This is a genomic window from Streptomyces sp. A 4/2 (genome assembly GCF_940670765.1).
In the GTDB taxonomy this organism is placed as follows: Bacteria; Actinomycetota; Actinomycetes; order Streptomycetales; family Streptomycetaceae; genus Streptomyces.
Genome location: NZ_CALNVW010000003.1, coordinates 1 through 57,671, shown reverse-complemented (window position 1 = coordinate 57,671; position 57,671 = coordinate 1). Strand labels below are relative to the sequence as shown.

The window sequence follows — 57,671 nt, the reverse complement described above, 5'->3', positions numbered from 1 at the left end:
TCCGGAGCGGTCCTGGGGGCCGACGGCAAGCTGCGCTGCCCGTGGGGCGCGTCCACCGAGGACTACGTCGGCTACCACGACACCGAGTGGGGCAAGCCGGTCCACGGGGACGGCGCGCTGTACGAGCGGCTCTGCCTCGAAGCGTTCCAGTCGGGGCTGTCGTGGATCACGATCCTGCGCCGCCGCGAAGGGTTCCGCAAGGCCTTCTCGGGGTTCGGGATCCCCGCGGTGGCGGCCTTCACGGACGCCGACAAGGAGCGGCTGCTGGCCGATCCGGGCATCATCCGCAACCGCGCCAAGATCGACGCGACCATCGCCAACGCGCGGGTGCTCGCCGACTGGAAGGCCGGCGAGCTCGACGCGCTGATCTGGTCGTACGCCCCGGACCCGGCCGGCCGCCCGGCGCCCCGGAGCGGCGCGGACGTGCCCGCGGTGACACCGGAGTCCACGGCACTGGCCAAGGACCTCAAGAAGCGCGGGATCCGCTTCGTCGGCCCGACCACGGCCTACGCCCTGATGCAGGCCTGCGGCCTGGTCGACGACCACCTGGCGGACTGTTTCGCGCGGGGGGACTCGGGAAGCGCCTGAGCCCGGTGTCCGTCTGCTCTCAGCGGCCCAGGTAGCGCGGCTCCGTCTTGCCGACGAAGGCCTGGACCGCGATGAGATGGTCCTCCGACGCGCCCGCCCTCGTCTGGAGTTCGTCCTCCTTCTCCAGCGTCTCGCCCAGCGAGTGCTCCGCCCCGTAGGCGAGTGATTCCTTGATCGCGGCGTAGGCGACCGTCGGGCCCTCCGCGAGGGCACGGGCCACCGACCGCGCCTCGTCGGCCAGCTCGGCCGCCGGGACCAGCTTGTTGGCGATGCCCAGGTCGTACGCCTCCTGGGCGGTGAACGAGCGCGGGAAGAGCAGCAGGTCGGCGGCGCGGCTCCGGCCGATCAGCCGCGGCAGCGTCCAGGAGACACCCGAGTCGGCGGTCAGGGCGACACCCGCGAACGAGGTGGTGAATTTCGCGGTGTCGGCGACGACGCGGTAGTCGGCGGCCAGGGCGAAGCCCAGTCCGGCCCCGGCGGCGACCCCGTTGATCCCGGCGACGACCGGCTTCGGCATCTCGGTGATGGCGCGCACGACGGGGTTGTAGTGCTCCTTCACCGTGCTCATGGTGTGCCCGGTGCCCGCCTCGCGGTCGGCCGCCAGCAGCGAGATGTGTTCCTTGAGGTCCTGTCCGACGCAGAAGGCACGCCCGGTGGCGGTGAGCAGTACGGCGCGTACCTCCGGGGCCGCCGCGGCGGTCTGCAGGGCGTCGCGCAGAGCGGCCTTCGCCTCGGTGTTCATCGCGTTCATCGCATCGGGACGGTTGATCGTGATCGTCGCGAGTCCGTCGGTCACCTCGTAGAGCACGCTGTCCGCCATGGGGGCCTCCACTGCTTGGTCGGCTGCTGGGTCGGCTGGTTCGCCTGGATCGTGGTCCGCTGCTCAGCATGACGGAGATCATCGGCGGCGAACATGTGACCTGCGTCAAACAATGCTGGTCGAGAAAGGTGTGGGAGGCGGCGCAGTATCGCAGGGGGAACGCCGAATTGGGTGGTTTTGGGGAAGTGCGTTGCGCAAGCGATGCAGACCGATGTTGGTCATCGGGTCCTGCGATGCGGGATAATGGCGGGGAAGCAATATGTTCGATGCCGGTGACACCTGGGTTGTCGGCTGCGATGAGCTGGTTTCAGGAAGGGGAACGAGCATGGCGGCCATGAAGCCGCGAACGGGCGACGGCCCGCTCGAGGTGACCAAGGAGGGGCGGGGCATCGTCATGCGCGTTCCGCTCGAAGGCGGCGGGCGACTGGTTGTCGAGCTGACTCCGGACGAGGCCGATGCACTCGGCGACGCGCTGAAGAAGGTCGTCGGCTGACGCGGACGCCCCACTGTTTTCTCCACTGCCCCGGCTCCGGCCGGGGCAGTTGTGTTTTCCTCGGGGCTCGGGGCTCGGGGCTCGGGGGCTCTCGGATCGGGGTGCGGCGGCGCGGTGTTCCCGCCGCACGCGTCAGCCGAGGCGTACGGCGCAGAGCAGCCCGTCGCCCACCGGAATCAGTGAGGGCAGCAGTTCCTGGCTCTCGCGCACCGCGCGCAACAACTCCCGCAGGTGCAGCACCTCGGCGGGCTGGGCCGCGGAATCGACCGTACGGCCGTCCGCGAAGACCCCCTCGAAGCACACCAGTCCACCGGGGCGCAGCAGCCGCAGCGATTCCGCGAGGACATCGAGCGACTCCAGCCGGTCGCCGTCGCAGAAGACGAGGTCGTAGCCGCCGTCCGCGAGCCGCGGCAGTACGTCGAGGGCGCGGCCGGGAATGAAGCGTGCCCGGTTCCCCGCGAAGCCCGCGGCACGCAGGGCCTGGCGGGCGAAGCCCTGACGTTCGGGCTCCGGATCGACGGTGGTCAGGACCCCGTCGGGCCGCATGCCCTGGAGCAGATAGATGCCGGATACGCCGGTACCCGTACCGATTTCCGCCACTGCTTTGGCGTCCGCGGCGGCGGCGAGCAGCCGCAGCGCAGCGCCGGTGCCCGGGGAGACCGAGGGAAGTCCGGCGTCACGGGCCCGGTCACGGGCCCAGCGCAGGGCTTCGCCCTCGGCGACAAAGGCGTCGGCGAACGCCCAGCTCGTCTGCCGGTTGGCGGTAATGGACCTCTCCTGTCCCCGTAGTTGACGCACTCGTGACTGTATCCGCTGCGCTCGGGAACCCGCAGATGGGACCGGGCGTTATGAGAGGGCAGGGGGGATGCGGATGTATGCGGAATCCGGCAATCAGTCTTATCCGGAGCTAACGGGCGAGGTGGCTATGGTAGGGGCTCCACTGGACACCACCAGAGCCGACAGGGGAGGTGCGGCTGCGCCTGTGGATCGGAGAGGAGCGTTGCGGCGCTTTCTCAGGTCGGCGGGTGAGCCGAAATCCGTGACCGACATTGCTGACAGCCCGAGCGCTGCTGACTCCGCCCAGACCGCGACCTTCGCCTCGGACGCGGACGCGCAGACATGGACTCCGCCCTCGTGGGAGGAGATCGTCAGCACGCACAGCGGCCGGGTCTACCGCCTCGCCTACCGGCTGACCGGCAACCAGCACGACGCCGAGGACCTCACACAGGAAGTCTTCGTCCGCGTCTTCCGCTCGCTGTCGACGTACACACCCGGCACCTTCGAGGGCTGGCTGCACCGCATCACCACCAACCTCTTCCTGGACATGGTCCGCCGCAAGCAGCGGATCCGCTTCGACGCGCTCGGTGACGACGCCGCCGAGCGGCTGCCGAGCCGTGAGCCGTCTCCGCAGCAGGTCTTCCACGACACCCACTTCGACGCGGACGTCCAGCAGGCGCTGGACACCCTCGCTCCGGAATTCCGTGCCGCGGTGGTGCTCTGTGACATCGAGGGGCTGTCGTACGAGGAGATCGCCGCGACGCTGGGCGTCAAGCTCGGCACCGTGCGCAGCAGGATCCACCGGGGCCGCTCCCACCTGCGCAAGGCTCTTCAGCACCGCTCGCCCGAGGCCCGTCGTGCGGAGCAGCGCGCGCTGGCCGGGGTGGCCATCGGCCCGGACGGAGAGGATGGGACCGCGTGAGTGGATCCAGTCCGACCCCGGCCGAGCAGCACCTCGGGGACCGGCTCGCCGCCCTGGTCGACGGTGAGCTGAAACACGACGCGCGCGAGCGGGTTCTCGCGCATCTCGCCACCTGTGCCAAGTGCAAGACCGAGGCCGATGCCCAGCGACGGCTGAAGAGCGTCTTCGCCGAGACCGCGCCGCCGCCGCCGTCCGAGGGGCTGCTGGCCCGTCTCCAGGGGCTTCCCGGCGGACCCGGTGGGGACGATCCGCGTTCCGGCGGAATGTTCGGCGGACGTTTCGCCGACGGATTCTTCGGGCCCGGAAGGCCGGACGACGGGCGTTCCTCGGGCCCCCGCGTGGACACCTTCGGCTATGTGCCCGCGGGGCACGGCGCCACCGCGCTTCCGGGCGGCGGCCCGGACAGCGGGTTCCGGATCCACCCGGTGGGCCGGACCGACCAGGAGCGTTCGGCCTGGCGTGGCCGGAGATTCGCCTTCGCGGCTGCCAGCGCCGTGTCGCTCGCGGCCATCGCGCTGGGCGGCACACTGCCGCTGGGCGGCGCGAGTGATCCCGCGGCGCGTACCGACGGCACGGCCAACAACGTGACACCGCTGAGCGCTACCGACCCGGTCGGCATCAGCACCCTGTCGGACCGGCGCCGCGACGGCGCGAGTGACGGCGCGGGCGTGCGCACCATGGACGGCCGCGACCGGCCGCCCGTGCTCTCGCCCTCGGTGTTCGCCGCGCAGCACTCGACCTTCACCCCCGTGACCCGGCCCGCCCAGCAGTCGCTGTACTCGCTGACCACCCCGCTGCTGACGGCCGCGTCGCTGTCTCCCACGATCCGTCCTCCCCTCGCGGCCACCGCACCGGCCGGGCCGGTGCAGCCGAGCCCCACGACCACACCGTCCCCCGCGCAGCTCAGCGTGGGCGGCGGCTCGGAACTGCCGGTTCCCGCCAGGCACTAGGCCCGCTGGCATCGGGACCTGTCCCGTCCGTGGTCGAGCGGTACCGGACGGGGGATTCGGCCGGTAAACCTGGTTGAATCCCTGGAGGGGTGCCCTCCACAGGGCACGCAGAGCGTGGGGCGGGTGCGGGGAGAGCATGGACGAGGGGAAGCCCACCGGGCCGGAGGTCAAGTGGTGGAGCAGGCCCGCGCCGGGAATTCCCGCGCAGGCACAGCCAGGACCGGACCCGGTTGCTGAAGCCGCACCCGAGGCGGCAGTTCCGCCGGTCATACCCGGGCCCGGCACGGGAAGTTCCGGAACGGGCGTGGAAGACACCGGGCCCGGCACGGGAAGTTCCGGAGCCGGTACGGAAGACACCGGGCCTGGCACGGAAGGTTCCGGAACCGGTACGGAACACACCGGACCCGCCGGCCCAGCCGACCGCCCACGGCCCTTGCACGAGCCCGACCCCTACGGCACCCCGCCCTACGGCGGTCCGGGCCCCTGGGCCCCCGCTCCGCCCGTACAGCGGCCCGTTCCGACACCGGCCCAGGGCACTCCCGTCCCACCGCTCCACGCGGGCGCCCCGCAGCCGCACCAGCAGCACGCGCCTCACCAGCAGCTGCCGTTCCATCAGCCGCTGCCTCAGCCGGAACCGTCGGGGCCGCAGCCCGTGCCGCCGCAGCCGTACCCGCAGGCGGACCGGCATCCGTTCTCCGTCCCGCTGCCCGCCCCGCAGTCCCCGCAGTGGCACCGGTACGACCCGTGGGGCATGCCGGCGGATCTGCCCCCGGCGGGCCTCCCGGCCGCCCCGCCGCCCGCACCGCGCAAGCGACGCGGCGGCATCGTGGCCGCGCTGGTACTCGCCCTGGTCACCGGTGTCATCGGCGGAGGTGTCGGCGCGTACATCGAGCGCAACGGCTCCTTCAGCGACATCAAGCTGCCGCAGGCCGGACCGGAGAGCACGGACCGCGTGGCCGGCAGCGTCGCGGGCATCGCCGCGAGCGCCCTGCCGAGCGTGGTCACCCTGCACGTCAGCGGCAAGGACGAGCAGGGCACCGGCACCGGATTCGTCCTCGACCGCGAGGGTCACATCCTCACCAACAACCATGTGGTCGCCCCGGCGAGCTCCTCCGGCGACATCACGGTCACCTTCAGCAGCGGCGAGAGCGCCAAGGCGAAGGTCGTCGGCCGGGACAGCGGTTACGACCTCGCGGTCGTCCAGGTCAGCGGGGTCTCCGGGCTCACCCCGCTGCCCCTCGGCAACTCCGACAACGTCCAGGTCGGTGACCCGGTGGTGGCCATCGGCGCCCCCTTCGACCTGGACAACACGGTGACCTCCGGCATCATCAGCGCCAAGGAGCGCCCCATCACGTCCGGCGGCGGCAAGGGCAGCGGCAGTGACGTCAGCTATGTCGACGCCCTCCAGACCGACGCCCCGATCAACCCCGGTAATTCGGGCGGGCCGCTGGTCGACACCAAGGCCCGCGTGATCGGCATCAACAGCGCCATCCGCCCCGCGGACAGCGGTTCGGACGCCGGAAGCGGCCAGGGCGGCTCCATCGGACTCGGCTTCGCGATCCCCATCAACCAGGCGAAGCGGGTAGCCGAGCAGCTGATCAACACCGGCAAGGCCACCCATCCCGTGATCGGCGTCACACTCGACATGCAGTACACAGGGGGCGGCGCCAAGGTGGCCGCCAAGGCCAACGACGGCGGACCCGCCGTCGCACCGGGCGGCGCGGGAGCCGCCGCCGGGATCAGGCCGGGGGACATCGTCACAGGTGTGGACGGCCGGAAGGTGCGCAGCAGCGTGGAGTTGATCGTCAAGATCCGCGCCCACCGGCCCGGCGACAGACTGGCTCTCACCGTCCGGCACGACGGCCGGGAGCGGGCTGTGACCTTGACTCTTGGTTCGGCCGACGGCATATGAACGTCACTGGGAGGTACCGTCCGGACAGCTTTGCCGGGTACCGTGGTCGGGGCCCGGATCTGACCCCGACCTGCGGGCCGCGGAGAACACCAGGAGCAATAAAGTGTTCAATGACGTAGGCCCCCTTGAGATCGTGACGCTCGTGGTGCTCGCCGTGATCGTTTTCGGCCCGGACAAGCTGCCGAAGCTCATCCAGGACGTCACGCGCACGATCCGGAAGATCCGTGAGTTCTCCGAGAGTGCGAAGGAAGACATCCGCACGGAACTCGGCCCCGAGTTCAAGGACTTCGAGTTCGAGGACCTCAACCCCAAGACCTTCGTCCGTAAGCAGCTCATGGACGGCAGCGACGATCTGGGGCTGAAGGAGATCCGCAGCAGCTTCGATCTCAAGAAGGAGATCTCCGAGATCACCGACGTGGTGCAGGGCAGGTCCAGTGCCACGGAGAGTGACACGGACGAGGACAGCACCCCCGCCGTCGGCGCGTCGTCCGGTGCGGCCAACGGCTCGTCGACCGGCCCCGACCTGCTGAAGAAGCGGACGAAGGTCGACACCGACGAGCGTCCGCCGTTCGACTCGGACGCCACCTGAGTATTCTCCATCTGTCCGGCAGTGAGGGCGCCCGTGGGGGTGGGCCGCTTCGGACATCGAGGATCGAGGAGGCGGCCGGCACATGGAGACGACGAGTCGGACAGGGACGCGCACGGTCGACGACTATCTGAGAGCGCCCTTTTCCTGGTACGGACTGGACGAGGCGTTCGTCGGCCCCCGTTGGCTGATGCAGGTGGGCGTGGCAGCGGACGGCACGGTTCAGCACGGCTCCGTAGGGCATGGCGACGAGCCGTCCGTACGACCGGACGCGCACCCCGAGAAGGAGCACTTCGCGGTCGTGGTGACGGTCGCCTCCAGCCCGGTGCGGCGCAGCGGCGACGGTACGGGCGTACTGGAGGCCACCTCGGTCTCCTCGGCCGCCTGGCTGGCCGGTGCCGGACTGCTTTCGTACACCTGGCCCCCGCAGCTGGACCATTCCCGGCGGGACGAATGGCTCGACCAGCAGACCGAGACGGCTTTCGACCTGGCGGACGATCTGTCCGGCCCGGAGTGGTCGGAGCTGACCCTGCCGGTCGACGGGGTACCCACCCCGTTCGCCTACCGGGAGTCGGAGTTCGGCTGGGTGCTCGCGGGTGCCACGCCTGACGGGGTGCACCTCGGGGCGTACGGGCGCGGAATGAGCGCGTACGGGCTGGCGTTCGCCGTGGCCAAGGACATCAGGGCGTACGTCTAGGACCCGCCGCCCGGCCGATCTTGGCCTGGCCCGGAACGCCTGGCCCGGAACGCCTGGCTCGGAACTGGCCCGGTACGGCTCGGGGGCGACCGCCGTCTGCGGTCGCCCCCGAGCCGTACCGGTGGGAACGTCTAGAACTTGTTGCGCGGGGTGACCCCCAGCGACATCCCCGCCAGGCCGCGCTGGCGGCTGCTGAGCTTGGTCGCGATGGCGCGCAGCGCGGTGCCCGCCGGGGAGTCCGGGTCGGTCAGCACGACGGGCTTGCCCTCGTCGCCGCCCTCCCGCAGCCGTACGTCGATCGGGATCGAGCCGAGTACCGGAACCGTGGCGCCGGTCGTCTTCGTCAGGCCTTCGGCGACCTTCTGCCCACCGCCCGTACCGAAGACGTCGACCATCTCGTCGCAGTGCGGGCACGGCAGCCCCGACATGTTCTCGACGACGCCGACGATCTTCTGGTGGGTCTGGACCGCGATGGAACCGGCCCGTTCGGCGACCTCGGCAGCGGCCTGCTGCGGGGTGGTCACCACCAGGATCTCGGCGTTCGGCACGAGCTGTGCCACCGAGATCGCGATGTCACCGGTGCCCGGCGGGAGGTCGAGCAGCAGGACGTCCAGGTCGCCCCAGTACACATCGGCCAGGAACTGCTGGAGCGCCCGGTGCAGCATGGGTCCGCGCCAGACCACCGGGGCGTTGCCCGGGGTGAACATGCCGATCGAGATGACCTTCACCCCGTGTGCCGACGGCGGCATGATCATGTTCTCGACCTGGGTGGGGCGGCCGTACGCACCGAGCATCCGCGGCACGCTGTGCCCGTAGATGTCCGCGTCGACGACGCCGACCTTCAGGCCGTCCGCCGCCAGCGCCGCGGCCAGGTTGACCGTGACCGACGACTTGCCGACGCCGCCCTTGCCCGAGGCCACCGCGTAGACGCGGGTCAGCGAGCCCGGCTTGGCGAACGGCACCTCGCGCTCCGCGGTGCCGCCGCGCAGCGAGGCCGCGAGCTCCTTGCGCTGTTCGTCGCTCATGACGTCCAGCCCGACGGAGACCGAGGTCACCCCCTCGACCCGGGCGACGGCGTCGGTGACGTTCGTCGTGATGGTCTCGCGCATCGGGCAACCGGAGACGGTGAGGTAGATCGTGACAGCGACCGCGCCGTCCGCTCCGATATCAACCGATTTGACCATGCCGAGTTCGGTGATCGGTCGGTGGATCTCGGGGTCGTTCACTGTCGCCAGCGCTTCACGCACCGCGTCTTCCATAGCCATGGGTCGATGGTACGGCGCCCACTCCCGCCCCGGGAAAGAGTGGTCAGTGGTCGGCTTCATCACTTTCCCGCGGGAATACGGCACGCCGCTCCGCCATCTCCCGCACCAGGTCCTGGAGTTCGGAACGGATCCAGTCACGGGTCGCGACCTCGCCGAGGCCCATCCGCAGCGCGGCGATCTCCCGTGTGAGGTATTCGGTGTCGGCGATGGAGCGTTCGTTCTGGTTCCGGTCCTGCTCCAGATTGACCCGGTCCCGGTCGTCCTGCCGGTTCTGCGCGAGGAGGATCAGCGGCGCCGCGTACGAGGCCTGGAGCGACAGCACCAGGGTCAGGAAGATGAAGGGGTACGGGTCGAAGCGGACGGCGGTCGGCGCGAAGCTGTTCCACACCAGCCAGATGACGATGACGACCGTCATCCAGACGATGAACCGCCCGGTCCCCAGGAACCGCGCGACCTGCTCCGAGAGCCGCCCGAACGACTCCGGGTCGTACTCCGGCAGCCAGCGCCGCCGTTTCATCAGCGGCTGGTCCAGGCGGCCCCTGGGCGTCGGCTCAGCGGCCATCGGACACCTCCGCCCGGTCGTGCGCGGCGCCGGGCCCGTCCGGGACGCCGGGCTCCTGGTGGAAGTCGGTCTCGCGCCAGTCGCGCGGCAGCAGGTGGTCGAGCACGTCGTCGACGGTGACCACCCCGAGCAGCGAACCGCTCGCGTCCACGACCGGCGCGGCGACCAGGTTGTACGCCGCGAGGTAACTGGTCAGCGCGGGCAGCGTGGACTCCGGCGACAGCGGCGGGAGATCGCTGTCGACGACCGCGCCGACCAGAGTGAACGGAGGGTCGCGCAGCAGTCGCTGGAAGTGCACCGTGCCTAGATACTTGCCGGTCGGCGTCTCGTCGGGCGGCCTGCACACGTACACCTGCGCGGCCAGCGCGGGGGACAGGTCCTGCTTGCGGACCCGGGCCAGCGCGTCCGCGATCGTGGCGTCCGGACGCAGCACGATCGGCTCGGTCGTCATCAGACCACCGGCGGTCCGCTCCTCGTACGCGAGCAGCCGCCGCACGTCCGCGGCGTCGTGCGGTCGCATCAGTGTCAGCAGCCGCTCCTTGTCCGCCTCGGGCAGCTCACTCAGCAGGTCGGCGGCGTCGTCCGGGTCCATCGCCTCCAGGACGTCCGCGGCGCGTTCCTCCTGGAGCTTGCCGAGGATCTCCACCTGGTCGTCCTCGGGCAGCTCCTCCAGTACGTCGGCGAGCCGGTCGTCGTCGAGTGCGGCGGCCACCTCCGCGCGGCGCTTGGGCGTCAGGTGGTGCAGCACATTGGCGATGTCGGCCGGGTGCAGCTCCTCGAAGGTGGCGACCAGGTTCTCCGCACCCTGCGCCTCCTCCTCCAGCGAGAATCCGGTGACCGCCGACCACTCGACGGTCAGGGTCTCGCCCTTGCGGCGGAGCGCGCCGCCCTTCCCTCTCCGTACGAAGACCTTGTCGATCTCCCAGTCACGGCGGGCGGGCAGCTGCCGCACGGACACGTCGAGGACGGTCACCGCCTCGTCCGTGCCGGTCAGGTACACCCGGCGGTCCAGCAGTTCGCCGAGGACCAGGCGCTCGGTGGGGTGCTGTTCGAAGCGGCGCACATTGAGCACGCCCGTGGTGATGACCTGTCCCGACTCGATGCCTGTCACCCGGGTCATCGGCAGGAAGATCCGGCGGCGGCTGGTCACCTCGACGACCAGACCGAGCAGCCGCGGCGGCCGGCTGCCGACACGCAACATGGCGACGAGGTCGCGGACCCGGCCCACCTGGTCGCCGTTCGGATCGAACACGGCGACACCGGAGAGGTGGGAGACGAAGATCCGGGGGGCGCCTGCGGCCATGTACGCGCCTCCTCTTCCTGCCGGTCCGTTCCTTGTCCGCACGGCGCCGCTTCATGCTGATTCATGATGGCATGAGGCCTTCTTTCGGACTTCACGTTAGCCCGTCCCGATCGGTACTGCCCCGGTAGAGCGTCCGGATGGCTCTGCCGTCATTTCCGTAGGGGCGACGGGTACGCTGCGGTCTGCTGTTGAGGACACTCGTATGAGAGGCAGTGCGCACGTGGCTGCATTTCCCCCGGCCGCCCGAGCCCGCAGGGCAGGACTCGCAGGCGCCCTGTGCGCCGCTCTGGCGGTGTCGCTCGCAGCCTGTGGTGAGGACCCGGACGCGGGGACCAACGGCGTCGGCAAGCTCTCCGCGAAGGACATCGAGTCCCGCGCGCGCAAGGCGGCGGACGGGGCGAGTGCCGTACGGGTGTCGGGCACGCTGGTCAGCAAGGGCGGCTCGTACAAGCTGAACATGCAGCTCAAGTCGGACGGCGGCACGGGGTCCGTCACGTCGAGGAGCAGCACCTTCGCGTTGCTGCGGATCGATGACGCGCTCTACGTGAAGGCCGGCGCGGGCTTCTGGAACCAGAAGGACGGCGAGGGCGGGACCGCCGCCGCGGGCAAGCTCGACGACAAGTACGTGAAGGTCCCGAAGGGTGACCCGGCGTACGAGCAGTTCCGCGGCCTCACCGACATGAACAGCCTGCTCGACGGGCTGCTCGGCCTGCACGGCTCACTGAAGAAGGGTGACCGCACCGAGGTCGCCGGGGTGCGCACCGTCCAGGTCACCGGCGGCGACGGGTCGGGCGGCAGGCTCGACGTGTCGCTCAAGGGGACGCCGTACCCGCTGCGGTTCCAGCGGGCGGGTGGCGCGGGGGTGGTTCAACTGGCCGAGTGGAACAAGGACTTCGCCCTGAAGGCGCCCGACCGGAACGACACGGTGGACTACGGGCAGAACCTGCCGAAGACGTGACGAACCGACGTGGTGATGTGAAGGCTGACGCGAAGAGCTGACGCGAAGGGCCCGGGACGTGCCCGGTCCGGGGACCGCGTCACGTCACCGCTTGCGCTTCCGCTTGAGCAGCAGCTTCGGGAGCCCGGCGGGCACCGGGCGCCGCGTCGTCGCCGGAGTCGGCAGCGGGGCCGCGGCGAGCGAACCGTCCGGCAGCTCGGTACGGGACTCGCCGGGAACCAGCCGCAGCACCCGGCACTCCCGCGCCCAGCGCTCCACCATCGCCTCGCTGTCGGGTGCGTTCAGCCGCTTGCCCTTGAGCTCGGCGACGGCCGCGTCCCACTCCTCGGAGCCGGGCGCGAGGTCCGTGACGACGGTGGACCACGTCACCAGCCGCCCGCCCTTGTCCTTGCTGCGCACCGTGACCTCGGCGGGCGCCCCCGCGGTCAGACCGGGCAGCGGCTGCTCCCCGGGCCCGTCACCGACGAGCAGGGCCGCTCCCTCGTGCCACACGTGCCACAGCGCCCGTGCGGGACCCGAGCCCCGCACCCAGATGAGGCCGGACTTCTTGGTGGCCTCCTCGACGAGGGCCTGCTCCAGCACAGTCGGTGTCATGGGCCCAGCGTAACGACCCCGCCCGCCGCAGCCGCCGCCGCACAGCGGGCTGCTCAGAGCCAGCCGTTGCGCCGGAGCGTGCGGTGGATGGCGAGGCAGACGACCAGGATCCCGCCCATCACCAGGGGATAGCCGAATCGCCACTGGGTCTCGGGCATGTACTTGAAGTTCATGCCGTAGACCCCGGTGATCATCGTCGGAACGGCGATCACCGCCGCCCACGCGGTGATCTTGCGCATGTCCTCGTTCTGCGCGACCGTCGCCTGCGCCAGGTTCGCCTGGAGGATCGAGTTGAGCAGGTCGTCGAAGCCGACCACCTGCTCCTGCACGCGGGCCAAGTGGTCGGCGACATCACGGAAGTACTTCTGGATGTCCGGGTCGATCAGCCGCATGGGGCGCTCGCTCAGCTGCTGCATCGGCCGCAGCAGGGGCGACACCGCGCGCTTGAACTCCAGTACCTCACGCTTCAGTTGGTAGATGCGCCCGGCGTCGGTGCCGCGCGAAGTGCCCTTCGCGGGCTCGGAGAAGACATCGATCTCGACCTCGTCGATGTCGTCCTGGACGGCGGCGGCGACCGCGAGGTAGCCGTCGACGACCTGGTCGGCGAGGGAGTGCAGTACGGCCGACGGGCCCTTGGCGAGCAGTTCGGTGTCCTCCTGCAGGCGGTGGCGCAGGGCGCGCAGCGAGCCCTGTCCGCCGTGCCGGACGGTGATGACGAAGTCCCGCCCGGTGAAGCACATCACCTCACCGGTCTCGACGACCTCGCTGGTCGAGGTGAGCTGGGCGTGCTCGACGTAGTGGATGGTCTTGAAGACGGTGAAGAGGGTGTCGTCGTACCGCTCCAGCTTGGGCCGCTGGTGGGCGTGGACCGCGTCCTCGACGGCGAGCGGGTGCAGTTCGAACTCGGCCGCGATCCCGGAGAACTCCTCCTCGGTCGGCTCGTGCAGCCCGATCCAGGCGAATCCGCCCTCCGCGCGCACCGACTTCAGCGCTTCACGCGGGGTCAGGCACCCCTGACTGTGCTGGCGTACGCCGTCGCGGTAGACCGCGCAGTCCACCACGGCGCTGCTGGCGGAGGGGTCACGGGTGGGGTCGTAATTGCTGTGCGTGGTGCTGCTCTTGCGCAGGGCCGGGCGGACCGCTGCGCGCAGGTCACGGATCATCGACATGGCGGGGCTCCTTCACGGAGAGGCCGTCGGCGAGCGTGGCACTGCCCGGAATGGGGGCGTATCGAGGTGTTGGTCTCATACGTCCGCAAAGCGGGCGGAACCGCGGCGTCGCGGTGACGGCGTTCGCTACAGACACGGATCAGACAGAAGCGGTGTGCTCTTCCGGCGTGCGAAATGCCATGAGACTCAAGCGTTTTCCCAGCATGGGAGCCGGGTAGGCAGGGTCTCGGATCTACGGATAACTCAGATCACGGCGAACACAGGGAGTGCACGGAAGAGCGGCTCGTACTGCACGGTCGACTCGGATCTCGATCCATTGCAGTCCCACCTCCTCCGGCCGGTCCCCCGTAGGGGACGTTCATACTGCCCTGACCAGCGGCCAAGACTATCAGGCGAGTGAAGTGTCAAGCCCCCACTTTGCCCGTTCGATACGCGCTCTATGCTCGGCCCATGGGAGATGTTCTCGCTCTGGTGGAAGCCCGACTGCGCTCGGCGCTGGGTGAACCGGACGCTCGCGCGGCAGTGACGTTCCTGGGTACGGACCGGATCGAGGTGCTGCGTTTCGTGGACTCCGGCGACCCGGCACTCGTCCGGTACGCCACGCTGGGAATGTCCGCGCACCCGATGGCCGACCCCACGGCCACCCTCGCCGACCCGGTACAGGGCCCCCGCGCCGAGTTGGTGCTCTCGGTACGCGCCGGGCTCGCCGACACCGACCAGGTGCTCCGCCCGCTGGCCGTACTCGCCGCTTCCCCGCAGGTGGAGGGGGTGGTGGTGGCCCCCGGCGCCTCGCTCGACCTCGGTGAACCACTGTGGGGCGGCGCCCCGTTCAGCTCTGTCCTGGTCGCCGAACCCGGGGGACTCGTGGCGGATCTGGAGCTCGACGAACCGCTGGATCCGGTCCGCTTCCTGCCGCTGCTGCCGATGACCGGCAACGAGGCCGCCTGGAAGCGGGTGCACGGAGCGCAGGAGCTCCAGGAGCGCTGGCTGACACACGGAACGGACCTGCGCGATCCGCTGCGCAGGTCCGTCACGCTCGGCTGACGGCCAACCGGCAATCTGCTGCTGCCGGTTGGCGGATTCTCGACTCACGAGGACTCGGTTCACCGGGAGTCTTGGGTATCAGCTCGCGAAGGCTCTCAGCTCACGAAGGCTCTCAGTTCACGAAGACCGAGACCCCGTCCTCGGTCGCGTGGGCCGGCTGGAGTTCCTCCGCCTCGTGGCTCAGGGCCGTGCGCCGGACCCCGACCACGACCGCTCCGAGCACCGCGGCGACCGCGGCCACCACGAACGGGATGTGGATGTTCGTCCAGCCCTCGATCTTCGGGGCGAGGAACGGCGCGGCGGCTGCCGCGAACCAGCGGACGAAGTTGTAGCCCGCGCTGGCCACCGGACGCGGCGCGTCCGAGACGCCGAGCGCCAGCTCCGTGTAGACGGTGTTGTTGAGGCCGATGAAGGCACCGGACAGGACCGTGCAGACGATCGCCGTCGTGTGGTTGCCGTAACCGAGCACCACCAGGTCGGCGGCGAGCAGGACGAGGGAGAGCCCCAGCACCCTGAGGGTCCCGAAGCGCTTCTGGAGCCGCGGCGCGACGAGTACCGAGAAGACCGCGAGCAGCAGGCCCCAGCCGAAGAAGACCGCACCCGACTTGTACGGCGTCATGTTCAGCACGAACGGGGTGAACGCCAGGACCGTGAAGAACGCGTAGTTGTAGAAGAAGGCCGAACCCGCGACGGAGGCGAGCCCGCCGTGTCCGAGTGCCCGGATCGGGTCGAGCAGGGATGTCTTACGGGCCGGCCTGGGCTGTTCCTTGAGCAGGAACGAGATGCAGATGAAGCCGATGGCCATCAGGGCCGCGGTGCCGAAGAACGGGTAGCGCCAGCTGGCATTGCCGAGCAGCGCGCCCACCAGCGGCCCGCACGCCATGCCGAGGCCGAGTGCCGACTCGTACAGCAGGATCGCCGCCGCGCTGCCGCCCGCCGCGGCGCCGACGATGACGGCGAGTGCGGTGGAGACGAAGAGCGCGTTGCCGAGCCCCCAGCCGGCCCGGAAGCCGACCAGTTCCCCGACGGAGCCCGAGGTGCCGGAGAGGGCCGCGAAGACCACGACCAGCGCGAGTCCGGCCAGCAGGGTCTTCTTGCCGCCGATCCGGCTGGAGACCCAGCCGGTGACCAGCATCGCGACGGCGGTGATCAGGAAGTACGAGGTGAACAGCAGGGAGACCTGACTGGGTGTCGCCTGCAGGCCCTTGGCGATGGACGGCAGGATCGGGTCGACGAGCCCGATCCCCATGAAGGCCACGACGGACGCGCCCGCCGTGGCCCAGACGGCCATCGGCTGACGCAGGATGCTCCCGGCTCCTTCGTCGAACGGGTCCTCTCCGGCTCCGTGCATGTGATGCCTCACTCTCCGAACTCTCCGAACTGTCCCGCTAGGTCGTTGCGTTATACACACAATAAGTTAGGTGGGCTAATGAATGCAACATACATCTAATTCTGCTGGTCAGGCGGTCCCGTCCCGGTAGCTGCGCCGCGGACGGTTGATCGTCTTGACGCGACGACGGGCGGGGAGGACCGTTGGGAACTATGAGGGGCGAACCCAGTTGCCCGAAGTGTGGTGGCCGGGTCAGGGCGCCCGGCCTCTTTGCCGACTCGTGGCAGTGCGACGTGCACGGGACGGTCTATCCGTTGCAGCCCGTGATTCCACCCAGCGTCGAGGGCCTCGGCGTCGTGGTCCACCGTGCGAAGGTGCCCGTGTGGATGCCATGGCCGCTGCCCGTCGGCTGGCTGTTCACCGGGGTGGTCTCCGCGGGCGACGAGCGCAGTGGAGGCAGAGCCACCGCTGTGGCCTGTTCGGGTCCCGGCCCGCTCGGCGGGACGGGAGAGCTGCTGCTGGTGGCGGAGGAGCTGGGCGTCGGACTCGGCGCGCGGTACGCGGGCATCGAGGGCCCCGACCCCGGTCCGTACATCGACGTCGACAAGCCCCCGCAGGCGAAGGTGCTGGCCGCGGGGCGTCCCACCCCGCTCTGGCACGTCACGTCCCCCGGCGACCGCGCGGTCTTCGCGGGTGAGGCGCGCGGGCTCTGGCTGTGGGCGGTCCTGTGGCCCGAGCAGTCGGGGCTGCTGATGTACGACGAGTTGGTGCTGACCGACCTCCGGGGCATCGGTGCCGAGGTCGATCTGCTGCCGTGCGGGGCGCTGTCGCCGCGCATTCTGTCCTGACGCGCGGCGCCCCCGGCCCACGGTGACCGGGCGGGAGCCGAGGTCCCGGCCGGGGCCGACCGGGCGGAGTCGCGGCCGACCGGGGGAGGGCCGCGCGCCAGTTACCCTTGACTGTCCCTTTCCACGTCCTGAGCCCCGGAGTCACGCGTCGTGCGCATTGATCTGCACACCCACTCCACGGCTTCGGACGGTACGGACACCCCCGCCGAGCTGGTGCGCAACGCCGCCGCGGCGGGCCTGGACGTCGTCGCGCTCACCGATCACGACTCCACCCGCGGCCATGCCGAGGCGATAGCCGCACTGCCCGCAGGACTGACCCTGGTCACCGGCGCCGAGCTCTCCTGCCGGATCGACGGCATCGGGCTGCACATGCTCGCCTACCTCTTCGACCCCACCGAGCCGGAGTTCCTGCGCGAGCGTGAACTCGTACGGGACGACCGCGTCCCGCGCGCCCGGACCATGGTCGAGAAGCTCCAGGGGCTGGGCGTCCCGATCACCTGGGAACAGGTCGCGCGCATCGCGGGCGACGCCTCGATCGGCCGCCCGCACATCGCCACCGCCCTCGTCGAGCTCGGCGTCGTCGACACCGTCTCCGACGCCTTCACCCCCGAGTGGCTGGCCGACGGCGGGCGGGCGTACGCGGAGAAGCACGAACTCGACCCGTTCACCGCGATCCGGCTGGTCAAGCAGGCCGGTGGCGTCACCGTCTTCGCGCACCCGCAAGCGGTCAAGCGGGGCCGGGTGGTGCCCGAGTCGGTGGTGGCGGACCTCGCCGCGCGCGGTCTCGACGGCATCGAGGTCGACCACATGGACCACGACGAGCCCACCCGGGCGCGGTTGCGGGTCCTGGCCGACGAGCTCGGGCTGCTGGCCACGGGCTCCAGCGACTACCACGGCAGCCGGAAGTTCGTGGAGCTCGGGGCGTGTACGACGCATCCCGAGGTCTACGGCGAGATCACCCGGCGCGCGACCGGCGCGTTCCCGGTGCCGGGCGCCGGCGGACACTCCGCGTAAGTCCCTGCCGTCGCTCCCGGCGGCACATCTCTCCCTCGCTTCACTCTCCCCTTCGCTCTTCCTCCGTACCTCCACGCAAGCTCCGTACCTCTCCACGCAAGCAAGGCCCTCACTGTGTTCGACGTTGCCGTTTTCGGATCCCTTTTTGTCACGCTTTTTGTGATCATGGACCCACCTGGGATCACTCCGATCTTCCTTGCCCTGACAGCGGGCCGCCCCGCCAAGGTCCAGCGCCGGATGGCGGGCCAGGCCGTCGCCGTGGCGTTCGGGGTGATCGCCGTCTTCGGTCTGCTCGGCCAGCAGATCCTCGACTACCTGCATGTCTCCGTACCGGCGCTGATGATCGCGGGCGGTCTGCTCCTGCTGCTCATCGCGCTCGATCTGCTCACCGGCAAGACGGACGAGCCGACGCAGACGAAGGACGTCAATGTGGCCCTTGTGCCCCTGGGTATGCCGCTACTCGCCGGGCCCGGTGCGATCGTCTCGGTGATCCTGGCGGTGCAGCACGCGAACACCGCGGCCCAGCAGGTGTCGGTGTGGGGAGCGATCATCGCCATGCACGCGGTGCTCTGGGTGACCATGCGGTACTCGCTGCTGATCATTCGGGTGATCAAGGACGGCGGTGTGGTGCTGGTGACGCGGCTCGCCGGGATGATGCTGTCGGCCATCGCGGTCCAGCAGATCATCAACGGCATCACCCAGGTCATCAAGGGCGGCTGAGCGGCCCACCCGGCAGCCTCTCGGCCCGCGTCGCCGTACCGCTGAACGCACAGCGCCCCCGCACGGTCCGTGCGGGGGCGCTTCGTCTTTGACTTCTTACGGTGTTACGAAGCCGAGGTGTCGGCCGGCCGGATGTAGATGCGCTGGCCGATTGCGGCGGCCTGCTGCACGATCCGGTTGACGGAGGCGGCGTCTACGACGGTGCTGTCCACGGCTGTGCCGTCGACGTCATCGAGTCGCATGATTTCGAAGCGCAAGGCTTCTCCCTTCGTCTGATCCTCCTGCTAGGAGAACTACTGGTGCGGGCCCTGTCAGTCTCGTCCCGCGCTGCGTCCGGGCGGTTGCCCGCCCGTTAAGAGGGGATTGCGTCATTAAGGGATCAACACGTTCCGAAGGGAACAACGAGTTGCTTCCAGCAAACATTCCCTACGCTAAGGAAAATTTTCGCGAGCCTAAGTATCCACGGGTGGGGGCGACAGGTTGTGCTCGCTCCGTGACGGCACAGACAATGAAGCCCGTATGAACGATCCTGATATCAGCGCTCAGCTGCAGCGCACGAATGAGCTTCTCCAGCGCGTGCTCGCCGAGGTGTCCAAGACGCCCTCCACGCACGCGATCTTCGTCGACGCCGGGTATGTGTACGCCGCCGCCGGTCTGCTGGTCACCGGCAACGAGGACCGCCGGTCGTTCGACCTCGACGCCGAGGGGCTGATCGAGGCCTTCATCGACAAGGCCCGGACGATCTTCGCGGACAGCCGTCTGCTGCGGGTGTACTGGTACGACGGTGCCCGGCGCCGTATCCACACCCCCGAGCAGCAGTCCATCGCCGAGCTGCCCGACGTCAAGGTCCGGCTGGGCAACCTCAACGCCAACAATCAGCAGAAGGGCGTCGACTCGCTGATCCGCACGGATCTGGAGTCGCTGGCCAGGCACCGGGCGATCAGCGACGCGGCCCTGGTCGGCGGTGACGAGGACCTGGTCTCGGCGGTCGAGGCCGCGCAGGGGTACGGCGCGAGGGTCCATCTCTGGGGCATCGAGGCGGGGGAGGGCCGCAACCAGGCCGAACCGCTGCTCTGGGAGGTCGACAGCCAGCGCACCTTCGACCTCGAATTCTGGCAGCCGTACGTCGTGCGGCGTCCGGTCACGGTGTACGAGGAGGGCACGCCCCCGCCGTCCCGTGAGGACGTCCGCTTCGTGGGCGCGCAGATCGCGGCGACCTGGCTCTCCGAACGGGGCCGCCAGACGCTGGCCGAGCTGCTGCCGGGCCGCCCCTACCTGCCGGGCCCGGTGGACCAGGACCTGCTGGTGGAGGCGGAACGGCTGCTCCAGCGGTCGCTGCGCGGGCACGGCGACCTGCGACGGGCCCTGCGGGACGGCTTCTGGAACCATCTGCAGTCGCAGTACTGAGCAAGCGGCGCCCCCGCCCGGTCCGGGCGGTTCCGTGGCGCGCGTCAGCGCTGCGCGTCTCCCTGCTCTACGTGTCCGTGCTGTACGTCTCCGTGCTGTACGTCTCCGTGCTGTGCGTCCCAGAAGGCGCTCAGCGCTTCGGCCGTCCGCGTGGGCCGGTCGGTGTTGGGCGAGTGTTCGGCCCCCTCGATGACGGTCCGCGCGGCTCCCAGCCGTACCGCCATCGCGTCGAGCAGCGGCACCGGCCAGGTGTCGTCGCGCTCGCCCGACACGACGTGCTGGGGCAGCGGTACGGCGGCGAGTTCGTCCACCCGGTCCGGCTCGGTGGCCAACTGCCGTCCTGTGGCGATGAGTTGAGCGGGTGAATGCATCAACCAGCGTCGGCGCATGGCCGGTTCGTGGTCGCCTTCGTCGGCGTCCTGCGGCGGTCCCATCGCCTGCATCGCCTCCCACACCCTGCCCATGTCCAGCACGGGCAGCGCCTCGCTCAGCAGCCTGATCTTCTGCTGCTGGGCGGCGGTGACCTCGGCGGGACCCGAGGAGATCAGCGTCAGTGAGGTGAAGGGGGCCGGGTCGAGCAGGACCGCCGCGCGGGCGATCTGGCCGCCGAGCGAGTGCCCGACCAGATGCACGCCACCGCCGAGAGCCTCGGCCTGCGCCAGTACGTCCCTGGCCAACTCGGCCTGGGCGTAGGCCTCTTGGTCGTCGGGCCCGGCCGTTTCGTACTGTCCGCGACCGTCGACGGCCACGACCCGGTAACCGGCTGCGGCGAGCGGCGTGAACATCGCGATGAAGTCCTCCTTGCTTCCCGTGTAACCGGGCAGCAGGAGCGCGGTGCCCTGGTGGGGGGCGGTGGCCGGTGTGTCCAGGGTGGCGAAGGTGCCGCGGGAGGTCAGGAGGGGGCGCGGGTGGGTGCCGGGGGGCGGGGTGAAGGTGGGTGGCCTGCTCATGCGACGAGGCTAGCGGGGGCGGGAGCGGGGCGGAACGGGAGTGCGCTGGGGCGGGAACGCGGCGGGAGCGTGCCGGGGTGATTCCGCGGAGCACCCCTCGCCCGGCACGACCTCGCCCCGGCATGCCGGTGGCCCGGACCCCGTCACGCGGGGTCCGGGCCACCAGGGCTCGTTCGGGGCTCAGCTCTCCGGCTGTGCCTTCGGCGTGCGCGTACGGCGGCGCTTCGGCTTCGCCTCCGCCGCCTCGGTCGCCTCTGCCGACTTCGCATCGGCCGGAGCCGCTGACACGGTGTCCGCAGCAGCCGCCTTCGGCTTCGTCGTACGCGTCCGCTTCGGCTTGACCACCGCGGGCGCCTCCGCTTCGGCCACCGGCGCTGCCGGAGCCACCACGGCGGCCTCGGCCACCGCGGTCCGGGTGTCGGCGCTCGCCCGGGTGCGACGGCGACGACGCGGTGCGCGGGCCTCCGTGGCGTCGTCGGCGGGCGCGGGCTGCTCGGTCACGGCCACCGCGGGTGCGGCCTCGGCCGACTCGGTGAGCGGTGCGCCGTTGCGGGTGCGGCGGCGCTGGCGGGGCGTGCGCGGCGCACGCTCCTCCTTCACGGCGGGCGCGGGCACGGACGCCTTGCGGCCACGGCCGCCGGTCTCGCCCAGGTCCTCGACCGCTTCGGCGCCGAGCCCGGCGCGCGTACGCTCCGCGCGCGGCAGGACGCCCTTCGTGCCGACCGGGATGCCCAGCAGCTCGTAGAGGTGCGCGGAGGTGGAGTAGGTCTCCTCCGGCTCGTCGAACGGCAGGTCCAGCGCCTTGTTGATCAGCTTCCAGCGCGGGATGTCGTCCCAGTCGACCAGGGTGATCGCCGTACCCGACTTGCCCGCGCGGCCGGTGCGGCCGATGCGGTGCAGGTACGTCTTCTCGTCCTCGGGGGACTGGTAGTTGATGACGTGCGTCACATCGTCGACATCGATACCGCGGGCCGCGACGTCGGTGCACACCAGGACGTCGACCTTGCCGTTGCGGAAGGCGCGCAGCGCCTGCTCGCGGGCGCCCTGGCCGAGGTCGCCGTGGACCGCGCCGGAGGCGAAGCCGCGGGTGGCCAGCTGCTCGGCGATGTCGGCGGCCGTCCGCTTCGTACGGCAGAAGATCATCGCGAGGCCGCGGCCGTCCGCCTGGAGGATGCGGGAGACCAGCTCCGGCTTGTCCATGGAGTGCGCGCGGAAGATGTGCTGCGTGATGTTCGCGACGGTCTGGCCCTCGCCGTCGGGCGAGGTCGCGCGGATGTGGGTGGGCTGCGACATGTAACGCCGGGCCAGGCCGATGACCGCGCCGGGCATGGTCGCGGAGAACAGCATGGTCTGGCGCTTGACCGGCAGCATGCCCATGATGCGCTCGACGTCGGGGAGGAAGCCCAGGTCCAGCATCTCGTCGGCCTCGTCGAGGACGAGCGCCCGGACGTGACCGAGGTTGAGCTTCTTCTGGCCCGCCAGGTCGAGCAGTCGGCCCGGCGTGCCGACGATGATGTCGACGCCCTTCTTCAGGGCCTCGACCTGCGGCTCGTAGGCCCGGCCGCCGTAGATGGCGAGCACCCGGACGTTACGGACCTTGCCGGCGGTCTGCAGGTCGTTGGTCACCTGCTGGCACAGCTCACGGGTCGGTACGACGACGAGCGCCTGCGGGGCGTCGGTCAGCTTGTCGGGCCCGGCCCGGCCCGCCTCGACGTCCGCGGGGACGGTGACGCGCTCGAGCAGCGGCAGTCCGAAGCCGAGCGTCTTGCCGGTGCCGGTCTTGGCCTGGCCGATGACGTCGGAGCCGGAGAGCGCGACGGGGAGCGTCATCTCCTGGATGGGGAACGGGGAGGTGATGCCGACGGCCTCAAGGGCTTCGGCGGTCTCGGTCAGAATGCCGAGGTCTCGGAACGTAGTCAGGGTGCTGCCTCTTCTGTGAGACGCGGACCGAGGCGAACAAGGGGGTCGTACCGTGCCGTCTGGCGCGGGACCACTGCCTTCGCTCAAGCGCTCGTGCCGCTGAGGGGGCCCCTCACATCGAATGGTGAGGGCGGTCAGGTGGAGCCGATCGGGCCACCGACCGGGCATCCTCATTCGGATGGCATGCCGAAACATTCGACAGGCGCATTACCACTGTACCCCCAAATCGCGCAGCTGTGTTGGGTGAATTCATCGGGAGACCAAGGCCACAGTGACCGGACGGGCCTGTGCGGACCCTCTCCGGCGCCCTGTTCCCCGTGCGCGTTCCGGCCCCGCTCGTCGATTCGTCGTTCGGGGGCGGAGCGCTATTGTGCGGTCCATGGAGACGCCTGACACCGCCAACGCCCCCACCGGAATCGCCGCCCAGAGCTGGGAAACGGCATCCGCCGACCCGAGGTATCACGCCGCGGTCGTGGACCTGCTCGGCGCGCTCGCGTACGGCGAACTGGCGGCCTTCGAGCGGCTCGCCGAGGACGCCAAACTCGCACCCACGCTCGCCGACAAGGCGGCGCTCGCGAAGATGGCGTCGGCCGAGTTCTCCCACTTCGAGCGGTTGTCCGAGCGGCTGTCCGCGATCGATGTGCAGCCGACGGCGTCCATGGAACCGTTCGCGCAGGCACTGGACGACTTCCACCGGCAGACCGCACCGTCGGACTGGCTGGAGGGCCTGGTCAAGGCATACGTGGGCGACTCGATCGCCAGTGACTTCTACCGTGAGGTCGCGGCCCGGCTCGACACGGACACTCGTGAGCTGGTGCTCGCGGTGCTCGACGACACGGGGCACGGCAACTTCGCCGTGGAGAAGGTGCGCGCGGCGATCGAGGCGGAGCCGCGGGTCGGTGGGCGGCTGGCGCTCTGGGCGCGGCGGCTGATGGGCGAGGCACTGAGCCAGGCCCAGCGGGTGGTGGCCGACCGGGACGCGCTGTCCACGATGCTCGTGGGGGGCGTCGCCGACGGTTTCGACCTGGCGGAGGTCGGGCGGATGTTCTCCCGGATCACCGAGGCGCACACGAAGCGGATGGCCGCGCTGGGGCTGGCCGCGTAGCACCGGCCGGACTGCCGGGCGCAGGCGCTGCCGCCGTACCCGGAACGCGGGTGAGCCTCAGATCGTGGCTGATCGTCGGATCCTCCCCGCCGGACGCACGAGCAGCGAGAGCACCACGGCGCTCACGGCCACGGCGCCCACCAGCGTCGCCAGCAGATGGCCGGGGCCGAGTGCCGAGTGGGTGAGGAAGGCGCCGAACAGGGCGCCGATCGGGCCGGTGACCAGCACCACTTGCCGGGCCGGCAGTCGGGCCGGCGATGTCCGCGCCGCCGACCAGGCCAGTGCGAGGCCGAGCAGAACGGAGCCGAGGGCTTCCCAGAACATGTCATCCCTTCCGTGACCAGGCGAATTGCTACTGACCCGGTCCTACCCGGTGGCTCCCGGACGCAACCCTCACCAGGGCCCGGCCGGACACACGGGAACGGCCCGGCGGTCGTGTTGACCGCCGGGCCGTTCCCGTGTGTCCTGCTGGGTCCTGCTGCTGTGTGCTGCTTACAGGGCGCCGAAGCCGACCCGGCGGGTCGCCGGTTCGCCGAGCTCCACGTAAGCGATCCGGTCGGCCGGTACCAGGACCCTGCGGCCCTTGTCGTCCGTGAGGCTGAGCAGCTGTGCCTTGCCGGCCAGCGCGTCGGCAACCGAGCGCTCGACCTCCTCGGCGGACTGCCCGCTCTCCAGAACGATCTCCCGGGGCGCGTGCTGCACGCCGATCTTGACCTCCACGGCTATGTCCCTCCGACGGTCGTGCGATGCGCGGTCAGCCGCGCCGTACGCTGCACACATTAGCCCGGTACGGGAACAGGTAAGACGTCAGCACCGCACGCCCGCAGCGAACAGTATTTCTCAGTGCTGGTCGCTGCCGTGCAGCGGGAAGCCCGCGATGCCGCGCCAGGCGAGCGAGGTCAGGAGCTGTACCGCAGTGTCGCGCGGGATGCCGGACTCGCTGGAGAGCCAGTAGCGGGCGACCACCTGGGACACACCGCCGAGGCCCACGGCCAGCAGCATCGACTCGTCCTTGGAGAGTCCGGTGTCGCCCGCGATGACGTCGGAGATCGCCTCGGCGCACTGGAGCGACACCCGGTCGACGCGCTCACGCACCGCGGGCTCGTTCGTCAGGTCGGACTCGAAGACCAGCCGGAACGCGCCGCCCTCGTCCTGGACGTACGCGAAGTAGGCGTCCATCGTCGCGGCCACGCGCAGTTTGTTGTCCGTGGTCGAGGCCAGAGCCGTACGGACCGCCTGGAGCAGCGATTCGCAGTGCTGGTCGAGCAGGGCCAGATACAGGTCGAGCTTGCCCGGGAAGTGCTGGTAGAGCACGGGCTTGCTGACCCCGGCCCGTTCAGCGATGTCGTCCATCGCCGCAGAGTGGTAGCCCTGTGCGACAAAGACTTCCTGGGCGGCCCCCAGGAGCTGGTTACGTCGTGCGCGGCGCGGCAGCCGCGTACCCCGCGGGCGCGCTGCCTCGGTCTGCTCGATGGCTGTCACGCCGCCTCCCAATGATTGAACAAGCACAGTGGAACAAGCACACGCAGGTGCGTCGCTGCCCCGCCATCGTACTTTTGGGTAACCCGGCTGTGTGCGGTGCGGACGCAGAATTTCACGGACCGGACGGCTGGGGGAAGAGAGATTCAGCGGTAGTCGTCCTCGTCGACGGGGACGACGCGGGCCTGTTCGGCGGCGTCCGCCTCGTTCGCCGTGGCGGGATCGATGCCGGTCAGCGGGTCGTCCTCCTGCGGCGAGAGGTCGGTGCGCTGCTCCGCGCTGTCGGCCGGGTCGGCCTCGGACGGACCGGCCTCGTCGTCGCGCGTGGTCGGTTCGGACGGGTCGGTCGGGTCGGTGGATTCCGTGGATTCCGTGGGTTCGGTCGGCATGGTGGCGTCCCTTCCCTCCCTTCCGAGAGTAGGAGCCCGCGCCCCGTAGCGCGATGCGGCCTGTGACGGCTGACACACGGACCTTCGCGTGATCGTCTCGTAACATCGCCTTATGTCTTCGACCGAGCTGCCGGGAATGGTGGCCGCCGCCCCGGCCACCGGGGCGAGCACCGTACGGATCGCGGCAGGGGAATCGCTGCGCACGGTGACGTTCCCCGGACTGACGCTGACCGTACGTTCCCGGCCCGGGGCGCGGGCCGGGCTGCCGCCCGCGCTCTTCGTGCACGGGCTCGGCGGGTCCTCGCAGAACTGGTCGGCGCTGATGCCCCTCATCGAGGACGCCGTGGACAGCGAGGCGGTCGATCTGCCCGGCTTCGGGGATTCCCCGCCGCCCGACGACGGCGACTACTCGGTCACCGGCCACGCCCGTGCGGTGATCCGGCTGCTCGACGCCGGCGGGCGCGGGCCCGTCCATCTCTTCGGCAATTCCCTGGGCGGCGCGGTCACCACCCGTGTCGCGGCCCTGCGGCCCGACCTGGTGCGCACCCTCACCCTGGTCTCGCCCGCGCTGCCCGAGCTGCGCGTACAGCGTTCCGCGGCGCCGACCGGGCTGCTCGCGGTGCCCGGTACCGCCGCTCTGTTCCTGCGGCTCACCAAGGACTGGACGCCCGAGATGCGTACCCGCGGCATGCTCGGGCTCTGTTACGGCGACCCGTCACGGGTCAGCGAAGAGGGCCTGCGCCACGCGGTCGAGGAAATGGAACGGCGGCTGCAACTGCCGTACTTCTGGGATGCCATGACCCGGTCGGCGCGCGGCATCGTCAACGCGTACACCCTGGGCGGGGAGCACGGGCTCTGGAGGCAGGCCCGGCGGGTGCTTGCCCCTACGCTGCTGGTGTACGGAGTCCGGGACCAGCTCGTCTCGTACCGTATGGCACGCAAGGCGGTGACCGCGTTCCGCGGATCACGGCTGCTGTCACTGCCCGACGCCGGGCACGTGGCGATGATGGAGTTCCCGGAATCGGTCGCGACGGCCTTCCGGGAATTGCTGGAGGACTACAACAGCAGTGGGAGCTGATCCGGGGAGTGGGACGTCACAGCCGTCGGGGCGATGTGCCCCAGAGCGTGGAAGGCGTCTCCGGCGCGACCGCCGGTGACGGTGAAGGCGCCGCGACGCGTACCGGTGCCGAGGTCGGGACCGGACGGCGCAGAAGAGCCCCCGCGGCGCCCGAGCAGGTGCGGGGCGGTCACCCCGAGCAGCCGGAGTGGAGCGCGCCCGCGCCCGAGCGGTACGGCACCTGGCAGGGTGTGCAGGCGCGCCCTCAGGTCCCGGGTCCCCGGCGGGAGTTCGTCGAGGCGTTCGGGACGTCCGGCCGGCGGAAGGACGTCGGCGGCGGGCAGGATCCCCGTACCGGGCAGGACGCCCGTGCCGGGCAGGCGGGCCCGGAGGAGAAGCGCGGCAGCGCGACGGCCGCGCCCGCTGCCTCCGCGACGCTCACCGTCCCCGTCGCCCCCGACGTACCGGACGGGTCCGAAAGCACCGCCGGTCCGGGTGTCCCGGCCGACGGCGGGGCCGCGGGCAGTGAGAAGGCGGGCAGCGAGAAGGGCAGCAAGGGCCGTACGTTCACCGGGATCGCCGCCGCTGCGGTGACCACGGTGCTGGCCGTCGTGGTCGCGGGTCAGGTCGCCGACGGCGGCGGGTCCCACGACAGTTCGCGGGCGGCCGGCGCTACGGAGCGGGAGACCGGCGCGGGGCCCGCCTCGCGCGGCGACAACCGGCCCGAACCGAAGGCCGCCGTGGTCCCCCTGACGTACGCGAAGAAGATGTCCACGCTGTATCCGCTCGACCCGAAGCTCGAAGCAACGGGAAAGTTCTCGGTGGTCCCCGGATCGGCGAAGGCGCCGGGCACGGGGCGCAAATACCGTTACCGGGTGGACATCGAGAAGGGAATGGGCCTCGACGGCATGCTTTTCGCCGAAGCGGTCCAGAAGACCCTGAACGACAACCGGAGTTGGGCGCACGACGGTGCCAAGACCTTCGAGCGCATTTCTTCGGGACAGCCGGATTTCGTGATTACGCTGGCCAGTCCCGTCACCACCGCGAAATGGTGTGAGAAATCCGGTCTGGATACGCTTGAGGAGAATGTGTCCTGCGATTCCGCGGCGACCGACCGCGTGATGATCAACGCGTATCGCTGGGCCCAGGGCTCGGAGACGTTCGGCGACAGCAAGATCTATCCGTACCGGCAGATGCTGATCAACCACGAGGTCGGCCACCGGCTCGGACACAACCACGAGAGTTGCCGCACCCCCGGCGCACTGGCGCCCGTGATGCAGCAGCAGACCAAGTCGCTGGACATCGACGGGATCCGGTGCAGGGCGAACCCCTGGGTGTATCCCACCCGTTGAGACGGCGTCTCATATCCGGCCTCACCCGCATTGACATCGTTCTTTGCGTCGTTCATATTTCTCGGCATGCCGCACTGCCCTGTGTCCACCGATCGCACCGCCCTTGAGCTGGTGCTGTTCGGCGTGACCGGGCACTGCGTCGCCGACGTTCTCTGTCGCTGACCCGCCTGCTCCGGCGCGCGTCGGCATTTCTGTCCGCCGCGCCAGGGCGTATTCCACCCGCAGGCGCGGCCCTTCTTTTTCCCGGTACTCCTTCCGGTGCTGCTGCCTGCGCGGATTCGTCTGCTCCAGTCCGCTTTCAGCACACCGAGAGGTGCTTTTCCGATGCGTCATCTGTCCCCACGCACAGCGTCAGTGGCGGCCGTGAGTCTGGTCCTGGCCCTGGGCGCAGCCGCCTGCGCCGGGCCCGAGGGCCACGGCGGCGCCACGTCCGCCGGGGCCGGGGGCAAGCCCCGGAAGGGCGGCACCCTCACCGTCCTCAACAGCCAGCCGCAGGAGGACTTCGACCCCGCCCGGCTCTACACCTCCGGCGGCGGCAACGTCCCCTCGCTGGTCTTCCGTACGCTCACCACCCGTCACCGCGCGGACGGCGCCGCGGGCTCGAAGGTCGTGCCCGACCTCGCGACCGACCTGGGCAGGCCCAGCAAGAACGCCACCGTCTGGACGTACACGCTCAAGGACGGGCTGAAGTACGAGGACGGCACATCCATCACTTCGGGTGACATCAAGTACGGCATCGAGCGTTCCTTCGCCGCCGAACTGTCGGGCGGCGCACCGTACCTGCGTGACTGGCTCATAGGCGGGGACCGGTACCAGGGCCCTTACAAGGCCGGTCCGGACGGCAAGAGGGGGAAGCAGCTCGCCTCGATCGAGACGCCCGACGCCAGGACCATCGTCTTCCATCTGAACAAGCCCGAGGGGGAATTCCCCTACCTGGCGACCCAGACACAGACCACCCCGGTGCCGAAGGCCAAGGACACCGGCACCACGTACGAGAAGCACCCGGTCTCCTCCGGCCCGTACAAGGTCGTCAGCAACGAGAACGACGGCGAGCGGCTCACCCTGGCGCGCAACACCTTCTGGTCGGCGAAGACCGACAGCGAGCGCAAGGCCTACCCCGACAAGGTCGACGTCCGCTCCGGCCTCGACTCCTCCGTCATCAACCAGCGGCTCTCCTCCTCGCAGGGCGCGGACGCCACCGCGGTGACCACCGACACCAACCTCGGCCCGGCCGAACTGGCCGAGGTCACCGGCGACAAGAAGCTCGCTTCGCGCGTCGGCACGGGCCACTTCGGCTACACGGACTACCTCGCCTTCAACCCGAAGGTGAAGCCGTTCGACAACCCGAAGGTGCGCCAGGCCGTCGCGTACGCCGTCGACCGCTCCTCGGTGATCAACGCGGCGGGCGGCTCCGCACTCGCCGAGCCCGCCACCACCTATCTGCCGGACCAGAAGTCCTTCGGCTACACGCCGTACGACCACTTCCCGGCCGGTGCGACCGGTGACCCGGCCAAGGCCAAGGACCTGCTGAAGGAGGCCGGTTACCCCCACGGCCTGACCATCACCCTGACCCACTCCGACGCCAGGGACTTCGAGACCAGCCCGGAGATCGCCACCGCGCTCCAGGACGCCCTGAAGAAGGCGGGCATCACCGTCGAGCTCCAGGGCCTGGAGGACAACGACTACAAGGACAAGGTGCACGGCGCGAAGACCGAACCCGGTCTCTTCCTCGCCCACTGGGGCGCCGACTGGCCCTCCGGCGGTCCCTTCCTCGCCCCGATCTTCGACGGCCGGCAGATCGTCAAGGACGGCGCCAACTTCAACTCCGGCTTCCTGAACGACCCTTCGGTCAACAAGGAGATCGACGAGATCAACAAGCTGACCGACCTGAACGCCGCCGCCGAACGCTGGGGCGCGCTCGACAAGAAGATCGGTGCGCAGGCGCTGACCGTGCCGCTCTTCCACCCGGTCTACAAGCGGCTCTACGGCCAGGGCATCAGGAACGTCGTGATCAGCGACTGGACCGGCGTGCTCGACATCTCCCAGGTAGCGGTCAAGTAGCCATGCCGGAAGCACTGTTGGACACCGGACCGGCCGAGGAGGCGGGGGCCGTCGCTGCGGCCCCCGCCGCCGGGGACCGGTCGTTCCGACGGCGGATGCGCGGACAGCGCGCCGCCGTCGCGGCGGCGTGCGTCGTCGCCCTGCTCGTGCTGGTCGCCGTCGGCGCGCCGCTGCTCACCGCGCTGGAGGGCCAGGACCCCAACGCGTACCACCCCGGTCTCATCGATTCCGCGCGCGGCGGAGTACCCGTCGGCCCCCTCGGCGGGATCAGCGCGGACCACTGGCTCGGCATCGAACCGCAGACCGGCCGCGATCTCTTCGCCCGGCTGGTCTACGGGGCGCGGGTCTCCCTGGCCGTGGCGTTCGCCGCGACCCTGGTGCAGGTCGGACTCGGCGTCGTCCTCGGTGTCGCGGCCGGGCTCGGCAGCAGGCTCGTCGACAACGTCCTGAGCCGGATCACCGACGTGGTCGTGGCCATGCCGCTGATGATCCTCTCGCTGGCACTGATGGCGATCGTGCCCGACACCTTTCCCAGGCCGGTGCTGGTCGCGCTGGTGATCGGGCTGATCGCCTGGGGCGGTACGGCGAAGATCGTCCGCGCCCGGACGCTGAGCCTCAAGTCGCTGGACCATGTGGAGGCGGCCCGGCTCAGCGGCTGGAACCAGTGGCAGATCGCCCGTCGCGAACTGCTCCCCGCGCTCGCCGCGCCCGTCATCACCTACGCCGCGCTGCTCTTCCCCGCCAACATCTCGGCGGAGGCCGCGCTGTCCTTCCTCGGCGTCGGCGTGCAGCCGCCCACCCCGTCGTGGGGGCAGATGCTCACCTCGGCCGACGTCTGGTACCAGGCCGCTCCGCAGTATCTGCTGCTGCCCGCCGGGATGCTCTTCGCCACGGTGTTCTCGCTGACCGTGCTGGGCGACGGCATACGGACCGCACTCGACCCGCGCGCCGCCTCCCGGCTGCGGATCGGCACCGGACGCAAGCGCGAGAAGAGGGCCACCGGATGAACGGCCGCCTGACCGGCTTCCTGCTGCGGCGCCTCACAGGCGCCCTCGTCACACTCCTCGCGATCTCCGTGATCGTCTACGCGGTGTTCTACGTCGCCCCCGGTGACGTCGCCCAGATCACCTGCGGCCCCCGCTGCTCGCCCGTCCAAGTGCACCAGGTGAGCGAGCAGTTGAGGCTCGGCGACCCGGTGTACGTGCAGTACGGGCACTTCCTCCAGGGCGTCTTCGCCGGCCGGGACTTCTCCACCGGCACCTCGGTGCTGCACTGCGACGCGCCGTGCCTGGGCCTCTCGTACCGCACCGACCAGCAGGTCACCGACCTGATCCGCACCGAACTGCCGGTCACCGCCTCGCTCACGCTCGGTGCCATGGTGATGTGGCTGATCCTCGGCGTCGGCACGGGCGTGCTCTCGGCCTGGCGGCGCGGGCGGCCCACCGAGCGGCTGCTCACCGGGATCACCCTGGCCGGTACCGCGACGCCCGTCTTCGTCATCGGCCTGGTGCTGATGGTCGTGGTCTGCGGGACGCTGGGCCTGCTGCCGTATCCGCAGTACGTACCGTTCTCCGACGACCCGCAGCAGTGGGCGTGGAACCTGCTGCTGCCGTGGCTCTCGCTCGCCCTGATCGAGTCCGCCAAGTACGCCCGGCTGACCAGGGCCGCCATGCTGGAGACGCTCGCCGACGACCACGTACGGACCTTCCGTGCCTACGGGGTGAGCGAGCGCCGGATCATCGGACGGCACGCGCTGCGCGGGGCGTTCGCGCCGGTCATCGCGCTCAACGCCAACGACTTCGGGTCGATGTTCGGCGGCGCCGTGCTCACCGAGTCGCTGTTCGGCATCCCCGGCATCGGACGTGAACTCGTCCACGCCGTCCGGGTCGTGGACCTGCCGGTGGTGGTCGGCATGGTGCTCGTCACCGGCTTCTTCGTGGTGCTCGCCAATGCCGTCGCGGACGTGCTGTACGCGATGGCCGACCGACGGGTGGTCCTGTCATGAGTCTGATCGAGGTCGAGGACCTCACGATCACCTTCGACGGGGCCGTACGGGCCGTCGACCGGTTGTCGTTCACGCTGGAGCCGGGCGGCGCGCTCGGCGTCGTCGGCGAGTCGGGCTCCGGCAAGAGCGCGTCCGCGTACGCGCTGCTCGGACTGCACCGGGGGAGCGGCGCGCAGGTCAGCGGCTCGGTACGGGTGGCGGGGACCGATGTGCGGACCGCTTCCGAGGCCGAACTGCGGGAGCTGCGCGGCGGGAAGGCCGCGATGGTCTTCCAGGACCCGCTGTCCTCGCTGGACCCGTACCACGCGATCGGCGACCAGATCGCCGAGGTGTACCGGACCCATGTGAAGACCTCCCGCCGGGCCGCGCGCACCCGGGCCGTCGAGGTGCTCGACCGGGTCGGTATCCCGGACGCCGCCCGGCGGGCCCGCTCGCGACCGCACGAGTTCAGCGGCGGGATGCGGCAGCGCGCACTCATCGCGATGGCACTGGCCTGCGAGCCGCAGCTGCTGATCGCCGACGAGCCGACGACCGCGCTGGACGTCACCGTCCAGGCGCAGATCCTGGATCTGCTGCACGACCTGCGGCGCGAGACGGGAACGGGACTGCTGCTGGTCACCCATGACGTGGGGGTGGCGGCGGAGTCGGTGGACGACGTACTGGTGATGCGGGCCGGGCGGGCCGTGGAGCGCGGGAGTGTGGCGGAGGTGCTCGGATCGCCGCGCGAGCCGTACACCAAGGCGCTGCTCGCGGCGGTGCCCCGGGTCGACGATCCGCCGCGACGGGTGGTCGCGGGCCGGAGGCCGGTTCCCGGCTCCGCGGGCGCCCCGGTGGTCGAAGCCGTCGGTCTGCGCCAGGTCTTCGGCCGCGGCAGGGCCGCGCTCGCCGCCGTCGACGGCGTCACCCTGAGCGTGCACCCGGGCGAAACCCTCGGTGTCGTCGGCGAGAGCGGCAGCGGCAAGACCACCCTGGGGCGGATGCTCGTCGGGCTGCTGGAGCCCACGTCCGGCCGGGTGACCCGGACCGGCCGGGTGCAGATGGTCTTCCAGGACCCCGTCTCCTCGCTCAACCCGCGCCGCTCCGTCGGCGAGTCCGTCGCCGACCCGCTGCGGGCCCGCGGCGAGCGGGACGGGGCCGCGATCCGGGCCCGGGTGCGGGACCTGCTGGAGCGGGTCGGTCTCGACCCCGCGCAGTACGACCGCTATCCGCACGAGTTCAGCGGCGGCCAGCGCCAGCGCGTCGGGATCGCGCGGGCGCTCGCCGCCGAGCCGGAACTGATCGTCTGCGACGAGGCGGTGTCCGCGCTCGATGTGACGACGCAGGCCCAGGTCACCGCCCTGCTGGCGGAACTGCAGGAGGAGCTGGGGCTCGCGCTGGTCTTCATCGCGCACGACCTCGCGGTCGTACGGCAGGTCAGTGACCGGGTGGCCGTGATGCGGCAGGGCCGGATCGTCGAGGAGGGCGAGGTGGAGTCCGTGTACGGCGCCCCGCAGGACCCGTACACCCGGCAGTTGCTGGCCGCGGTGCCCGCGCTCGATCCGCTGCTCGCGGCGGTGCGCCGGGCGGCCAGGAAGGAGCCCGCCGCGGCCTGAGCCGCCGTGACCGAAAGGCACCGTAGCGGCACAGAACGCGACCGGGGTGGGAAAGTTACGACGGTTCACCCCTTCTGGTGGCGCGATGGACAACCGTCCGTCGCGCCACCTCTTCGTCCGCTTACGGTCGTCCCGCTGCGAGTCGCCGTCACCAACGGCGGCTGCCTGAAGGGAGACCGGGGGTGTGCACGTGCGGATAGGACTGCTTACGGAAGGTGGGTATCCGTATGCGACGGGTGAGTCGAGGCTCTGGTGCGACCGGCTCGTACGAGGGCTGGACGGGCACGAGTTCGATCTCTACGCGCTGAGCCGCAGCGCGCAGCAGGAGGCGGGCGGACGGCTCGAACTGCCGCCGCAGGTACGGCGGGTGCGCACCGCGCCGCTCTGGAAGGCCGAGGCGGACGGCCGCAGGTACGGCCGCCGCGACCGGCGCCGGTTCGCCGACTGCTTCCGGCAACTGGTCTCGGCCGTGTGCGGCGAGGGCACCGGCCTCGCGGACGGCCTCTTCGCGGACGGCCTCTACGGACTGGCCGAGCTCGCGGTCGAGAAGGGTCCTCTGTACCCGGCGCTCCGCTCCGAAACCGCCGTCCGCGCCCTGGAATCCGCCTGTCGTGCGCCCGGCGCGAGCCGCACGGTGCAGTCCGCGAGAGTCCCCGACTACCTCACCTTCGCCGGACTGCTGGAGCGGGCCCTGCGTCCGCTCTCCCTCGACTGGTACACCGAGGACGAGCTCGGGGCGGTCGACCTCTGCCATGCCGCGTCCGGCGGCGGCGCCGCGCTCCCCGGACTGCTGGCCCTCCGCTTCTTCGGGGTTCCCCTGCTGGTCACGGAGTACGGCGTCGAACTGCGCTCGCACTACCTGGCGGGCAGCACCCGCAGCGCCCCGGTCCGCGCGCTGCTCGCGGGCTTCCACGGCAGGCTGGCCGCCGAGGTCTACCGCCGGGCCGCGGTCATCACCCCCGGCAACGCGCACGCCCGCCGCTGGCAGGAGAAGTGCGGCGCCGACCGCGCCAAACTGCGCACGGTCCATCCCGGCATGGAGGCCGAACGATTCTCCGCCGTGGGGGACGGCGGGGAAACGGGCGACCCGGCCACCCTGGTGTGGGTCGGCCGTATCGAGCCCGCCAAGGACCTGATCTCCCTGCTGCACGCGTTCGCCGAGGTGCGCAAGGAGGAGCCGGAGGCCGGACTCCGCATCGTCGGAGCTCCCGCGCCGGGGCCCGGGGGCGCGGACCACCTCGCCCACTGCCGCGCCCTCGCCGCCCAGCTCTTCCCCGACGAGGCAGCGGACGTGCACGCGGTCGGTTCCAACCCGGTGACCTTCGAGGAGATCGGCGGCCCGGAGGTGCCGGAGCTCGCGGACGCCTACGCGGGCGGCGCGGTCGTGGTGCTCTCCAGCGTGGTGGAGGGCTTCCCGGTGAGCCTGGTCGAGGCGATGTTCTGCGGCCGGGCGACGGTCTCCACGGATGTCGGCGCGGTCGTCGAAGTCGTCGGCGGCACGGGGCTCGTGGTGCCACCGCGCAATCCGCGTGCGCTCGCCGACGCCTGCCTGGCGCTGCTGCGCGACCCGCGGCGCCGGGAACGGCTCGGTGCGGCGGCGCGTGCGCGGGCGCTCGAACTCTTCACGGTCGAACAGAACATCGCGGCATTTCACGGCATTTACCTCGACCTGCTCTCGCACGGCCCGGTCCGGCGTACGCCGGCGCACGACAAGGGTGATCCCCGCCCGTTCGCGCACCCGGCGGAGGCGCAGGTCGCGGGAGCCTGGGCGGCTCACGCGGGCACGGTGCGTACGCCGAGTTGGGCGGCGCCGGAGCCCGAACCGCTCCGGGTGGGGGCTGTCGCGGGGGAGGGTGGCCGATGAACCAGCCCCGCACGGTCCCCATAGCGGCTCCGGCTCTCGGAACGGCGGTCCGTGAAGCCGCTGCCTTCGAGGCGACGGCTTGCGAACTCCCGCTGGTCCGGGGCGCGTCGACCGGAGGCGTACGCCGGAGCAGATCGGCCGCCGTGCGCCGGGTGTCCGGCCGCGCGCACCCGACGGCCCGATCGGGGTGTACGGCACGCGGGCCCAGGCCCCCGGCGCACGGCTGTGCGCCCCCGCCGTCCGCCGTCGAACTCCCCGTCCACCGGCCCCGGTTCCGACTCCGGCGCAGAGAGGTCGCCGTATGAGCAGGCCCGGTCCCACCGAACAGCCGCCAGGACCCGCCCCGGACGGTCCGCGCCCGCCCGCGGGGGCCGACGCCTGGGACGAGCGTTCCGAAGCCGTGCTCGCCGAGGCCGCGTCCGGACTCGCGGCCCCGCCCTTACGGAAGGGCGCGCGAGGCTCCGCCGACCCCGTACGGGCCCTGATGCACCGCCACCGCGAGCTGTGCGAACGGGCCGTCGACCCGCTGGAGATCGCCGCCGGACTCGAAGCGCACGGCATCACCGACCGCACCGCGGCCCGGTTCCGGCACCGGGACGTCTTCGCGCTCGCCGACGAGCTGTACGCCCGCGTACCCCGCAGCGCGGAAGCCGGGCACCCGGTGGACGAACCCGCCGCTGCCCATGAAGTCGCCCCGCACGCACCCTTGTTCGGGCTGCTGCCCGGCGGTTGCGCGGTCGCCACGGCCGTCGGGATCCCGCTGGTCCACGGCGGTGGACGTCTCGCGGTCGCCGCCGCGGGCGCGCTCGTCACCGGCGCGGCCCTCCTCCTCACCCTGCGCCGGGGCCCGTTGCGGGCCGAGGGGCGTGCGGTGCCCGGGGCGCGCGGTTACGTCTGCTGGCTGCTCGGCTACGCGCTCTGCGGCGACGGCCTGCTGGACCAGCTGCTGCGCGGCGGCCCCGACGGGACCTGGCCGCTGGCCGCCGCACCGCTGGTCGGCCTGGCGCTGGCCGTGGCGCCCGCCGTCTGGTGTGCCCGGCTCCTCTCGCTGCTGGCCCGGCGCGGACTGGCCGCGAGCCGGGGCACGGCCGAATTCGCGGCGCGGGCCAGACCGCTCGTCGTCGCCGTCGCCGTGCTGTACGCGGCGGCGCCCGCGCTCCTGCTGTCCGTCCGGGGATTCACCCCCGGAGCCGCTGCCCTCGCCGTTCTGCTCTTCCTCGCCAGGCTGCTCACCGTCCACGGCTTCCCCGGCGGCGCGGCCACCGCCCTGGGGGCCGCCTGCACCGTCGAGGCCCTCGCCCTGGCATCGGTCCTCGCGGGCCGGCTCCCCGGCTGCCGCTTCCTCGCCGCTCCCGTGGACGCCCTGGGTGTGCCGGCCGTGTCCGCCCTCGCCTGCGGGGCCGCCGCCCTCGCGCTGCTGGTGCACGCCACCGGCGCGCTCTCCCGCGCCTCGGCGCACACCTAGCGCGCGCCCCGAGACCTCCCGCGGAGCCGACGTCGCGGGCCATTCACCCCGTAACACCCCTGAAGGAGAACGCAACATGAGCCCCGAACCCACAGCCCCGGCATGTCGGTATCGAGAGGTGGCCGCGCGATGAGGGTGCTGCTGCTCGGAGCCAACGGGTACCTCGGCCGCTACGTGGCCGACCGCCTGCTCGCCGACCCCGCCGTGCATCTCACGGCCCTCGGACGCGGCGACGACGCCGACGTCCGCTTCGACCTCGCCAGTGGCAGCCCGGGAGCCCTGACCCGCTTCCTGGACGCCGTCCACCCCGGAGTCGTCATCAACTGCGCCGGAGCCACCCGCGGCGGCGCACGCGATCTGACCCGGCACAACACGGTCGCCGTCGCCACCGTCTGCGAGGCACTGCGCCGCAGCAGTTGCAGCGCCCGGCTGGTGCAGCTGGGCTGCGGGGCCGAGTACGGGCCCAGCCAGCCGGGCTCGTCCACCGCCGAGGACGCGGTGCCGCGCCCCGGTGGCCCGTACGGCGTCTCCAAGCTCGCGGCCAGTGAACTGGTGCTCAACTCGGGGCTGGACGCGATCGTCCTGCGGGTCTTCTCGCCGGTCGGTCCCGGCACCCCGGCGGGCTCCCCGCTCGGCCGCCTCGCCGAGGCGATGCGCCGGGCGATGCAGGCGGGGGACAACGAGCTGAAGCTCTCCGGGCTCGGCGTCCAGCGCGACTTCGTCGACGTACGGGACGTGGCGCGCGCCGTCCACGCCGCCTCCCTCTCCGCCGCCCAGGGGGTCGTCAACATCGGTACGGGGCACGCCGTGAAGCTGCGCGAGGCCGCCGCCGTGCTGGCCAGGGTCGCCGGTTTCGGCGGCACCCTGCACGAACTCGACGGCCCCCAGCACCGGCACGGCGGCCTGGTCGCCCCGCGCCCCGCCGAGCCGGTCATGGAGCACCTGGCCGCCCCGTCCCCGTACCCCGACGGCTGCGGCAGCTGGCAGCAGGCGGACGTCCGCACCGCCCGCGACCGGCTGGGCTGGCGTCCGCGCATCAATCTGGAGGAGTCGCTCGCCGACATCTGGATGGAGGCCGCATGCCGTATCTGACCCCCGCCACGGCGGTCTCGACCGGGCTGGGCTTCGGCATTCCCGGCTACGCGCACCCGCTGGTCGCCCCGGTCGAATGGGCCGAACTCACCCGCCCGGGAACCCCGTTGCACTGGGTCGTGCTCAACGTCGCGCACGGCCCCGGCGCCCGTCCCGACCCGCACTGCCTGGCGGCGGCCGGACGGCTCCGCAACGCCGGGACCCGGGTGCTCGGCCATCTCGACATGGCCAACGGGGCGCGGGGCTTCGGCGAACTGCTCGCGGAGGCACACCGGTTCACCGACTGGTACCGGGTCGACGGCTTCTACCTCGACCGGGCCCCCGTCGACCGCGCCGACCTCCCGGAGACCCGCCGCATCACCGGTGCGCTCGGAGCCCTGCTGGAACCCGGCGGCCATCTGGTGCTCGGCCACGGCAGCCACCCGTACCCGGGCTACGCCGAGGCCGCCGACCAGTTGGTCACCTTCAGCGGCCCCTGGACCGACTACCGCTGGTCGCAGGTGGCGGAGTGGACAGCCTCCTACGAACCATCACGTTTCGCTCATTTCGTACACGGCGTACCGCGCACGCACCTGGAGGAGGCCGTCCGTATCGCCCGCTGGCAGGGTGCGGGCACGATCTTCTTCACCGACCGCAGCGACCGGGACGGCTGCGACGGCCTGCCGGGGCAGAGCGACCCGTTCGAGACGCTGCCCGGGTACTGGGACGAAATCGTCTCGCGGATCGGACCGGGTGTCTCGGAATGAGAAGGGGCGTGGCAGTGTTACGGAGAGAACAATCGTACGTAGATACCGACCAACGGAGTCCCCGTGTCGTTGCCACCCCTGGTCGAGCCAGCTGCTGAACTCACCGTCGACGAGGTCCGCAGGTACTCCCGCCACCTGATCATCCCCGACGTCGGGATGGACGGGCAGAAGCGGCTGAAGAACGCCAAGGTGCTCGCCGTGGGCGCGGGCGGCCTCGGTTCGCCCGCCCTCATGTACCTGGCCGCGGCCGGCGTGGGCACGCTGGGCATCGTGGAGTTCGACGAGGTCGACGAGTCGAATCTGCAGCGCCAGATCATTCACAGCCAGGCCGACATCGGCCGCTCCAAGGCCCAGTCCGCGAAGGACTCGGTCCTGGGGATCAACCCGCTGGTGAACGTGGTCCTTCACGAAGAGCGGCTCGAGGCCGAGAACGTGATGGAGATCTTCTCCCAGTACGACCTGATCGTGGACGGCACGGACAACTTCGCCACCCGCTACCTGGTCAACGACGCGTGCGTGCTGCTCAACAAGCCGTACGTCTGGGGCTCGATCTACCGCTTCGACGGCCAGGCGTCCGTCTTCTGGTCGGAGCACGGCCCCTGCTACCGGTGCCTCTACCCGGAGCCCCCGCCCCCCGGCATGGTCCCGTCCTGCGCCGAGGGCGGCGTGCTCGGTGTGCTCTGCGCGTCGATCGGTTCCATCCAGGTCAACGAGGCCATCAAGCTGCTCGCGGGCATCGGTGAGCCGCTGGTCGGCCGCCTGATGATCTACGACGCCCTGGAGATGCAGTACCGCCAGGTCAAGGTCCGCAAGGACCCCGACTGCGCGGTCTGCGGCGAGAACCCCACCGTCACCGAACTCATCGACTACGAGGCCTTCTGCGGCGTCGTGTCCGAGGAGGCCCAGGAGGCGGCGGCCGGTTCGACGATCACTCCCAAGCAGCTCAAGGAGTGGATCGACGCCGACGAGAAGATCGAGATCATCGACGTCCGCGAGCCGAACGAGTACGAGATCGTCTCGATCCCGGGCGCGAAGCTGATCCCGAAGAACGAGTTCATCATGGGGACCGCGCTGTCGGACCTCCCGCAGGACAAGAAGATCGTCCTGCACTGCAAGACGGGCGTCCGCTCGGCGGAGGTCCTGGCCGTCCTGAAGTCCGCGGGCTTCGCCGACGCGGTCCACGTGGGCGGCGGCGTGATCGGCTGGGTCAACCAGATCGAGCCCGAGAAGCCGGTGTACTAGGAGTTGTCCACCCGAAGGGGCCGGTCCGCACGGAAGGTGCGGGCCGGCCCTTTCGGCGTGTGAACGGCCGCCCCGTGCCGGGCGGTTGTCCCGTGACCGGGCGGTTGTTCCGTGAGAGGGCGGCCGTCCCTACAACTCGCCTCGATGGGTCAGGTAGTTGAAGCACAGCCAGCCCGGCAGCACCGGCAGCCAGAAGGTCAGCAGCCGGAAGAGCAGCACCGCCGCGGTCGCCGTCCCGCGGTCCACCCCGGCGATGATCAGTGCGCCGGTCAGCGCGGTCTCCACCGCGCCGACACCACCGGGGGTCGGCACCGCCGAACCCACCGCGTTGGCGGTCAGGAAGACCACCGCGATGCTCGCGTAGCTTATGGTCGCGCCGCCGCCGAAGGCCCGCAGTGAAGCGTCCAGGCACATCACGAACGTGCCGGTCAGCAGCAGCATCCCGCCGATGCCGGTGAGCAGCTTCCGGGGCTGCTGGAGTACGTCGAGCATGCGCGGCACCACTCCGGCGAACAGCGAACGCACCCGTGTGACGACGAACTTCCGCAGGAACGGCACCGCCGTGACCACCAGGACGAGCACGGCGGCCGTCAGCAGCCCGGCGATCACGGTCCGGGACGGGGTCAGCGAAGGGGTCTGCTCGGTACCCGTCACATAGCCGAAGATCATCAGCAGCAGGATGTGGCTGCCGAGCCCGAACAGCTGCGAGGCCCCGACACTGGCCACCGCGAGACCGGGCCGCACGCCCGCGCGTTGCAGGAAGCGGGTGTTGAGCGCCACACCGCCGACCGCCGCCGGCGCCACCAGTTTCACGAAGGACCCGGCGACCTGCGCCAGGACCGCCCGGAAGAACGGCACCTTCTCGGGGACGAATCCCGTCAGGCTCATCGCGGCAGCCACGTAACTCACCGCGGAGAACAGCACGGCGGCGGCGACCCAGCCCCACTCGGTGTTGCTGAGCAGGTTGTGGTACGGGATGTTCGCCAGCTGCGAGAACAGGAAGTACGCGGCGATCGACCCGGCGATGACGGTGAGCAGGGTGCGCAGTTTGACCCGTTCCAGCCGGACCGGTTCGGCGTGCGCCTGCGGACGGATCAGCAGCACCTGATGGCGCATCTGCGCGAGCAGATCCTCCTCGCGCGCCCCGCCCACCGCGTCGTCTATGGCCTCCTTCTCGGCCTTCTTCTCGGCACGGGCGGCCTTGCGGCTGTCGTCCGGCGCCTCGTTGGCCCTGGCCCTGGCGCGCTTCGCCGCCTCCGACGCCTCGATCACCGCCTCGCGCTCCCGCTGCGCCCGCTCCCGTGCCAGCTGGCGCAGCGTCGCGCGGGAGGACCGGCTCAGCGCCAGCGGCTGGAGCAGCGGGAGACTGTCGGCGACCTTGTCCGGGCCGAGGACCGCGACCGCCGCCGCGACCGAGCGCTCCGCCCCGGCCCGCAGCCCCAGCGTGGTGAGCAGCTGGGCGATGTCCATGCGCAGCACGATGTCACCGGCCGCGATCTCACCGCCGCGCAGATCGGTGACGATCACCGCGCCCGCCCGGTCCACCAGGATCGCGTCGCCGACGAGCCGGCGGTGCGCGATACGGCGGGACTGGAGCGCCTGCACCTGGTGCCAGGTGTTCCGCATCAGCTCGTCGGTGATCTCCTCGTCGGGAAGCGAGTCGAGGGAGCGTCCGCCGGTGTGCTCGTACACCAGCATGACCGCGTCGGGGCCCAGTTCGGAGGTGGCGATCAGCTTCGGGGCGTTGGCCCCGGCGGCGATGGCCGCGTACGCGAGGAGCGCCTCCTGCTCCAGGGCCTGGCGCAGCGACTGGATGGAGCGGCCGGTGGAGATGGAGCGCAGGGTGAGGCGGCGCCACACCCGGTAGAAGAAGCCCTGCGCCTGCTGTTCGCGGTCGACCACGGTGACGTCGAGCGGGTCCCCGTCCTTCAGGGTCACGAAGTAGCGGCGGCCCCGGTCGCCCTGGTCGGCGGAGTCGGGGATGTCCTCGGCGCGCATGGCGGTCTCGGGGGAGAAGCCGACGTGCCGCAGTCCGGCGAGGAGCTGGCGGCCGGTGGGGCGGACGTTGGGCGAGCCGACGGCGTACAGCGTGCCGTACGCCACGGTCCAGCCGAGCAGGATCGTGAGGATGATCGAGAAGGGGGTGGTCTGCCCGCCGACCAGTACGGCGAAGGCGTTGACCAGCAGGACGACCCAGAGCGCCACCCGCCAGCGCGGCCTGCGGGCCATGCCGACCGCTGTCATGTAGGCGATGACGGGGGCGAGATAGCCGTGCACGGGGTCGGTGAGGGAGCCGTCCGACAGCGAGTGCGTCAGCGCCACGGTGATCGACTTCGGCGCGGCCTTGGCCACCCAGAGATCGGTGGCGAGCGCCACCCCGTGCGCGAGTACGGCGGCGAGCACGCCGTCCGCGATGCGCAGGCCGTCCCGCTTGACCAGCCGCTCGATCGCGAAGGCGACCGGCAGGATCAGTATCGCGATGGACGAGAACAGGCCCGCGAGCTTGATGAGCATGTCGGGCGTCTGGCCGGTGCCGTGGTTGATGTCCTCGGCGAGACCCGATGTGGTGCCGTGCGCGAAGGCGGCGACGGCGAGGACCAGCGCGATGGCCAGCAGTCCGATGAGCAGACGCAGCAGATCGGAGGGGCGGTGCACACGGGCGGCGAGCAGTGGTTCGTCGCCGGAGACCCTGTCGATGGGTGCCGCCTCTCCGCAGTCGGTTCCTGTACCGGACCCGGTTCCTGTGCCGGGCTCCGTTCCGGCCCCGGACGCTGCTTTCCCACCGGTCTTCCCACCGGATCCCGGTTCCGTACCGGAATCCGGCCCCGTACCGGTTCCGCCGGAGGGCGGCCCAGCGTCGGGTGCGTTTGCCGGTTCCGGCACGCCCGGCCCCTCCGTCGTGTCCTTATGGTCTCGTATCACTGCGCTCCACCTCGGGGTGCTGGGCCCGCGGGCAGAGCCCGGCCGACGGTCCGGCCACCGCCCGGACGATGGTGGCATGTCCGGGCGGCGCAGGCGGGCATCAGGGCCCCTTTGCCGAAAGCGGGCCGCTCGGTGGGCGGCCCGGAGCAGTGTCGGTGCGGTGGGAGTTTTAGGAGCTGTCGGAGGGCTGGTGCAGTATGGACCGGATGAGTGCTGAGCTGCCGGAGTACGCGGAACGGGTGCTCGACGTGGCGGACCGGATCCCGCCCGGCCGCGTCATGACGTACGGAGACATCGCCGAATGGCTGGGGGAGGGAGGACCGCGTCAGGTGGGCCGGGTGATGGCCCTCTACGGCGCAGCCGCCCCGTGGTGGCGTGTGGTGCGCGCGGACGGCGCGCTGCTGCCCGGCCACGAACTGCGGGCGCTGGAGCACTACCGCACGGAGTCCACGCCCCTGAAGGACGCCTCGCGGACCGCACGGGAGGCCGACGGTCATCTGCCCCGCCTGGACATGCGGCGGGCGCGATGGGACGGCGGCGGAACTCATGTGTGACAGCTTCCGCCATACGGTGGACCCGCGGGTGGTCTGAGACCCGTTCGGAGTATGCCCCGGGCCGGTGGGCCCGGCCGCTGCGGCGCCGCGCCCCACTGGCGTAGCTTCGGTGCGACACGACGGGCACCGCGGGCACCACGGCCGCGGACACCACTGCCACCGCAGACCCGACCGGCACAGCACCCCGTCCCCCACCCGCACACCTGCACACACTCCCCAGGACCGGCGATCCACGTGAGCTCCTCCACTTCCCACCGGGTACGGCAACGTGCCCCGGGCGCGTACCGGCTGGTGCGGACCCCGCCGGGCGCAGCGGGCCCGCCTGTACTGGACGCACGGCAGCGCGCGGTGGTTGACCACGCGGCGGGGCCGCTGCTGGTCCTGGCCGGGCCCGGTACGGGAAAATCCACCACCCTCGTGGAGTCGGTGGCGCGGCGCATCGCCGAGGGGACCGACCCCGAGCGGATCCTCGTCCTCACGTTCAGCCGCAAGGCCGCGGTGGAACTCCGCGACCGGATGGCCGTGCGGATCCAGGGGGGCGCCCCCGGAGCGCACGCCCCGCAGGCAACCACCTTCCACTCGTTCTGCTACGCGCTGGTCCGCGCCCACCAGGACGCCGACCTCTTCGCCGAGCCGCTGCGGCTGCTCTCCGGGCCGGAGCAGGACGTCACGGTGCGCGAGCTGCTGGCCGGACAGCTGGACCTGGGACACATCCGCTGGCCCGACGAACTGCGCGCCTGCCTGACGACGCGCGGCTTCGCCGACGAGGTGCGCGCGGTGCTCGCCCGCAGCCGGGAACTGGGCCTGGGCCCGGACACCCTGGCCGCGTTCGCCGACCGTACGGGCCGCCCCGACTGGCGGGCGGCGGCCGACTTCCTCGCCGAGTACCTGGACGTCCTGGACGCACAGGGGGTGGTGGACTACGCGGAGCTGGTGCTCCGTGCGGTGCCGCTGGCCCAGCGCGCCGACCTCCGCTACGACGCGATCTTCGTGGACGAGTACCAGGACACCGACCCGGCCCAGGTGCGGCTGCTGCGCGCGCTGGCCGGCGGCGGGCGTTCACCAGGACCGGGCCGGCCGGTCCTGGTGGCGTTCGGTGACCCGGACCAGTCGATCTACGCGTTCCGGGGCGCCGACGTGGGCGGCATCCTGGACTTCCCCGCTACCTTTCCCCGCCACGACGGCAGCCCCGCCCCGGTCGAGGTGCTCACCACCTCACGGCGTTCCGCGGCATCCGTGCTGGCCGCCACCCGGCTGCTGACCCAGCGGATGCCGCTGACCCGGCTGCCCTCCGACAAGGTGCGCGCGCACCGGGAACTCTCGGCGGTACGGGCCGGGGGCCGGGTCGAGGCGTACACCTACCCGACGGCGGGCACCGAGCTGGACAACATCGCCGACATCCTGCGCCGGGCTCATCTGGAGGAGGGCGTGCCGTGGAGCGACATGGCGGTGCTGGTGCGCGCGGGAGGCCGCTCGATCCCCGCGGTGCGCCGTGCGCTCACCTCGGCCGGGGTCCCGCTGGACATCGCGGGCGACGATGTCCCGCTGCGCCACGAACCTGCCGTGACACCGCTGCTCACCGCGCTGCGGGCGGTCGCGGACGCGGCGCTGGGCGGGCCGGTACGCGCCCGTCGGGACGAGGGTGACGAGAGCGCGGCCGGTCCGGACGAGGGTGATGTGAGCGCGGCCGGTCCGGACGGGGGCGCCCCCTGGCTCGGTACCGAAACCGCGCTCACCCTCCTCGCCTCCCCGCTCGGCGGCATGGACGCCGCGGACCTGCGCCGTCTCGGCCGCGCGCTGCGTGACGAGGAGCGGGCCGGCGGGAACCGGCTTCCGCCGCCCTCCGACGAGCTCCTCGCCCGCGCGCTCGCCGAACCCGAGCGGCTGGTCGTGCACGACTCGGCGTACGCCCGGGGCGCCCAGCAGCTCGGCAAGCTCCTGCGGAAGGCACGGGAGGTCCTGGAGAACGGCGGCACCGCCGAGCAGGCCCTCTGGGAACTGTGGAACGGCACCAACTGGCCCCGGCGGCTGGAACGCGCGACGCTGCGCGGCGGCGCCGGCGGACGCAACGCCGACCGTGATCTGGACGCCGTCTGCGCCCTCTTCGACACCGCGGCCCGCGCCGAGGAACGCACCGGCGGACGCGGCGCGCTGAACTTCCTGGAGGAGCTGGACGCGCAGGACATCGCCGCCGACACCCTCTCGAAGCGGACCGTGCGGCCCGACGCCGTACGGCTCATGACCGCGCACCGCGCCAAGGGCCTGGAGTGGGGTCTGGTCATCGTCGCGGGCGTCCAGGAAGGGCTGTGGCCCGACCTCAGACGGCGCGGATCCCTCCTCGAAGCGGACCGGATCGGCCGCGACGGCCTCGCCGAACCGCTCACGCCCGGCGCACTGCTCGCCGAGGAACGCAGGCTCTTCTACGTCGCGGCCACCCGCGCCCGCGACCGTCTCGTCGTCACCGCGGTCAAGGCACCGGCCGACGACGGCGACCAGCCCTCCCGCTTCCTCGCCGAGCTGGGCGTGGAGCCGAAGGACGTCACGGGGCGCCCCCGCAGACCGCTCGCCGTCGCCCCCCTCGTCGCCGAGCTCCGCGCCACGGTCGTCGATCCGAGGTCCTCGCCCGCGCTCCGGGACGCCGCGGCCCACCGGCTCGCCCGGCTGGCCGCGCTCGCGGACGAGGAGGGCCAGCCGCTCGTACCGGCGGCGCACCCGCACCGCTGGTGGGGCCTGTACGAACCGACGCACAGCACGGTCCCGGTGCGCGACCCGGAGCAGCCCGTCGCCCTCTCCGGCAGCGCGCTCGACCAGCTCGCCCACACCTGTTCGCTCCAGTGGTTCCTGGGGCGGGAAGTGAAGGCGGACGCCCCCGCCACCGCCGCCCAGGGCTTCGGCAACGTGGTGCACGTCCTCGCGGACGAGGTCGCATCCGGGCGGACCCCGGCCGACCTGGCCGTCCTCATGGAACGGCTCGACTCGGTCTGGGGCTCGCTCGCCTTCGACGCCCCCTGGAAGTCGGCCCAGGAGAAGGAGCACGCGCGCGTGGCGCTGGAACGCTTCCTGCGCTGGCACGTCATGGACCGCGCGGGCCGCACCCCGGCCGCCACCGAGCACGGCTTCGACGTGACCCTGGAGGCCGGTGCGTACGAGGTCCGGATCCGGGGCTCCATGGACCGCGTCGAGCAGGACGCCGAGGGCCGGGCGTACGTCGTCGACTTCAAGACCGGCAAGCAGGCGCCGACGAAGGACGAGGTGGCCCACCACCCGCAGCTCGCCGTCTACCAGCTCGCGGTGCGCGAGGGCGCCGTCGACGAAGTCTTCGGCGGGCGGCGCCCCGGCCCCGGCGGCGCCGAACTCGTCCAGCTCCGGCAGGCCGCGGCCAGGAAGGAGGGCGGCGACGCCCTCCCGAAGGTCCAGGCACAGGAGCCGCTCGCGGGGGAGTGGGTCGGGGACCTGCTGGCCACCGCGGCCGGGAAGGTGCTCGACGAGCGCTTCACACCGACCACGGGAAGCCACTGCACGCACTGCTCTTTCCGGGCCTCGTGCAGCGCCCTGCCCGAGGGGCGTCACATCGTCGAGTGACGGGCCGGGTAGGGCGGTTCACGGCCGGGTGCGGGCGCGACGACGGGCCGGGTGACGGCTCGCGCGGGACACGTTGTCAGTGGTCGCCGTTAGCCTTTCCGAGGTGACCCCACGTATCACCGACCCCGAGCAGCTCAAGGAGCTCCTCGGCATCCCCTTCACCCCGGAGCAGACGGCCTGCATCACGGCGCCGCCCGCCCCGCAGGTCATCGTGGCCGGAGCCGGGTCGGGGAAGACGACGGTGATGGCCGCGCGCGTGGTCTGGCTGGTGGGCACCGGGCAGGTCGCGCCCGAGCAGGTGCTCGGGCTGACCTTCACCAACAAGGCGGCGGGCGAGCTGGCCGAGCGGGTCCGCAAGGCGCTGGTACGGGCCGGGGTCACCGATCCCGACGTCATCGACCCGGCCCACCCGTCGCCCGGCCACCACCCCTCGACGACGCCGCGCAGCGCCGACCCCTTCTACTCACCCGGCGAACCCCGCATCTCGACGTACCACGCGTTCGCCGGACAGCTGCTGACCGACCACGGGCTGCGGATAGGGCTCGAACCGACCTCCCGGCTGCTCGCCGACGCCACGCGGTACCAGCTGGCCGCGCGCGTGCTCAAGGAGGCGCCGGGCCCCTACCCGGCCCTGACGAAATCCTTCTCCTCCCTGGTCAGCGACCTGCTGGCGCTCGACGGCGAACTCGCCGAGCATCTGGTGACGCCCGCCGCGCTGCGGGCCCACGACACGGAGCTGCTGAGCACCCTGGAGGGCGCCAGACTCTCCAACGCCGACCTGCGCAAGATCCCCGAGGCCGCCGCGGCCCGCCGTGAACTGCTCGACCTGGTGGGCCGTTACCGCCGGGCCAAGCGCAGCCGCGACCTCCTCGACTTCGGCGACCAGATCGCGCTCTCCGCCGAACTGGCGCTGACCAGGCCCGAGGTCGGCACCCTCCTGCGGGACGAATTCCGGGTGGTCCTGCTCGACGAGTACCAGGACACCTCCGTCGCCCAGCGGCTGCTGCTGTCCGGGCTCTTCGGCGGTGGCACCGGCCACGCGGTGACCGCGGTCGGCGACCCCTGCCAGGCGATCTACGGCTGGCGCGGCGCCTCCGTCGCCAACCTGGACGACTTCCCCGAACACTTCCCGTACGCCGACGGAAGCCCCGCCACCCGTTTCTCGCTCAGCGAGAACCGCCGCAGCGGCGGCCGTCTCCTCGACCTGGCCAACGGCCTCGCCGCCCCGCTGCGCGCGATGCACGCGGGCGTGGAGGCACTGCGCCCCGCACCGGGAGCGGAGCGGGACGGCATGGTGCGGTGCGCCCTGCTCCGTACGCACGAGGAGGAGATCGGCTGGCTCGCCGACTCGATCGCCCATCTGGTGCGGACGGGCAGGGAACCGGCCGAGATCGCCGTCCTGTGCCGTACCGCGGGCGACTTCGCGGAGATCCAGGGCGCGCTGGTGGCCCGGGACGTGCCGGTCGAGGTGGTCGGTCTCTCGGGGCTGTTGCACCTGCCCGAGGTCGCCGACCTGGTGGCGGTCTGCGAGGTGCTCCAGGACCCGGGGGCCAACGCCTCACTGGTCCGGCTGCTGACCGGCCCGCGCTGGCGGATCGGCCCGCGCGACCTGGCGCTGCTGGGCCGCCGGGCCCGGCTGCTCGTGCGGTACGCGGGCGCCCCCGACGACGACCCGGACCGGCGCCTCGCCGAGGCCGTCGAAGGGGTCGACCCGGCCGAAGTGGTCTCACTGGCCGACGCCCTGGACACCTTCCTGGACAGCACGGCCGAGGACGACGGGCTGCCGTTCTCCGCCGACGCCCGGGTCAGGTTCGCCCGGCTCGCCGCCGAACTGCGCGATCTGCGGCGGTCGCTGGCCGACCCCCTCATGGACGTACTGCACCGGGTGCTCGCCACCACGGGCCTGGAGGTCGAGCTCTCCGCCTCGCCGCACGCCCTGGCCGCCCGCAGACGCGAGACGCTCTCCCAGTTCCTCGACACGGCGGCCGGCTTCGCGTCCCTGGACGGCGAGGCGACCCTGCTGGCGTTCCTGGGATTCCTGCGGACGGCCGTCCAGTACGAGAAGGGCCTGGACAACGCCCTGCCCGGCGGTGAGAACACGGTCAAGGTCCTCACCGCGCACAAGTCCAAGGGCCTGGAGTGGGACGTCGTCGCGGTCCCCGGCCTGGTGGCCAGGCAGTTCCCGAGCGAGCAGTCCCGCGAGGTGTGGACGGCGCAGCCGAAGGTACTGCCGCACGCGCTGCGCGGCGACGCGGCGACGCTTCCCGGCGTACCGGCGTGGGACGCGAAGGGCCTGGCCGCCTTCAAGGCGGAGATGAAGGCCCACCAGCACACGGAAGAACTCCGCCTCGGCTACGTCACCTTCACCCGCCCCCGCTCGCTGCTCCTCGGCTCGGCCCACTGGTGGGGCCCGAGCCAGAAGCGGCCACGCGGCCCCTCGGACTTCCTGATCGCGCTGAACGAGCACTGCGCGGCGGGCTTCGGCGAGACGGAGATCTGGGCGGACGCACCGGAGGAGGACGAGGAGAACCCGGCCCTGCGCGAGGCGGCGGCGGACCACGCGTGGCCGCTGCCGCTGGACCGGACGTCGTTCGACCGGCGCCGGGACGCGGCGGACCTGGTCCTGGCCGAACTCGACGCGGTGCGCCCGGACCCGGCCGTGGACCCGGACCAGGACCCGTACCTGGACAAGAGCGAGGTCGGCGCCGTGGATTACCCACCAGCGCGTGCGGACCTCGGCCCGGGGCAGCGCCCCGCGACGGCCGTACCGCACGCCTCACCCGTGCCTCACCCCGCCGCACCCGTACCGCACGCCCGCGCCACCCCCGACGCCCAGGCCCGCCCCCACCCGCAGCCCCCGGCCCCCCTCACCCCCGAGGACGCCCGCACCATCACCTCCTGGGACCGCGACCTGGACGCCCTCACCGCCGAACTCCTCCGTGCCCGGCGCACCGTGCACGACGTCCCCGTCCCGCACACCCTCACGGCCACCCAGCTGCTGCGTCTCGCCGAGGATCCGGACGGCTTCGCCCGCGAACTGGCCCGCCCCATGCCGCAGGCCCCGCACCCGGCCGCCCGCCGCGGCACCCGGTTCCACGCCTGGGTGGAGTCCCGCTTCGAGGAACTGCCGCTGCCCATGCTGGGCCCCGACGAACTCCCCGGCGGTGCCGAGGACGAGCCGGAGATCGCCGACGAACGGGATCTCGCCGCACTGAAGGAAGCCTTCGAGCGCACCCCGTACGCAGGGCGCACTCCCCACCGGGTCGAAGCCCCCTTCACGCTCAGCCTCGCGGGCCGGCTGATCCGCGGCCGGATGGACGCCGTGTACCGCACCTCCGCGCACACCTACGAGATCGTCGACTGGAAGACCCACCGCCTCCACACCGCGGACCCCCTCCAGCTCGCCGTCTACCGCCTGGCCTGGGCCGAGCAGCACCACATCCCGCTCTCCTCGGTCACCGCCGCGTTCCTCTACGTACGCACCGGGGAAGTGATCAGGCCCACACCGCTGCCCGGCCGGGCGGAGCTGGAGCGCATCCTGCTGGGTGATCCGCTGGACCGGCCACCCCCACCGGCCGGTTAGGCTCGACGGCATGAGCGACACCCCGGACAGCGCCGTCCGCACGTACATCGATCAGCACCGCAAGGCCTTCGTCGAAGACCTGGCCGAGTGGCTCCGCATCCCCTCGGTGTCCGCGCAGCCGGACCACGACGCGGACGTACGGCGCAGCGCCGACTGGTTGGCCGCCAAGCTCAAGGAGACCGGCTTCCCGGTCACGGAGATCCTGGACACCCCCGGCGCCCCCGCGGTCTTCGCCGAGTGGCCCTCCGGCGAGGCGGACGCACCGACCGTGCTCGTCTACGGCCACCACGACGTCCAGCCCGCGGCGGTCGAGGACGGCTGGCACACCGACCCCTTCGAGCCGGTGATCCGGGACGGCCGGATGTACGGAAGGGGCGCGGCCGACGACAAGGGCCAGGTGTTCTTCCACACACTCGGTGTCCGGGCCCACCTGGCCGCCACCGGCCGCACCGCCCCCGCGGTCAACCTCAAGCTGCTCATCGAGGGCGAGGAGGAGTCCGGCTCCCCGAACTTCCGCGCACTCGTCGAGCAGCACGCCGAGCGCCTCGCCGCCGACACCGTGATCGTCTCGGACACCGGGATGTGGTCCGAGACCACCCCGACCGTCTGCACCGGCATGCGCGGCCTCGCCGAGTGCGAGATCACCTTCGGGGGCCCCGACCAGGACATCCACTCCGGTTCCTTCGGCGGCGCGGTCCCCAACCCGGCCACCGCGATCGCCCGGCTGGTCGCCGCGCTCCACGACGACGAGGGACGCGTCACGGTCCCGGGTTTCTACGACGGCATCGCCGAGCTCACCGACGCCGAGCGCGAACTGTTCGCGGAGCTGCCCTTCGACGAGGACGAGTGGCTGCGCACCGCCAAGTCCCGTGCCGCCGCCGGTGAACAGGGTCACACCACGCTGGAGCGGATCTGGGCCCGCCCGACCGCCGAGGTCAACGGCATCGGCGGCGGTTACCAGGGCGTGGGCGGCAAGACCGTCGTCCCGTCGTCCGCCATGGTGAAGCTGTCGTTCCGGCTGGTCGCGGGCCAGGACCCGGTCCGTATCGAGAAGCTGGTCACCGAGTGGGTGGCCGCCCGGGTGCCCGCCGGGATCCGGTCCGGGATCGCTTTCAGCGCGGGCACCCGCCCCTGCCTGACCCCGCTGGACCACCCCGCCCTCCAGTCGGTCGTACGGGCCATGGGCCGTGCGTTCGGCGAGAAGATCCGCTTCACCCGGGAGGGCGGATCGGGGCCCGCCGCCGACCTCCAGGACGTGCTGGGCGCTCCGGTCCTCTTCCTGGGGATTTCCGTACCGTCCGACGGCTGGCACGCACCCAACGAGAAGGTCGAACTCGACCTGCTGCTCAAGGGTGTCGAGACCACCGCGCATCTGTGGGGCGACATGGCCGCTGCCCTGCGATGACCACGCTGAACCGAACCACCCAGTCCATCAGGGGGAGTTGGAAGCACCTGTGAGCAACGTCAGCAACGCCACCGAAGACCACGCCACCGAAGGCCAGGAGGCCCGGGGCCACACCCCCGGAGCCCCTGCCGGCGCGGACCCGCACCGGCCGATCGGTCTGACCGCGCCCAGCGGCATCGACCGGGCCGCCCACCACCGCCTCGACGAGGCCTGGCTCGCGGCGGCCTGGAGCCATCCGACCACCCGGGTCTTCGTCGTCTCCGGCGGTCAGGCGCTGATCGACGAGACGGCCGACGGCCGTACCGAACTGCTCATGACCCCGAGCTTCGAGGCCCCGCTCACCGAGGAGCACCGCTACTTCCTCGGTACGGACCCCGAGGGTGTGTCCTACTTCGCGCTCCAGAAGGACACCCTCCCGGGCCGGATGGACCAGTCCGCGCGCCCGGCCGGACTGCGCGAGGCGGGCCTGCTGCTCTCGCCGCGCGACGCCGGGCTGCTGGTGCACGCGGTGGCGCTGGAGAACTGGCAGCGCCTGCACCGGTTCTGCTCGCGCTGCGGCGAGCGCACGGTCATCGCAGCCGCGGGCCACATCCGCCGCTGCCAGGCCTGCGGGGCCGAGCACTACCCGCGTACCGACCCGGCCGTGATCATGCTCGTCACCGACGAGCACGACCGGGCGCTGCTGGGCCGCCAGGTGCACTGGCCCGAGGGGCGGTTCTCCACCCTCGCCGGATTCGTCGAGCCGGGCGAGTCCATCGAGACCTCGGTGGCGCGCGAGGTGTTCGAGGAGGCGGGCGTCACGATCGGCGAGGTGCGGTACGTGGCCAGCCAGCCGTGGCCCTTCCCGTCCAGCCTGATGCTCGGCTTCATGGCACGGGCCACGTCGTCGGAGATCACCGTGGACGGCGAGGAGATCAGCGAGGCGCGCTGGTTCTCGCGGGAGGACCTGCGTTCCGCGATCGAGTCGGGCGTGGTCCTTCCCCCGGCCGGTATCTCGATCGCGGCCCGGCTGGTGGAGCTCTGGTACGGCAAGCCGCTGCCGAAGCCGCTGACCTGACCCCACCCCACCTGACCCCACCCGTCCCGACTCGACCTGTGCCCCCGCGACGGCTGAGAGCGACCGTCGCATGGGGGGCGGCGTCGCCGGGTCTGGCACGCACGTTCGCCGCGTTGTCGTCGATCAACAACGCTCCGCGTTGCCTCAATCCTCCGCCTTGCGACCGCACGCACCAGGCCCCGCTCCTTCTCCCGCCCCCCATGCGACGGTCGCTCTACTTCCGGCCTACATCGATCCAGCCCGGTGTGTCGTCCTCGTTGCGGGGCTGCAGTTCGACCCGGATGTGGTGGGTGTTCTCGCGCGTCGCGGACCCACTGCCGCCCACGGTGACCACCCCGATCCGCAGCTTCCCCTCGGCCCCGGCCTCCCGGCTCACCTGAACGGCGATCTCCAGACTCACCTTCTCCACGCTGAGGCGCAGCGCACTGTCCCCGATGCGGCTCTGCGCCTCGGTCAGTTCGGCCCGCACCTGGCTGATCAGATCCGCCAGACCGGCCACTGGTGTGGCTCCTGTCCCGTGCCCCATGGCTCCCCCTTGTGCAGCTCGGGTCTCATAGTCGTCCCTTGCACCTATTCTGGGGAAGCATGAGGGGGGAGCCGTTACGGCTCAACATGCCTATGGATCAACAGAGTTGGCGGCTGCGACTGAGAGAACAGCCGCCGGGGGGACAGCCGGGCGAGGTGCTCGGCGCGGGGGTCCTGTTCGGTCAGGACCTGGTGCTGACCTGCGCCCATGTGCTTCCTGGCCGGACCGATCAGGTCAGGGTCGAATTCCCGTTGCTGAAAGGGAAGTTGCAGGGGGTGTCCCGCACGGCGACCGTGCTGGACGAGTACTTCGTGCCGCGTCACGGCAAGCACGAGGGGGACCTCGCCCTGCTGCGGCTGACCAGCCCGGCGCCGGTCCCCTCGACGGTCGTGCTCGACCGCGACCCGGTTCCGTACGACACCAGGGTCATGGTCGACGGCTTCCCCAGGGGCCGCTCGGGCGGTTTCTGGGTGGACGCCCAGCTCAAGGGCCCCGGGGGGCACGGCGACGAATGGGTGCAGCTGAACCCGGTCGGCTACCGCGACCGCGATCCCCGGGGGTTCAGCGGGGCAGGAGTCACCGAGGCCGGGAGCGGCCGGCTGATCGGGATCATGGTCGCCGTGTACGGCAACCCCGACACGGAAGAGCCCCTGCTCTACTTCTACATGATCCCGGGCGCGACGATCGCCGGTCATCTCCCGCTCGTCGCCGCACACCACATGACGGGCTCCCCGGTCATCCCCCCGCAGCTGTCGGTCGCCCCCGAAGCCGCGCGGACCGGCCGGCCGCTGGGGCTTCAGCGCACGCTGACCCGCTGGCTGCACCGGGACGCGGACACCTGGGACACCGAGACCGTCTTCGTACGCGAGGACGACGCCGAGGCCGCGTCCGCCCTGCGGACCACCCTCAACCTGGCCGACCGCGAGCGCTCGCCCGCCCTCTCCACCGCCGACACCCGGCGGTCCGGCGACGGTACGGTGCCCCGCCCCGGCACCATCGACCTGGCGGTGGCCGCCGCCGGGATGTCCCACGAGGAGCTGACCCGGGCCCTGGAACCGCGGCAGCAGCTGTCCTCGGTCGCCATCGTCTCCGCCGACCGGTCGGCGGCCACCCCGCAGGAGCTGGCCGGGCTGCTGCGCACCCTGGCCGACCGCGGGGTGCGGCTGCTCCTCGTGCTCAACGCCCCCGAACCGGCGCTCACCCAGGAGCTGTTGCCGCCCGGCCGCGCCCGGCTCTGGCTGGCGCGGCTCGCCGCCCGCACCGACCGGCTCTCGGACGCCGAACGCAGCATCAAGGAGCTGCACCGGCGGCTGACCCCACGGGTCACCCGGCTGCCCGCGGTGCCGGACCCGCGCAGCGTCGACGCGCAACTGTGGACCGCGCAGCTCACCGCGGAGTGGGAGTGGGAGCGGGACGGGGACGAGGCCGCCCTGCTGGAGAAGTTGTCGTACGCCGAACAGGCCGTGGAGCACTTCCTGTTGGGAGCCGAACGCGCCGAGCGGGAGCTGCGCACCGAACTCGACAGACTGCACGGCCTGCGCGGGCTGCTCGCCGCCGAACAGGCCCGGCTGTCCCGCGAAGACCGGGCCGAGGACGCCGGGGCGACCGTTCACTACCGGGAGGCGCAGCGGCTGCTGAGGGGCGGACCCAGCGATCTCGACGACGTGCAGCGGGCGGTCGACGTGTTCGTACGGAGCGTGCACCGGCTGCTGGACGAGGAGCCCGCGCCCCAGGATTCCGGCGCTTCCCAGGACCCGGGCGTGTCCCAGGCCCCCGGCCGTCCCCCGGACGGCACCGACGGAGAGGACGAGGACCTGTGACCCCGTGCCCCCACCCGGACTGCGGAGGACTGCTCACCCCCGCGGGCTTCTGCCAGCGCACCGGCAGGCGCGTCGACCGCACGGCGGGCCGCCACGCGGGCACCCCGGCCCCGGCTCCCGCGCCACCCGGCCCCGCCCCGCAGGACGACACCCACGCCGCCCTGACCGCCCGGGTGGTGCTCCCCGGCCAGGAGAAGGACGCCGACCCGCTCGCGCTGCCCGACGTGCTGCCCGCGGCCCCGGTGGCCGCGCCCGACGACGACGAAGGGCTGCGCAGCCTCGCCCTGGGACCCGACCGGATGCTCGCCGGGCAGTACCGGGTGCTCAGACAGGTCGGGTACGGCGGGATGGGCGAGGTGCACCTCGCCGAGGACACCCGCCTGGAGAACCGCCCCGTGGCGATCAAGTTCCTGCACCAGCACGACACGGACCCGAACAGCGAGCTGCGGGAACGCGGCAGGCTCAACGAGAAGGTGATGAGCAGCGAACGCCAGCAGCTCGTCGCCCTCAACCACCCCGACCTCATCCGGGTGTTCAACTACGGCCGCCACGAACCCGTCGGTGAGTTCCTGGTCCTCGAATACGCCAACGGACTGACGCTGGAAGAAGTCAGGGTGCGCGTCGCCAGGGACCCCGAAGCGTTCGGCGGGGTGCGCTTCCACGAGTTCGTGCTCGGCTACGGCATTCGCATCCTGCAGGCCCTCAGTCACCTCCACGAGGAGAAGGGCAAGGTGTACGGGGACCTCAAGCCGCACAACGTCATGCACTGCGGCACCGGGATCAAGATCGTCGATGTGGGGAGCATCCGCCAGGAGGGCGCCGAGGGCCCGACCACCGACCGCTACCGCGCCCCGGACGTGGGCAAGACCGGGGCCACCCGCTTCCAGGACGACCTTTTCAGCCTCGGCGTGACCCTGCGCGAACTCAGCGAAGCGGCCCCGCCCGCCCAGGGCCTGGGCCCCGAATCGCTGCGCCGGGTCCTGGACCGGGCCACCCGCCCGGACCGCCGGGCCAGGTTCGCCACCGCCGACGAGATGGCACTCCAACTGCGCGGGGTCCTGCGCGAACTGCGCTCGCTCCGCACCGGCCAGGAGTCCTTCGAACCGTCCCCGCTCTTCGTCCAGTCCGCCCACGCGCTCGACGGGACGATCGGCTCGCCCCCGTCCCTGCACCAGCTGGCACGGGGCGCCCAGGCCCCGGCCGCACTCGGCGCGGTACCACCCGAGCACGGCGAGATGGCCTGCGGACTGCCCGTACCGAGAACGGACCCCGACGACCTCAACGCACCGCGCCTGAACCGTCTCGCCGAGGACGACCCGACCGCCCTCCTCCAGCGCACCGCCGACTGGGACCCGTCGGCCGAACTCCATCTGCTGCGCTGCCGCCTCCACATGACGCGCACGGTCGCCGCCGACGGCGCCGGGCCGCCCTGCCGGGTGCACGGGGCGGGCGACGAGTGCGCCGGGCCACTGTGCCAGGCCTACACGGAGGTCGCCGAGGCCCGGAAACTCATCGACCCGCGCTGGGCCCCGTACGACTGGCGGATCGACTGGCACCGCGGCCTGCTCGCCCTGGCCGGCGGGAACATCCAGCAGGCCGACATGCTCTTCGACGGCATCTACGGCGCGATCCCCGGCGAGTACGCGCCCAAGATCGCCCTCGGCTACTGCGCGGAGCAGCGGCAGGACCGGCCCCGGGCGCTGAAGTTCTACGACGCGGTCCGCCGCCGCAACCACTCCTTCGGCGGCGCTGCCTTCGGCTGCGCCCGCGTACACCTGGCCGGACCGGGCACCGAGGGGCTGAACGAGGCCCTGGCCGCGCTGGAACTCGTACCGGCGCACTCCCGTCATCTGACGGCCGCCCGGACCGCCGTCGTCCGGATCAAAGCAGCCAGGGCGCGCATCGACCCCGGCCCCGGGGACGAGGCGCTCAAGGACGCGCTGC

At 71.6% G+C, this 57,671-nt stretch carries 50 protein-coding genes (1 of these 50 running past the window's edge); 33 read left to right on the top strand and 17 right to left on the bottom strand.

Going from position 1 to position 57,671, the window contains the following annotated elements:
- Nucleotides 1-588, top strand: the 3' portion of a protein-coding gene (locus NBY69_RS03240; protein WP_250298075.1) for a DNA-3-methyladenine glycosylase I. 6 nt of this gene lie to the left of the window's left edge; only the last 588 of its 594 coding nucleotides appear in the window; the start codon falls outside the window, past its left edge; the stop codon is at nt 586-588.
- Between the two features lie 19 nt (nt 589-607).
- Here NBY69_RS03240 and NBY69_RS03235 read toward each other — a convergent pair whose 3' ends face one another.
- On the bottom strand, nt 608-1,408 hold the full coding sequence (locus tag NBY69_RS03235) for an enoyl-CoA hydratase/isomerase family protein (protein WP_250298074.1): 801 nt from the start codon (nt 1,406-1,408) through the stop codon (nt 608-610).
- Nucleotides 1,409-1,733: 325 nt separating this feature from the next.
- Here NBY69_RS03235 and NBY69_RS03230 point away from each other — a divergent pair, with 325 nt between their 5' ends.
- Nucleotides 1,734-1,901 carry a DUF3117 domain-containing protein gene (locus NBY69_RS03230; RefSeq protein WP_003966491.1) on the top strand — a complete coding sequence of 56 codons (168 nt, stop codon included), beginning with the start codon at nt 1,734-1,736 and terminating at the stop codon, nt 1,899-1,901.
- A gap of 132 nt (nt 1,902-2,033) precedes the next feature.
- Here the strand turns inward: NBY69_RS03230 and NBY69_RS03225 are convergent, their stop codons facing one another.
- Nucleotides 2,034-2,699 carry an O-methyltransferase gene (locus tag NBY69_RS03225; RefSeq protein ID WP_250298073.1) on the bottom strand — a complete coding sequence of 222 codons (666 nt, stop codon included), beginning with the start codon at nt 2,697-2,699 and terminating at the stop codon, nt 2,034-2,036.
- 127 nt (nt 2,700-2,826) lie between these two features.
- Here NBY69_RS03225 and sigE point away from each other — a divergent pair, with 127 nt between their 5' ends.
- The 5 genes from sigE to NBY69_RS03200 all read left to right on the top strand — a co-directional run bounded on the left by sigE (nt 2,827) and on the right by NBY69_RS03200 (nt 7,745).
- The gene (sigE, locus tag NBY69_RS03220; RefSeq protein ID WP_250298072.1) at nt 2,827-3,600 is read left to right on the top strand and encodes an RNA polymerase sigma factor SigE; all 774 of its coding nucleotides are present in this window, start codon (nt 2,827-2,829) and stop codon (nt 3,598-3,600) included.
- The gene (locus NBY69_RS03215; RefSeq protein WP_250298071.1) at nt 3,597-4,550 is read left to right on the top strand and encodes an anti-sigma factor; all 954 of its coding nucleotides are present in this window, start codon (nt 3,597-3,599) and stop codon (nt 4,548-4,550) included. The genes sigE and NBY69_RS03215 overlap by 4 nt, the downstream gene beginning before the upstream one ends.
- A gap of 136 nt (nt 4,551-4,686) precedes the next feature.
- Nucleotides 4,687-6,462, top strand: coding sequence for a S1C family serine protease (locus NBY69_RS03210; RefSeq protein WP_250298070.1), 1,776 nt, complete (start codon nt 4,687-4,689; stop codon nt 6,460-6,462).
- A gap of 103 nt (nt 6,463-6,565) precedes the next feature.
- Nucleotides 6,566-7,051: a sec-independent translocase gene (locus NBY69_RS03205; RefSeq protein WP_250298069.1), complete on the top strand. Its 486-nt coding sequence runs from the start codon at nt 6,566-6,568 to the stop codon at nt 7,049-7,051.
- Between the two features lie 82 nt (nt 7,052-7,133).
- Nucleotides 7,134-7,745 (top strand): hypothetical protein, encoded by a 612-nt coding sequence (locus NBY69_RS03200; RefSeq protein ID WP_250298068.1) that lies wholly within the window; start codon nt 7,134-7,136, stop codon nt 7,743-7,745.
- Nucleotides 7,746-7,876: 131 nt separating this feature from the next.
- Here NBY69_RS03200 and NBY69_RS03195 read toward each other — a convergent pair whose 3' ends face one another.
- Genes NBY69_RS03195 through NBY69_RS03185 form a run of 3 tightly spaced genes read right to left on the bottom strand, consistent with a single transcriptional unit; the run spans nt 7,877 to nt 10,875 of the window.
- A complete protein-coding gene (locus NBY69_RS03195) occupies nt 7,877-9,010 on the bottom strand; it encodes an Mrp/NBP35 family ATP-binding protein (RefSeq protein ID WP_250298067.1) in 1,134 nt (377 codons plus the stop codon).
- Between the two features lie 43 nt (nt 9,011-9,053).
- Complete coding sequence (locus NBY69_RS03190) at nt 9,054-9,572, bottom strand: DUF1003 domain-containing protein (RefSeq protein ID WP_250298066.1); 519 nt, start codon at nt 9,570-9,572, stop codon at nt 9,054-9,056.
- Nucleotides 9,562-10,875, bottom strand: a complete 1,314-nt coding sequence (locus NBY69_RS03185; protein WP_250298065.1) for a magnesium transporter MgtE N-terminal domain-containing protein — start codon at nt 10,873-10,875, stop codon at nt 9,562-9,564. The genes NBY69_RS03190 and NBY69_RS03185 overlap by 11 nt, the downstream gene beginning before the upstream one ends.
- Nucleotides 10,876-11,095: 220 nt before the next feature.
- On the opposite strand from NBY69_RS03185, the gene NBY69_RS03180 reads away from it, so the two are divergent.
- On the top strand, nt 11,096-11,833 hold the full coding sequence (locus NBY69_RS03180; protein WP_250298064.1) for a hypothetical protein: 738 nt from the start codon (nt 11,096-11,098) through the stop codon (nt 11,831-11,833).
- 84 nt (nt 11,834-11,917) lie between these two features.
- Here NBY69_RS03180 and NBY69_RS03175 read toward each other — a convergent pair whose 3' ends face one another.
- Together NBY69_RS03175 and NBY69_RS03170 are read right to left on the bottom strand one after the other, a co-directional pair.
- Nucleotides 11,918-12,427, bottom strand: coding sequence for a hypothetical protein (locus NBY69_RS03175; RefSeq protein ID WP_250298063.1), 510 nt, complete (start codon nt 12,425-12,427; stop codon nt 11,918-11,920).
- A gap of 53 nt (nt 12,428-12,480) precedes the next feature.
- The gene (locus NBY69_RS03170) at nt 12,481-13,596 is read right to left on the bottom strand and encodes a magnesium and cobalt transport protein CorA (protein WP_250298062.1); all 1,116 of its coding nucleotides are present in this window, start codon (nt 13,594-13,596) and stop codon (nt 12,481-12,483) included.
- A 450-nt stretch (nt 13,597-14,046) separates the two neighbouring features.
- Here NBY69_RS03170 and NBY69_RS03165 point away from each other — a divergent pair, with 450 nt between their 5' ends.
- The gene (locus tag NBY69_RS03165) at nt 14,047-14,640 is read left to right on the top strand and encodes a suppressor of fused domain protein (RefSeq protein ID WP_250298061.1); all 594 of its coding nucleotides are present in this window, start codon (nt 14,047-14,049) and stop codon (nt 14,638-14,640) included.
- Between the two features lie 112 nt (nt 14,641-14,752).
- Here the strand turns inward: NBY69_RS03165 and NBY69_RS03160 are convergent, their stop codons facing one another.
- The gene (locus tag NBY69_RS03160) at nt 14,753-15,991 is read right to left on the bottom strand and encodes an MFS transporter (protein WP_250298060.1); all 1,239 of its coding nucleotides are present in this window, start codon (nt 15,989-15,991) and stop codon (nt 14,753-14,755) included.
- 191 nt (nt 15,992-16,182) lie between these two features.
- On the opposite strand from NBY69_RS03160, the gene NBY69_RS03155 reads away from it, so the two are divergent.
- The 3 genes from NBY69_RS03155 (at nt 16,183) to NBY69_RS03145 (ending at nt 18,552) form a co-directional block, all read left to right on the top strand.
- Entirely contained in the window at nt 16,183-16,818 is a 636-nt protein-coding gene (locus NBY69_RS03155; RefSeq protein ID WP_250298059.1) for a DUF6758 family protein, read from the top strand.
- A 150-nt stretch (nt 16,819-16,968) separates the two neighbouring features.
- Nucleotides 16,969-17,832: a PHP domain-containing protein gene (locus NBY69_RS03150; RefSeq protein WP_250298058.1), complete on the top strand. Its 864-nt coding sequence runs from the start codon at nt 16,969-16,971 to the stop codon at nt 17,830-17,832.
- 114 nt (nt 17,833-17,946) lie between these two features.
- Nucleotides 17,947-18,552 carry a MarC family protein gene (locus NBY69_RS03145; RefSeq protein ID WP_250298057.1) on the top strand — a complete coding sequence of 202 codons (606 nt, stop codon included), beginning with the start codon at nt 17,947-17,949 and terminating at the stop codon, nt 18,550-18,552.
- 104 nt (nt 18,553-18,656) lie between these two features.
- On the opposite strand, the gene NBY69_RS03140 is transcribed toward NBY69_RS03145, so the two are convergent.
- A complete protein-coding gene (locus NBY69_RS03140; protein WP_167359504.1) occupies nt 18,657-18,809 on the bottom strand; it encodes a hypothetical protein in 153 nt (50 codons plus the stop codon).
- Between the two features lie 262 nt (nt 18,810-19,071).
- Here NBY69_RS03140 and NBY69_RS03135 point away from each other — a divergent pair, with 262 nt between their 5' ends.
- Nucleotides 19,072-19,959 (top strand): NYN domain-containing protein, encoded by an 888-nt coding sequence (locus NBY69_RS03135; RefSeq protein WP_250298056.1) that lies wholly within the window; start codon nt 19,072-19,074, stop codon nt 19,957-19,959.
- Nucleotides 19,960-20,003: 44 nt separating this feature from the next.
- On the opposite strand, the gene NBY69_RS03130 is transcribed toward NBY69_RS03135, so the two are convergent.
- A complete protein-coding gene (locus NBY69_RS03130; protein WP_250298055.1) occupies nt 20,004-20,909 on the bottom strand; it encodes an alpha/beta fold hydrolase in 906 nt (301 codons plus the stop codon).
- 180 nt (nt 20,910-21,089) lie between these two features.
- Nucleotides 21,090-22,739, bottom strand: coding sequence for a DEAD/DEAH box helicase (locus NBY69_RS03125; RefSeq protein WP_374211196.1), 1,650 nt, complete (start codon nt 22,737-22,739; stop codon nt 21,090-21,092).
- 469 nt (nt 22,740-23,208) lie between these two features.
- Between NBY69_RS03125 and NBY69_RS03120 the strand changes: the two genes are divergently transcribed.
- A complete protein-coding gene (locus tag NBY69_RS03120) occupies nt 23,209-23,934 on the top strand; it encodes a ferritin-like fold-containing protein (protein WP_250298054.1) in 726 nt (241 codons plus the stop codon).
- A 57-nt stretch (nt 23,935-23,991) separates the two neighbouring features.
- Here NBY69_RS03120 and NBY69_RS03115 read toward each other — a convergent pair whose 3' ends face one another.
- From NBY69_RS03115 to NBY69_RS03100, 4 genes are all read right to left on the bottom strand, one after another.
- Entirely contained in the window at nt 23,992-24,258 is a 267-nt protein-coding gene (locus tag NBY69_RS03115) for a hypothetical protein (RefSeq protein WP_250298053.1), read from the bottom strand.
- Nucleotides 24,259-24,426: 168 nt separating this feature from the next.
- Complete coding sequence (locus NBY69_RS03110) at nt 24,427-24,654, bottom strand: DUF3107 domain-containing protein (protein ID WP_250298052.1); 228 nt, start codon at nt 24,652-24,654, stop codon at nt 24,427-24,429.
- A gap of 120 nt (nt 24,655-24,774) precedes the next feature.
- Complete coding sequence (locus tag NBY69_RS03105; protein WP_250298051.1) at nt 24,775-25,416, bottom strand: TetR/AcrR family transcriptional regulator; 642 nt, start codon at nt 25,414-25,416, stop codon at nt 24,775-24,777.
- Between the two features lie 143 nt (nt 25,417-25,559).
- Nucleotides 25,560-25,802, bottom strand: coding sequence for a hypothetical protein (locus tag NBY69_RS03100; RefSeq protein WP_250298050.1), 243 nt, complete (start codon nt 25,800-25,802; stop codon nt 25,560-25,562).
- Between the two features lie 112 nt (nt 25,803-25,914).
- Here NBY69_RS03100 and NBY69_RS03095 point away from each other — a divergent pair, with 112 nt between their 5' ends.
- The 12 genes from NBY69_RS03095 to moeZ all read left to right on the top strand — a co-directional run bounded on the left by NBY69_RS03095 (nt 25,915) and on the right by moeZ (nt 40,278).
- Complete coding sequence (locus NBY69_RS03095) at nt 25,915-26,880, top strand: alpha/beta fold hydrolase (protein WP_250298049.1); 966 nt, start codon at nt 25,915-25,917, stop codon at nt 26,878-26,880.
- Nucleotides 26,881-26,927: 47 nt separating this feature from the next.
- Nucleotides 26,928-28,211: a DUF3152 domain-containing protein gene (locus NBY69_RS03090; protein WP_250298048.1), complete on the top strand. Its 1,284-nt coding sequence runs from the start codon at nt 26,928-26,930 to the stop codon at nt 28,209-28,211.
- 66 nt (nt 28,212-28,277) lie between these two features.
- Nucleotides 28,278-28,373: an Ms4533A family Cys-rich leader peptide gene (locus tag NBY69_RS37580; protein ID WP_323136609.1), complete on the top strand. Its 96-nt coding sequence runs from the start codon at nt 28,278-28,280 to the stop codon at nt 28,371-28,373.
- A 162-nt stretch (nt 28,374-28,535) separates the two neighbouring features.
- On the top strand, nt 28,536-30,272 hold the full coding sequence (locus NBY69_RS03085; protein WP_250298047.1) for an ABC transporter substrate-binding protein: 1,737 nt from the start codon (nt 28,536-28,538) through the stop codon (nt 30,270-30,272).
- Between the two features lie 2 nt (nt 30,273-30,274).
- The gene (locus tag NBY69_RS03080; protein ID WP_250298046.1) at nt 30,275-31,279 is read left to right on the top strand and encodes an ABC transporter permease; all 1,005 of its coding nucleotides are present in this window, start codon (nt 30,275-30,277) and stop codon (nt 31,277-31,279) included.
- Nucleotides 31,276-32,277 (top strand): ABC transporter permease, encoded by a 1,002-nt coding sequence (locus NBY69_RS03075; protein ID WP_250298045.1) that lies wholly within the window; start codon nt 31,276-31,278, stop codon nt 32,275-32,277. Before NBY69_RS03080 ends, NBY69_RS03075 begins: the two co-directional genes overlap by 4 nt.
- Complete coding sequence (locus NBY69_RS03070; RefSeq protein WP_308409462.1) at nt 32,274-33,869, top strand: ABC transporter ATP-binding protein; 1,596 nt, start codon at nt 32,274-32,276, stop codon at nt 33,867-33,869. The genes NBY69_RS03075 and NBY69_RS03070 overlap by 4 nt, the downstream gene beginning before the upstream one ends.
- 190 nt (nt 33,870-34,059) lie before the next feature.
- Entirely contained in the window at nt 34,060-35,733 is a 1,674-nt protein-coding gene (locus NBY69_RS03060; protein WP_250298179.1) for a DUF3492 domain-containing protein, read from the top strand.
- 301 nt (nt 35,734-36,034) lie between these two features.
- A complete protein-coding gene (locus tag NBY69_RS03055) occupies nt 36,035-37,198 on the top strand; it encodes a hypothetical protein (protein ID WP_250298044.1) in 1,164 nt (387 codons plus the stop codon).
- A 129-nt stretch (nt 37,199-37,327) separates the two neighbouring features.
- Nucleotides 37,328-38,290 carry an NAD-dependent epimerase/dehydratase family protein gene (locus tag NBY69_RS03050; protein ID WP_250298178.1) on the top strand — a complete coding sequence of 321 codons (963 nt, stop codon included), beginning with the start codon at nt 37,328-37,330 and terminating at the stop codon, nt 38,288-38,290.
- Nucleotides 38,278-39,036: a spherulation-specific family 4 protein gene (locus tag NBY69_RS03045; RefSeq protein WP_250298043.1), complete on the top strand. Its 759-nt coding sequence runs from the start codon at nt 38,278-38,280 to the stop codon at nt 39,034-39,036. The genes NBY69_RS03050 and NBY69_RS03045 overlap by 13 nt, the downstream gene beginning before the upstream one ends.
- 63 nt (nt 39,037-39,099) lie before the next feature.
- Nucleotides 39,100-40,278 (top strand): adenylyltransferase/sulfurtransferase MoeZ, encoded by a 1,179-nt coding sequence (moeZ, locus tag NBY69_RS03040; protein WP_250298042.1) that lies wholly within the window; start codon nt 39,100-39,102, stop codon nt 40,276-40,278.
- Nucleotides 40,279-40,407: 129 nt separating this feature from the next.
- On the opposite strand, the gene NBY69_RS03035 is transcribed toward moeZ, so the two are convergent.
- A complete protein-coding gene (locus NBY69_RS03035) occupies nt 40,408-43,278 on the bottom strand; it encodes a lysylphosphatidylglycerol synthase transmembrane domain-containing protein (RefSeq protein ID WP_250298041.1) in 2,871 nt (956 codons plus the stop codon).
- 119 nt (nt 43,279-43,397) lie between these two features.
- Here NBY69_RS03035 and NBY69_RS03030 point away from each other — a divergent pair, with 119 nt between their 5' ends.
- The 5 genes from NBY69_RS03030 (at nt 43,398) to nudC (ending at nt 53,381) form a co-directional block, all read left to right on the top strand.
- Nucleotides 43,398-43,754, top strand: a complete 357-nt coding sequence (locus NBY69_RS03030) for an MGMT family protein (RefSeq protein WP_250298040.1) — start codon at nt 43,398-43,400, stop codon at nt 43,752-43,754.
- A gap of 228 nt (nt 43,755-43,982) precedes the next feature.
- Nucleotides 43,983-47,336 (top strand): ATP-dependent DNA helicase, encoded by a 3,354-nt coding sequence (locus tag NBY69_RS03025; RefSeq protein WP_250298177.1) that lies wholly within the window; start codon nt 43,983-43,985, stop codon nt 47,334-47,336.
- Nucleotides 47,337-47,439: 103 nt separating this feature from the next.
- Nucleotides 47,440-50,919, top strand: coding sequence for an ATP-dependent DNA helicase (locus NBY69_RS03020; RefSeq protein ID WP_250298039.1), 3,480 nt, complete (start codon nt 47,440-47,442; stop codon nt 50,917-50,919).
- A 10-nt stretch (nt 50,920-50,929) separates the two neighbouring features.
- Nucleotides 50,930-52,324: a dipeptidase gene (locus tag NBY69_RS03015; RefSeq protein WP_250298038.1), complete on the top strand. Its 1,395-nt coding sequence runs from the start codon at nt 50,930-50,932 to the stop codon at nt 52,322-52,324.
- A gap of 151 nt (nt 52,325-52,475) precedes the next feature.
- Complete coding sequence (nudC, locus tag NBY69_RS03010; protein ID WP_250298176.1) at nt 52,476-53,381, top strand: NAD(+) diphosphatase; 906 nt, start codon at nt 52,476-52,478, stop codon at nt 53,379-53,381.
- A gap of 214 nt (nt 53,382-53,595) precedes the next feature.
- Here nudC and NBY69_RS03005 read toward each other — a convergent pair whose 3' ends face one another.
- On the bottom strand, nt 53,596-53,880 hold the full coding sequence (locus NBY69_RS03005; protein ID WP_250298037.1) for a trypco2 family protein: 285 nt from the start codon (nt 53,878-53,880) through the stop codon (nt 53,596-53,598).
- 119 nt (nt 53,881-53,999) lie between these two features.
- Between NBY69_RS03005 and NBY69_RS03000 the strand changes: the two genes are divergently transcribed.
- Both NBY69_RS03000 and NBY69_RS02995 read left to right on the top strand, forming a co-directional pair.
- On the top strand, nt 54,000-55,727 hold the full coding sequence (locus tag NBY69_RS03000; protein WP_250298036.1) for a serine protease: 1,728 nt from the start codon (nt 54,000-54,002) through the stop codon (nt 55,725-55,727).
- Nucleotides 55,724-57,671: serine/threonine protein kinase (locus NBY69_RS02995; protein WP_250298035.1), on the top strand; the 1,948-nt coding region annotated here is incomplete at its 3' end. The genes NBY69_RS03000 and NBY69_RS02995, both read left to right, overlap by 4 nt.

Bases quoted from the DNA above. Each gene is read 5' to 3' on its own strand.
- NBY69_RS03235 (WP_250298074.1), bottom strand. From the start codon at position 1,408: ATGGCGGACAGCGTGCTCTACGAGGTGACCGACGGACTCGCGACGATC.
- NBY69_RS03230 (WP_003966491.1), top strand. From the start codon at position 1,734: ATGGCGGCCATGAAGCCGCGAACGGGCGACGGCCCGCTCGAGGTGACC.
- sigE (WP_250298072.1), top strand. From the start codon at position 2,827: ATGGTAGGGGCTCCACTGGACACCACCAGAGCCGACAGGGGAGGTGCG.
- NBY69_RS03210 (WP_250298070.1), top strand. From the start codon at position 4,687: ATGGACGAGGGGAAGCCCACCGGGCCGGAGGTCAAGTGGTGGAGCAGG.
- NBY69_RS03200 (WP_250298068.1), top strand. From the start codon at position 7,134: ATGGAGACGACGAGTCGGACAGGGACGCGCACGGTCGACGACTATCTG.
- NBY69_RS03195 (WP_250298067.1), bottom strand. From the start codon at position 9,010: ATGGCTATGGAAGACGCGGTGCGTGAAGCGCTGGCGACAGTGAACGAC.
- NBY69_RS03190 (WP_250298066.1), bottom strand. From the start codon at position 9,572: ATGGCCGCTGAGCCGACGCCCAGGGGCCGCCTGGACCAGCCGCTGATG.
- NBY69_RS03185 (WP_250298065.1), bottom strand. From the start codon at position 10,875: ATGGCCGCAGGCGCCCCCCGGATCTTCGTCTCCCACCTCTCCGGTGTC.
- NBY69_RS03175 (WP_250298063.1), bottom strand. From the start codon at position 12,427: ATGACACCGACTGTGCTGGAGCAGGCCCTCGTCGAGGAGGCCACCAAG.
- NBY69_RS03170 (WP_250298062.1), bottom strand. From the start codon at position 13,596: ATGTCGATGATCCGTGACCTGCGCGCAGCGGTCCGCCCGGCCCTGCGC.
- NBY69_RS03165 (WP_250298061.1), top strand. From the start codon at position 14,047: ATGGGAGATGTTCTCGCTCTGGTGGAAGCCCGACTGCGCTCGGCGCTG.
- NBY69_RS03160 (WP_250298060.1), bottom strand. From the start codon at position 15,991: ATGCACGGAGCCGGAGAGGACCCGTTCGACGAAGGAGCCGGGAGCATC.
- NBY69_RS03155 (WP_250298059.1), top strand. From the start codon at position 16,183: ATGAGGGGCGAACCCAGTTGCCCGAAGTGTGGTGGCCGGGTCAGGGCG.
- NBY69_RS03135 (WP_250298056.1), top strand. From the start codon at position 19,072: ATGAACGATCCTGATATCAGCGCTCAGCTGCAGCGCACGAATGAGCTT.
- NBY69_RS03130 (WP_250298055.1), bottom strand. From the start codon at position 20,909: ATGAGCAGGCCACCCACCTTCACCCCGCCCCCCGGCACCCACCCGCGC.
- NBY69_RS03125 (WP_374211196.1), bottom strand. From the start codon at position 22,739: ATGACGCTCCCCGTCGCGCTCTCCGGCTCCGACGTCATCGGCCAGGCC.
- NBY69_RS03120 (WP_250298054.1), top strand. From the start codon at position 23,209: ATGGAGACGCCTGACACCGCCAACGCCCCCACCGGAATCGCCGCCCAG.
- NBY69_RS03115 (WP_250298053.1), bottom strand. From the start codon at position 24,258: ATGTTCTGGGAAGCCCTCGGCTCCGTTCTGCTCGGCCTCGCACTGGCC.
- NBY69_RS03100 (WP_250298050.1), bottom strand. From the start codon at position 25,802: ATGCCGACCGAACCCACGGAATCCACGGAATCCACCGACCCGACCGAC.
- NBY69_RS03095 (WP_250298049.1), top strand. From the start codon at position 25,915: ATGTCTTCGACCGAGCTGCCGGGAATGGTGGCCGCCGCCCCGGCCACC.
- NBY69_RS37580 (WP_323136609.1), top strand. From the start codon at position 28,278: ATGCCGCACTGCCCTGTGTCCACCGATCGCACCGCCCTTGAGCTGGTG.
- NBY69_RS03085 (WP_250298047.1), top strand. From the start codon at position 28,536: ATGCGTCATCTGTCCCCACGCACAGCGTCAGTGGCGGCCGTGAGTCTG.
- NBY69_RS03080 (WP_250298046.1), top strand. From the start codon at position 30,275: ATGCCGGAAGCACTGTTGGACACCGGACCGGCCGAGGAGGCGGGGGCC.
- NBY69_RS03075 (WP_250298045.1), top strand. From the start codon at position 31,276: ATGAACGGCCGCCTGACCGGCTTCCTGCTGCGGCGCCTCACAGGCGCC.
- NBY69_RS03070 (WP_308409462.1), top strand. From the start codon at position 32,274: ATGAGTCTGATCGAGGTCGAGGACCTCACGATCACCTTCGACGGGGCC.
- NBY69_RS03055 (WP_250298044.1), top strand. From the start codon at position 36,035: ATGAGCAGGCCCGGTCCCACCGAACAGCCGCCAGGACCCGCCCCGGAC.
- NBY69_RS03050 (WP_250298178.1), top strand. From the start codon at position 37,328: ATGAGGGTGCTGCTGCTCGGAGCCAACGGGTACCTCGGCCGCTACGTG.
- NBY69_RS03045 (WP_250298043.1), top strand. From the start codon at position 38,278: ATGCCGTATCTGACCCCCGCCACGGCGGTCTCGACCGGGCTGGGCTTC.
- NBY69_RS03035 (WP_250298041.1), bottom strand. From the start codon at position 43,278: ATGCCACCATCGTCCGGGCGGTGGCCGGACCGTCGGCCGGGCTCTGCC.
- NBY69_RS03030 (WP_250298040.1), top strand. From the start codon at position 43,398: ATGGACCGGATGAGTGCTGAGCTGCCGGAGTACGCGGAACGGGTGCTC.
- NBY69_RS03015 (WP_250298038.1), top strand. From the start codon at position 50,930: ATGAGCGACACCCCGGACAGCGCCGTCCGCACGTACATCGATCAGCAC.
- NBY69_RS03000 (WP_250298036.1), top strand. From the start codon at position 54,000: ATGGATCAACAGAGTTGGCGGCTGCGACTGAGAGAACAGCCGCCGGGG.